This window comes from Plesiocystis pacifica SIR-1, from assembly GCF_000170895.1.
Taxonomy (GTDB): domain Bacteria; phylum Myxococcota_A; class Polyangia; order Nannocystales; family Nannocystaceae; genus Plesiocystis; species Plesiocystis pacifica.
Genome location: NZ_ABCS01000018.1, coordinates 1 through 57,671, shown reverse-complemented (window position 1 = coordinate 57,671; position 57,671 = coordinate 1). Strand labels below are relative to the sequence as shown.

At 64.6% G+C, this 57,671-nt stretch carries 45 protein-coding genes and 1 pseudogene (1 of these 46 running past the window's edge); 20 read left to right on the top strand and 26 right to left on the bottom strand.

Annotation, left to right across the window (positions count from 1 at the left end; all coding sequences use genetic code 11):
• The 11 genes in view from PPSIR1_RS45940 to PPSIR1_RS11640 are tightly spaced (at most 56 nt apart) and all read right to left on the bottom strand, a layout consistent with a single transcriptional unit that may run on beyond the window.
• On the bottom strand, positions 1–1,704 hold the start of the coding sequence (locus PPSIR1_RS45940; RefSeq protein ID WP_157595454.1) for a hypothetical protein. It extends 2,262 nt beyond the left edge of the window; 1,704 of the gene's 3,966 nt are visible here — the first part of the coding sequence; it begins with the start codon at positions 1,702–1,704; its stop codon lies beyond the left edge, outside the window.
• 3 nt (positions 1,705–1,707) lie between these two features.
• Positions 1,708–2,592 carry a hypothetical protein gene (locus tag PPSIR1_RS11685; RefSeq protein ID WP_006971262.1) on the bottom strand — a complete coding sequence of 295 codons (885 nt, stop codon included), beginning with the start codon at positions 2,590–2,592 and terminating at the stop codon, positions 1,708–1,710.
• Positions 2,593–2,622: 30 nt separating this feature from the next.
• Positions 2,623–3,054: a hypothetical protein gene (locus PPSIR1_RS11680; protein ID WP_006971261.1), complete on the bottom strand. Its 432-nt coding sequence runs from the start codon at positions 3,052–3,054 to the stop codon at positions 2,623–2,625.
• Positions 3,051–3,812, bottom strand: a complete 762-nt coding sequence (locus PPSIR1_RS11675) for a hypothetical protein (protein WP_006971260.1) — start codon at positions 3,810–3,812, stop codon at positions 3,051–3,053. Before PPSIR1_RS11675 ends, PPSIR1_RS11680 begins: the two co-directional genes overlap by 4 nt.
• A gap of 4 nt (positions 3,813–3,816) precedes the next feature.
• The gene (locus tag PPSIR1_RS11670) at positions 3,817–4,686 is read right to left on the bottom strand and encodes a hypothetical protein (RefSeq protein ID WP_006971259.1); all 870 of its coding nucleotides are present in this window, start codon (positions 4,684–4,686) and stop codon (positions 3,817–3,819) included.
• The gene (locus PPSIR1_RS11665) at positions 4,679–4,939 is read right to left on the bottom strand and encodes a peptidoglycan-binding domain-containing protein (RefSeq protein WP_006971258.1); all 261 of its coding nucleotides are present in this window, start codon (positions 4,937–4,939) and stop codon (positions 4,679–4,681) included. Before PPSIR1_RS11665 ends, PPSIR1_RS11670 begins: the two co-directional genes overlap by 8 nt.
• Positions 4,936–5,667 (bottom strand): hypothetical protein, encoded by a 732-nt coding sequence (locus PPSIR1_RS11660; RefSeq protein WP_086001250.1) that lies wholly within the window; start codon positions 5,665–5,667, stop codon positions 4,936–4,938. Before PPSIR1_RS11660 ends, PPSIR1_RS11665 begins: the two co-directional genes overlap by 4 nt.
• On the bottom strand, positions 5,642–6,049 hold the full coding sequence (locus PPSIR1_RS11655; RefSeq protein ID WP_006971256.1) for a hypothetical protein: 408 nt from the start codon (positions 6,047–6,049) through the stop codon (positions 5,642–5,644). The genes PPSIR1_RS11660 and PPSIR1_RS11655 overlap by 26 nt, the downstream gene beginning before the upstream one ends.
• A gap of 6 nt (positions 6,050–6,055) precedes the next feature.
• Positions 6,056–6,661: a hypothetical protein gene (locus PPSIR1_RS11650; RefSeq protein WP_006971255.1), complete on the bottom strand. Its 606-nt coding sequence runs from the start codon at positions 6,659–6,661 to the stop codon at positions 6,056–6,058.
• 56 nt (positions 6,662–6,717) lie between these two features.
• Positions 6,718–6,957 carry a hypothetical protein gene (locus PPSIR1_RS11645; protein WP_006971254.1) on the bottom strand — a complete coding sequence of 80 codons (240 nt, stop codon included), beginning with the start codon at positions 6,955–6,957 and terminating at the stop codon, positions 6,718–6,720.
• Positions 6,954–7,388: a hypothetical protein gene (locus PPSIR1_RS11640; protein WP_232296464.1), complete on the bottom strand. Its 435-nt coding sequence runs from the start codon at positions 7,386–7,388 to the stop codon at positions 6,954–6,956. The genes PPSIR1_RS11645 and PPSIR1_RS11640 overlap by 4 nt, the downstream gene beginning before the upstream one ends.
• A gap of 284 nt (positions 7,389–7,672) precedes the next feature.
• Here PPSIR1_RS11640 and PPSIR1_RS11635 point away from each other — a divergent pair, with 284 nt between their 5' ends.
• From PPSIR1_RS11635 to PPSIR1_RS11615, 5 genes are all read left to right on the top strand, one after another.
• A complete protein-coding gene (locus PPSIR1_RS11635) occupies positions 7,673–8,896 on the top strand; it encodes a hypothetical protein (RefSeq protein WP_157595453.1) in 1,224 nt (407 codons plus the stop codon).
• The gene (locus PPSIR1_RS11630) at positions 8,883–9,107 is read left to right on the top strand and encodes a hypothetical protein (RefSeq protein ID WP_006971251.1); all 225 of its coding nucleotides are present in this window, start codon (positions 8,883–8,885) and stop codon (positions 9,105–9,107) included. Before PPSIR1_RS11635 ends, PPSIR1_RS11630 begins: the two co-directional genes overlap by 14 nt.
• Before the next feature lie 7 nt (positions 9,108–9,114).
• Positions 9,115–11,088 carry a hypothetical protein gene (locus tag PPSIR1_RS11625; RefSeq protein ID WP_006971250.1) on the top strand — a complete coding sequence of 658 codons (1,974 nt, stop codon included), beginning with the start codon at positions 9,115–9,117 and terminating at the stop codon, positions 11,086–11,088.
• A gap of 11 nt (positions 11,089–11,099) precedes the next feature.
• The gene (locus PPSIR1_RS11620) at positions 11,100–11,537 is read left to right on the top strand and encodes a hypothetical protein (RefSeq protein WP_006971249.1); all 438 of its coding nucleotides are present in this window, start codon (positions 11,100–11,102) and stop codon (positions 11,535–11,537) included.
• Between the two features lie 71 nt (positions 11,538–11,608).
• A complete protein-coding gene (locus PPSIR1_RS11615; protein ID WP_006971248.1) occupies positions 11,609–11,836 on the top strand; it encodes a helix-turn-helix transcriptional regulator in 228 nt (75 codons plus the stop codon).
• Positions 11,837–11,839: 3 nt separating this feature from the next.
• Here PPSIR1_RS11615 and PPSIR1_RS11610 read toward each other — a convergent pair whose 3' ends face one another.
• On the bottom strand, positions 11,840–12,160 hold the full coding sequence (locus PPSIR1_RS11610) for a helix-turn-helix domain-containing protein (protein WP_269744694.1): 321 nt from the start codon (positions 12,158–12,160) through the stop codon (positions 11,840–11,842).
• 220 nt (positions 12,161–12,380) lie between these two features.
• On the opposite strand from PPSIR1_RS11610, the gene PPSIR1_RS11605 reads away from it, so the two are divergent.
• The 12 genes from PPSIR1_RS11605 (at position 12,381) to PPSIR1_RS11555 (ending at position 32,617) form a co-directional block, all read left to right on the top strand.
• A complete protein-coding gene (locus PPSIR1_RS11605) occupies positions 12,381–12,659 on the top strand; it encodes a hypothetical protein (protein WP_006971246.1) in 279 nt (92 codons plus the stop codon).
• 75 nt (positions 12,660–12,734) lie between these two features.
• Entirely contained in the window at positions 12,735–13,280 is a 546-nt protein-coding gene (locus PPSIR1_RS11600; protein WP_232296463.1) for a hypothetical protein, read from the top strand.
• Complete coding sequence (locus tag PPSIR1_RS45935) at positions 13,181–13,654, top strand: helix-turn-helix domain-containing protein (protein ID WP_275935394.1); 474 nt, start codon at positions 13,181–13,183, stop codon at positions 13,652–13,654. Before PPSIR1_RS11600 ends, PPSIR1_RS45935 begins: the two co-directional genes overlap by 100 nt.
• Positions 13,655–13,751: 97 nt before the next feature.
• Positions 13,752–15,860 (top strand): ATP-binding protein, encoded by a 2,109-nt coding sequence (locus tag PPSIR1_RS45930; protein WP_086001238.1) that lies wholly within the window; start codon positions 13,752–13,754, stop codon positions 15,858–15,860.
• Between the two features lie 569 nt (positions 15,861–16,429).
• Positions 16,430–18,109 (top strand): hypothetical protein, encoded by a 1,680-nt coding sequence (locus tag PPSIR1_RS47705; protein WP_157595452.1) that lies wholly within the window; start codon positions 16,430–16,432, stop codon positions 18,107–18,109.
• An 802-nt stretch (positions 18,110–18,911) separates the two neighbouring features.
• Positions 18,912–20,051 (top strand): tyrosine-type recombinase/integrase, encoded by a 1,140-nt coding sequence (locus tag PPSIR1_RS11585; RefSeq protein WP_232296462.1) that lies wholly within the window; start codon positions 18,912–18,914, stop codon positions 20,049–20,051.
• Between the two features lie 496 nt (positions 20,052–20,547).
• Entirely contained in the window at positions 20,548–22,269 is a 1,722-nt protein-coding gene (locus PPSIR1_RS11580; RefSeq protein ID WP_157595451.1) for a CHAT domain-containing protein, read from the top strand.
• Between the two features lie 11 nt (positions 22,270–22,280).
• Positions 22,281–25,718, top strand: coding sequence for a hypothetical protein (locus PPSIR1_RS11575; RefSeq protein ID WP_045115839.1), 3,438 nt, complete (start codon positions 22,281–22,283; stop codon positions 25,716–25,718).
• Complete coding sequence (locus PPSIR1_RS11570) at positions 25,715–25,900, top strand: hypothetical protein (protein ID WP_006971237.1); 186 nt, start codon at positions 25,715–25,717, stop codon at positions 25,898–25,900. Before PPSIR1_RS11575 ends, PPSIR1_RS11570 begins: the two co-directional genes overlap by 4 nt.
• A gap of 16 nt (positions 25,901–25,916) precedes the next feature.
• Entirely contained in the window at positions 25,917–27,662 is a 1,746-nt protein-coding gene (locus PPSIR1_RS11565; RefSeq protein WP_006971236.1) for a hypothetical protein, read from the top strand.
• Entirely contained in the window at positions 27,659–29,626 is a 1,968-nt protein-coding gene (locus PPSIR1_RS11560) for a caspase family protein (RefSeq protein WP_086001237.1), read from the top strand. The genes PPSIR1_RS11565 and PPSIR1_RS11560 overlap by 4 nt, the downstream gene beginning before the upstream one ends.
• 9 nt (positions 29,627–29,635) lie before the next feature.
• The gene (locus tag PPSIR1_RS11555) at positions 29,636–32,617 is read left to right on the top strand and encodes a caspase family protein (RefSeq protein ID WP_006971234.1); all 2,982 of its coding nucleotides are present in this window, start codon (positions 29,636–29,638) and stop codon (positions 32,615–32,617) included.
• A gap of 82 nt (positions 32,618–32,699) precedes the next feature.
• On the opposite strand, the gene PPSIR1_RS11550 is transcribed toward PPSIR1_RS11555, so the two are convergent.
• From PPSIR1_RS11550 to PPSIR1_RS11495, 12 genes and pseudogenes are all read right to left on the bottom strand, one after another.
• Positions 32,700–34,124, bottom strand: coding sequence for a CHAT domain-containing protein (locus PPSIR1_RS11550; protein ID WP_198154494.1), 1,425 nt, complete (start codon positions 34,122–34,124; stop codon positions 32,700–32,702).
• A gap of 93 nt (positions 34,125–34,217) precedes the next feature.
• Positions 34,218–38,102, bottom strand: coding sequence for a serine/threonine-protein kinase (locus PPSIR1_RS11545; protein ID WP_157595450.1), 3,885 nt, complete (start codon positions 38,100–38,102; stop codon positions 34,218–34,220).
• Positions 38,095–38,904 (bottom strand): SIR2 family protein, encoded by an 810-nt coding sequence (locus tag PPSIR1_RS11540; RefSeq protein WP_157595449.1) that lies wholly within the window; start codon positions 38,902–38,904, stop codon positions 38,095–38,097. Before PPSIR1_RS11540 ends, PPSIR1_RS11545 begins: the two co-directional genes overlap by 8 nt.
• A gap of 85 nt (positions 38,905–38,989) precedes the next feature.
• Positions 38,990–39,250 (bottom strand): hypothetical protein, encoded by a 261-nt coding sequence (locus PPSIR1_RS11535; RefSeq protein WP_157595448.1) that lies wholly within the window; start codon positions 39,248–39,250, stop codon positions 38,990–38,992.
• 119 nt (positions 39,251–39,369) lie between these two features.
• Positions 39,370–39,709, bottom strand: a pseudogene (locus PPSIR1_RS51190) (transposase); the annotation flags it as partial.
• A 179-nt stretch (positions 39,710–39,888) separates the two neighbouring features.
• Complete coding sequence (locus PPSIR1_RS11525; protein WP_198154493.1) at positions 39,889–40,818, bottom strand: hypothetical protein; 930 nt, start codon at positions 40,816–40,818, stop codon at positions 39,889–39,891.
• Positions 40,819–41,043: 225 nt separating this feature from the next.
• Positions 41,044–42,234 carry a PP2C family serine/threonine-protein phosphatase gene (locus tag PPSIR1_RS50740; protein ID WP_269744702.1) on the bottom strand — a complete coding sequence of 397 codons (1,191 nt, stop codon included), beginning with the start codon at positions 42,232–42,234 and terminating at the stop codon, positions 41,044–41,046.
• Between the two features lie 329 nt (positions 42,235–42,563).
• Positions 42,564–43,181 carry a vWA domain-containing protein gene (locus tag PPSIR1_RS11515; protein WP_157595445.1) on the bottom strand — a complete coding sequence of 206 codons (618 nt, stop codon included), beginning with the start codon at positions 43,179–43,181 and terminating at the stop codon, positions 42,564–42,566.
• A gap of 149 nt (positions 43,182–43,330) precedes the next feature.
• Positions 43,331–44,236 carry a CHAT domain-containing protein gene (locus PPSIR1_RS11510; protein WP_157595444.1) on the bottom strand — a complete coding sequence of 302 codons (906 nt, stop codon included), beginning with the start codon at positions 44,234–44,236 and terminating at the stop codon, positions 43,331–43,333.
• A gap of 135 nt (positions 44,237–44,371) precedes the next feature.
• On the bottom strand, positions 44,372–45,736 hold the full coding sequence (locus tag PPSIR1_RS42455; RefSeq protein WP_086001231.1) for a caspase family protein: 1,365 nt from the start codon (positions 45,734–45,736) through the stop codon (positions 44,372–44,374).
• A 212-nt stretch (positions 45,737–45,948) separates the two neighbouring features.
• Positions 45,949–46,611: an RNA polymerase sigma factor gene (locus PPSIR1_RS11500; protein ID WP_006971222.1), complete on the bottom strand. Its 663-nt coding sequence runs from the start codon at positions 46,609–46,611 to the stop codon at positions 45,949–45,951.
• A gap of 175 nt (positions 46,612–46,786) precedes the next feature.
• Positions 46,787–49,405: a serine/threonine-protein kinase gene (locus PPSIR1_RS11495; RefSeq protein ID WP_006971221.1), complete on the bottom strand. Its 2,619-nt coding sequence runs from the start codon at positions 49,403–49,405 to the stop codon at positions 46,787–46,789.
• Positions 49,406–49,618: 213 nt separating this feature from the next.
• Here PPSIR1_RS11495 and PPSIR1_RS11490 point away from each other — a divergent pair, with 213 nt between their 5' ends.
• From PPSIR1_RS11490 to PPSIR1_RS11480, 3 genes are read left to right on the top strand one after another with little or no spacing between them, the layout of a single operon-like run.
• Positions 49,619–50,026 (top strand): hypothetical protein, encoded by a 408-nt coding sequence (locus tag PPSIR1_RS11490; protein WP_006971220.1) that lies wholly within the window; start codon positions 49,619–49,621, stop codon positions 50,024–50,026.
• A 3-nt stretch (positions 50,027–50,029) separates the two neighbouring features.
• Entirely contained in the window at positions 50,030–51,925 is a 1,896-nt protein-coding gene (locus PPSIR1_RS11485) for a caspase family protein (RefSeq protein ID WP_006971219.1), read from the top strand.
• Positions 51,922–54,072: a caspase family protein gene (locus PPSIR1_RS11480; RefSeq protein ID WP_006971218.1), complete on the top strand. Its 2,151-nt coding sequence runs from the start codon at positions 51,922–51,924 to the stop codon at positions 54,070–54,072. Before PPSIR1_RS11485 ends, PPSIR1_RS11480 begins: the two co-directional genes overlap by 4 nt.
• Positions 54,073–54,075: 3 nt before the next feature.
• On the opposite strand, the gene PPSIR1_RS51185 is transcribed toward PPSIR1_RS11480, so the two are convergent.
• Together PPSIR1_RS51185 and PPSIR1_RS11470 are read right to left on the bottom strand one after the other, a co-directional pair.
• Positions 54,076–56,040: a caspase family protein gene (locus PPSIR1_RS51185; RefSeq protein ID WP_006971217.1), complete on the bottom strand. Its 1,965-nt coding sequence runs from the start codon at positions 56,038–56,040 to the stop codon at positions 54,076–54,078.
• 30 nt (positions 56,041–56,070) lie between these two features.
• The coding region (locus tag PPSIR1_RS11470; RefSeq protein WP_006971216.1) for a hypothetical protein at positions 56,071–57,671 on the bottom strand (1,601 nt) is incomplete at its 5' end.

Sequence of the window (57,671 nt, the reverse complement as noted above, 5' to 3'; positions counted from 1 at the left end):
CTTGGCCATGGTCTTCGCTCGGGGATGCTTGGGTGGCTTGGGTTTCGCGGCGGTCTTGGTCTTGGGCGCGGATGGTTGGCCAGCGTCCTCCCGAACGGTGGCCAAGAGCGCCGCGATCGCGTCGCCCTCGCTGGCGTACTGCCCCTCGGCGAAGAAGCCGTGGTCCTTGGGTCCACGCAGCTTGACCTTGGTCTTGCGCCCCGCGGGCGCGACCCCACGCTGCGCCGAGGAGAACCCCTTGACCCAGTAGACCTTCAACCGCCGATTCTCACGGTCATGGCTCGACAGCTCGGGGTGCAGGCGCCAGTACGCCAGGTTGAAGCGACGCTCCGTCAGCTCGCCCTTGCTCTTCGCTTCGCGCACGACCTCGAGCAAGGCCCGAGCGTCGGCTTGCCGCGCCAGCTGCTGCCTCGCATGCCGAGCCTCGCGCTCGCGGTCGTCGGCGTCGGCCTTGTCCGCGAGCTTGTCGAGGCTCAGGACCCCCGTGCACAGCCGCGAGGCGTCATCGCGCTCGGGGAAGCGGACGTCGTAGATGTCCCGCAGGACCCGCTGGGCCACGGAGGTCTCGATCCGACACAGCTGCGTGTAGACCTCCTCGGCCCGGCGCGAGCCGTCATAGAGCGTCGGGTCGAGGGCCAAGCGCATCCGCCCGTCCCAGTCCTCGAGGCGCGCAAGGATCTCGGCGTGGGCTTTCTTCGCCAGCGCTGGAGTCGCGGGCTCGTTCTTGCCGAGGAGCCCCTCAAAGGCCCGCCCTTCGTAGTTGCGCCGGATCTGCCAGGGCGAGTCCCGGACGCGAGCGTCGAGGGTCGAGCGCGAGTACCAGTCCCGCACATGGCCCTTCGTGACCTGCTCGAGCTGGGTCCTCCACGTGCGTGCGAACTTGGTGACTGCCGCAACCCGAGGGTCCTCGTCGATGCTGCGCAAGATCCCCCCGAACTCCGCGCGGCCGTAGGTCTCGCCGCGCTCGGGAGCCGGGGGCCAAGCCCCGGACTCGAACGCGAGCTTGCCCCGGACGCGGGCCAACACCTCGGTGCCCTCTCCCGCGCGGAGCAAGCGATGCTTGTTGAGCCACGCCCGGAGCTTGGCCCCCACGCCCTGACGCTCGGCGTCCTCGAAGGCTGCCCGGAGCTTCGGAAAGTCTGGGTGACGATCCCCGGGCCGGATCCCGTGCGAGGCCGCGAGCGCGGCGATGTCGAGCGCGGGCTTCTTGTTCGAGCTCGCGCCCGCCCCCGCATACTCGACCGCCACCGAGACCCCCCGCCCTCGCAGCTGCGCGGCCACGGCCTCGATCTTCGCTCGCGGCTGCTGCGTCCCCCGAGTTCGCTGGACGTACCACCCACACCCCGTGGGCAGGTTGGGCGAGTAGCGAAAGCGGTACGGCGAACGCAAGGCCTTGATGACGCCCTTGTGCGTCTTCGTGTCGCCACACAAGAGCACGCCCGCGTCGACGCTGTAGCGCAGCACGAGCCCGGCCTTGGCCTCTTGCGGACCCTCTTCGCCAAACAAGCTCCCCGGTCGCTGGATCTCCAGCGCCTTGCCAACCTCCCAGCTCCGATCCGGTTTGGCCGCGACGCCCCCATCGGCTTGTCGGAACCAGACCCGAACCCGGTCCCCCTCCGCCTGGACCTTGCGGATCTCTCGCTCCCCGTCACCGGGGATCCGCACCACGTCAGCGACGCGGAGCTGTCGCGCCTCGATCTTCATCGCTCAGGCCTCGATCTCGAAGTCCCAGCGCGCCACGAAGATCGTCCCGTGCTCGGGGTCCTCATCCAGCGCCCGGATAGCGACGTCCCCACGCAGCGAGTCCTCGGTGAACATCACCTGCTCGAGCGGCCCCTTGGACCCGATGTGGATCATCTTGACGAGCTCCCGGTCCTGGTACCAGGCCAGCTCCTTGGTCCGGTAGGGCAAGACCAGGTCATAGGGCGTGCCCGGCTGCACGTGGTAGGTCTCCTTGGTCTTCGAGCTCGGGGCAAAGGTCGCGGCCGGCTTGCCTCGACTCCCGTAGCCCGTCTTCTTCGGAGATCCATCCCGAGCCGCGACCAGCACCTTCGAGCGCGGGACCTCGATCAGCTTCCCAACCCGGAACCCGTGCCCCGCGTGGCTGCCGTGGTGCTCGGCGTGGGCGATCGGCCCCTGGATCCGCGCGCGGATCATCGTCTTCTCGACGCTCAGCACCTTGGCCGTCACAAACTCCTGCCGCGTGTTCTCGTAGGGCCCCGAGGGCTCACTCTCCACGGCGACGATCACCACGTCCTCTTGGGTGAGGTTGTCGAGCACCTCATCGTTGGGCGTGAAGTCCCCCGGGAACATCTCGATCAACTCCTTGGTGAGCTCGTCGTCGAGCTCGTCCTGGCTGATGTAGTGCCCCTTCGTCGCCCAGTGCTTGGGCGTGGGCTCCTCGTCCTCGCCGTCGTCATCATTGGCGTAGGGATCGCGGGGCGGCTTGCTCGGGGTCGGCCCGATCTTGGGCTCCCGCTCAGGCTTGGTCTGCTTGGCCTTGTGTCGGCGCCACAGCCAGATGCCCCCGCCGACCAACGCGGCAAGGCCCACCCCGGCGGCGACAAAGCCGACGACTTTCATGGTGTTCATGAGTTCCTCCTCAAAGGTGGTGGCTGGGGCTCAGCGATCGAGCTCCCAGCCAAAGGTCATCTGTCCGTGGCTGCCGGCCTCGACGGCCTCGACGCGGGCAACGAGGGTCATGGGCCGACCCTTGATGCCCACCACGGGGAAGGCCGCGCCGTCGTCGCTCACGAAGGCCGCTGCGACGGCGCGGCGACTCGGGACGATCAGCGGGACGTGATCAGGGTTGGCCAGCGCGGCCTCGATCGTCGCCGCGTCGCTGCTCTCGTCCGGGATGCGCTCCGCGGGGACCCAAGCGACGGTGACGATCGGTGCGCGCCGACGGGGAAGGTAGCGCCCGGTGGTCCGCGACAGCGCGGTCCAGGCGACGAAGCGCAGCCCTCGAGCATCGCGGGGCAGCACGGCGAAGTGCCACGTCGGGGAGCCGTCCCCGTCGAAGCGCCGAACCGTGCTGCGGCAGACCGTGGTCACGGCACCAGCTCCGCAGCGCCAAGGTAGTCGGGCCAGGCCAGGGGGACCTTGGTGTAGAGCAGGTCCTCGGACAGGCCCAGGGCCAGGGCCGCCTCGGTCGCGTTGCGCCGGCTGGTGCGCGAGCGCGGGTTGTCCTCGTTGGCGTCGGCGACGAGCTTGGGCGAGGCCAGGCCGCGCTTGAGCGCGAGGATCGTCCGGTGCTGGGGCGGGAGCTCGCGGAACTCCCGACGGTTGACCAGGCGAAACACGTAGTCGACGAAGAAGACCGTCGAGCGCCACGGGTGAAACACGTCGTAAGGCGTGACCTTCCCCCGGCGCAGGGCGTCCGTCCCCCTCCACGGCGCCAGCGCGTTGGCGGGGATCATCCCGTAGGGCCCGCCGCTGCCGAAGATCCACATGCGCCGCGGAAAGGGTGACTCGAGGTAGGCGCTCTCGTTGCGGTCGTAGGCGATCGCCGCGGCGTCGGACTCGTGGACCTGGACCTCGCGCCGGGCGTTGCGGGGCTCGGCCCAGCTGGGGAAGAGCTCGGGCCGACCCAGACCGGCCTTGGCGTTGCCGCGACTCTCCGTGTAGCGCTGGATCGCCGCGAGGGCCTCGAGCTCCGGCGGCGCGCCGGTCCGGGCCAGGTAGCGGCGGTAGGGCGGGGCCTGGGACACGAGCAGGGCCGTGCCCGCGAGGCCGCCCACCGCGACCGCGCCGAGGGTCCACCATACCCAGCGCGGCACGGTGGGCTCGAGCTGTGTCCGCAGCGAGCTCATGCCCTCACCGCCTCACCTTGCGCGAGGCCACGACCGCCCCGAGGACGGTGCCCCCGAGCGCAAGACCGCCCGCGGTGACCCCCGCGGCGATCAGCCACGGCTTGCCGATGGTCCTCCACCACGGCCCCTTGACCGAGTTGATCACCCCCTCGACGACCTCGCCCGTTTCTTCGGCGGCGTCCTGGATCGCCTCCGCGGTCACCGTGTGGGCCAGGGCCAGGGCATCGACCACCCGACCGGTGAAGCCGTCGCTCATCTCCTTGCTGTGGTCCGCGAGGATCCCGAGTTGCTGCGCGAAGTACATGTGCATGATCGCGTCCGGGACCGGCCCCGCCCCCTGACGCCGCTTGACCAGGCCGACAAATACCGACTGGGTCGCCGTGCTGTCGGGGCTCAGCTCTTCGAGGGTGTTGGAGTAGGCGTGCAGGCGCTTGAGGTAGGCGAGGAACTCGGCGTGGTAGCGCTCGCGCTCGCTGTCGGCGACCTTGTAGTCCGGGAGCTTGTCCCAGATGTCCTGGGCGAGCAGGTGGACCTTCCTCGCCTCCTCGGCGACCTCCTCGAGCAACGCGTTGAGCCGCGCCGCCGTCTGCTCCTCGGGGTCGTCGAACTCCGCCCACAGGGTGTCGAGGACCTGCGTGTAGTGCTTGTCCGCGGCGATCACCGGGGGCCGGGCCGTGCCCAGAGTGGGCGGACCGGGTGGCTTGGGCGGATCGACGATCGCCTCTCCCTCCTCGAACTCATCGTCGAGCTGGTGCGGACCGCTAGGGCCCAAGTCGAGCCCAGGCACGTTCGCGCCCCCAGGGGGCTCGGTCACCTTCAGAGACCCGAGCGCGAACTCGGGGCGGATGAACGCGATGATCGGCTGATCAACCATCGGAGTGCCTCCCGCCCCGCTGCTGGCGGTTGCGCTGAAGGTCCCGGCTGTCCCGCAGATCCTCGAACACCTCCCGAGAGCAGTAGGCCAGCTCGAGCGCCTCGATCGTCTCCGCGTCGAGGACCCCCGTGCGCAACAGGGGCTGCGCGGCGAAGCGGTTGAAGTCGGCCTGGAACTCGCGGATCCCCGCGGCCGAGGTGGTGTAGCCGAGCTTGCGCAGGCGCTGCTGCGGCGTCATTGTGCGGGCGTTCATTGGGCCTCCTTGACCATCTGGGACCAGATCAACTTGTTGGCGAACCAGTTCCTGAACACGATCTCGAGGGCGTTGAGCGTGTTCTTCCCGGGGATGCCGTCGACGAGGAGCAGCCCGCGATAGAAGGCCAGCGAGGCCTTGTCCCGCGGCTCGCTGGGGAGTTTGAGCTTGCCCGAGTCGATCGCCTTGATGACGCGATTCCAGTCGCCTTGAAAGCGCGAGACCTGCGGGTGGGGCTTGTTATTGGGGACGAGGGTCTCGTCGTTGAACGCGACCTTGTAGCCCAGCGCGTTCATGGTCAGCCGGACCGGCCCCGGGCTCTTGAAGCGCGTCGTGTTGTAGCCCTCGGGGTCCTTACTGATGTTCGGGGGCTTGCCCGTGGCGCGCTTGCCCGAGCTCGACTTGCCGCCGCTCGACTTGTTGCCGCCCGACTTACCGCCGCCGCTCTTGCTGCCGCCGTCGTCGTCATCGATGACGATCGTGTCGTTGAAGAACCAGCCCCGGCTACGCCCGAGCCGGACCAGGCCAAAGGCGGCGAGGCCCACGGCAGCCGTCGCGCCCACGCCCACGCCGATCCCGACCTTTTGCCCGGTGGTCAGCCCCCGTTCCTTGACCTCAACCCGGGCGAGGGCCTGCGCCGGGGGCTTGCTCTCGAGCGTGGCCTCGGGGTCGTCGTCCTGGGTCACCACGTTCGCGGCCCAGTCATCCGTGCTCTTCAGCGTCGTCATGTCGTCCACAACAGCAACTTTCTTCAGGGGCTTCGAACTTCGAGACGGGATCGACGATCGAGCCGTCCTCCCGCTGGTAGGCCAGGCGGTCGCCCTCGACGAGCACCGGCCGGCACGCCATGCCCTGGGACAGCTCGCGGCCCATGGAGTAGGCGACGATGCTCACCGGGTGGCCGACGCGGGTCTCGAGCAGGCGCTTGGCGTCTTGCAGCGCGCTGTCGGTGTCGAGCTCACAGCCGGCACAGCGCGCGCAGCAAGGCGAGTCCTCCGGGGCCTCGCGGATGAACTGTCGGGCGTTGAGCTTGGCCAGGGCCTCGGTGAAGAACACCGCGGCCTCGCTCACCAGGTGCTCTCCGACGAGCTCGGTGGGGAAGCGGAACATCAGCGCTCAGCCCTTGCTGCCCGAGTCCTCGGGCCGGATCCCCGACGAGCTGAGCCAGCTGCGCAGCTGGCCGTAGAGCGAGTCGGACAGGCCCAGGTGCTCCTTGAGGTAGCGCAGGCCCGCGTAGCCGCCGATCGCCCCGAAGAAGGTCGCCTGGAACATCTGGCTGTCGGAGCCGGTGAGGTTCGAGACCTCGATCGTGAAGCCCTTGGAGCTGTCGACGGGGCCGATGTCCGGCGGGAAGGGGTTGAAGGGGGTCTTGAGCGGCTCCCAGTCGAAGGTGTCGGGGTCGCGGGTGGTCGTGATGCCCGTACCGGTCAGGCCCGCGTCTCGATCGTCGCGGCGGGTGATCGCCTCGATACGGATGTCCGGCCCCGACAGATAGGCCACCATGGCGACGGGCAACAGCCGCTCGTTGGGCTTGACCTCGTGGCGCTTGCGGCCGCCGGCCGGCACGGGGATCTCGACCTCGAAGGGCACGATGTAGCCGATCGAGAACTCGCCCGCGCAGGGCAGGTTGCGTTGGATCGAGTCCTGGGCGGCTTCGAGTCCGTAGGGGCCCCCGGGCGCGCGCGGGAGCAGGGTGTTGAGGTTGCTGGGTCCGATGAGCATGGTCTGAATCTCTGGTCGTCAGTTGGGGGTGAGTTGGGTGGATGGGTTGGGCCCGCTCAGGTGGCCGGCTCTTCGAGGGCGGCCAGGCGGGTGGCGTGGCTGTTGATGCGCCGCTCGAGCTCGGCCACGCGGCCCTCGAGGCGGCCCTGCTGGTCTTCGAGGGCGTCCTGGCGGGCGCGCTCCTTGGCCTGCTTGTCGAGCAAGAGCCCCGCCCGGCGAGCTCGGCCGCCTTGCTTGGCCTTGCGCCGCTCGAGCTCGCGCTGCTCGCCGCGGGTCGTCGTCTCCTCGCCGCTCACAGCTCACCTCGCACGATGCGGCGGGTGGTGATGCCCAGCTGCGTCTGAAGCATCGACTTGCCCACGCGACAGGCCGACCGAAGGGCGCGCTGATTGGGGTTGAGCAGGCTCCCAATCTTCGCGCCCGTACCGAGCAGGCCGTTGACCAGGCCGCCCACGGGGACCTGCTTGGGGCCCACCGTCCAGCACGACAGCGCCCCGGCCCCGATCGAGCTGAACACCTCGAGGGTCTCCGTAGCGATATGTTCGATGCGGTCGAGGCGGGCCTCCTCGACCTGCCGGCGGGCGTCTTCCTCCGTCTCGCGGAGGCACTTGTGGGCGAAGCTCTGGGCCTGGAGCCGGTTCTCGAGGTCCACGACCTCGGGCAGCGCCTGGTCGAGCGCGGCCATGGCCCCCGGACTCGAGTCCGCGGCGAGTTGATGAATCGACATGCGTCCACCGTGGACCAAGTCGCGGCATTTGCCAACTCGCCGCGAGGTAAGGTCATGCGATTAGCTAGCCTCGGCCACGGTCGAGAGTATGTATTTGCATGCAACGCGGCGTGCATCGTTGCAGCCAAGATGGACCCAAATTGGGCGCCCAGCGGCCAACTTGCATGCAACGGGGCCAAGTTTGCGTCCAAGCTCGTGCAACGTTGGAGTCCAAAACGACGAGCCATGTATGGTGAATTGAGATTGCTGACTCTTTCCGCTTGCCATCTCGGAAAAGCGCCACCATGGTTTCGCTCGATATGAGCGCTGCCATCTACGAGTACCCGCCCCCTCCCGCGAAGTGGTCCGACCAGATCGCCGAGTATGACCCCGTCCTCGCGGTCCTCCTGTTGCAGTGGCGCTGCGGTCGGGCCAGCTACCGGGCGCTCATCCCCAATCAGGCGCCACTGCCCGAAGAAGCGACCCTAGAGGGGGATGAGGAGCTCGACGGGACCCGCCTCGAATGGGAGCACGACCCCGATCTGCCCTCTTCGGGCCTGCGTCTGAAGGCCGAACAGACCACCGCCCAGTTCTGGTCTCTCGCCAAGCTGTGGGCGAGCACGCTGGACATTCCCTGCGACTTCAAACTCATCGGCTATGACGAAGGTGGGGACGTCCTGTTTGGGGACGGCAAGCGCTGCCGTCCCCTCGCCCAGTCCAGCACTTCGGCCGTCGAGGATGAACTCGAGACCTCCCACATCGGAGCCTCGCGCGACGCCTTCCGGCACTACCAGTCCGAGCGTCTACTCGAGGCCCGGCTCAACGCGATGTTCGAGCGCCACATCGAAGAGCGCGACAAGTCCTACGCCGAGCGCGACAAGTCCTTCCAGGTCGCGGCAGATGCTCTGGTCTCCGCCCAGCAAACCTTCGCGGCCGTCCAGGAGACCATCGAAGCTGGCCCCCGCCTCATCAACAAGGCCAGCGAACTGTTCAAGGACGCGACCGAGTACCAGCGTGAGCAGGTCGAGCGGCTGCGTGCCGACTCCTCGGGCCAGACCGAGCTCCGGGCCAAGGCCTTCGCCGAGGGCGAGAAGACCCAGCGCGTGGCCATGGCCCTCGAGACTGGGAAGATGGCCTTCGACGCCTTCATGGGCGAGCTGGTGCCCTTCGCCAACCGCGTGGTCGAGCTGATGGCCCAGCGAGACCTGACCGTGTTCCCGACCTTCGGGTCCGCCCAGCAGGCGATGATCTTCTTGTTCCACACCCTCAACCCGCGGCAGCTCCTCCAGCTGTGGAACGGGAACGAGAAGGCCGCGGGGGCCATGCGGGCGCTGCTCGACAAGGGCGCGGCCTTCGAGGCCGAGCGCGACGCCCTCGAGCACATCGCCCGGCTGATCCCCCTGTTCAACAGCGACCAGTTCCGCGACATCGCCGACGCTGAGCAGCAGCTCGCCGCACGCTACATCGTCGGTCGCCTCGCCACGCACCGGATGGCCAGCTACCCCGAGGCGGGCGATGACCCCTTCTGAGCGCCAGGCCCTGCGCCGGCAGCTCTACCGCGAGCTGGGCTTCGACGAGCTCACCCGGGAGAACTGTGCCCAGGAGCTGTTCGGCGACTTCGACCTCGTCGGGCGCCCGCGGCCTGGAGAGCGCGTGCGCGTCGTCCAGACCGGACCCGGGCGGCGGGACCCCAGGCCCGCGAACGAGCCCCAAGCCACCCCTGACCCCGAGCCCACCTGAGTCGATCATGCTCTTGCGCCCCGACGCCACCTACCTCAACCACGCCAACCGGCACCTTCCGATCTTCCCGCCGGGCACGGACTGGCTGCACTTCGAGAGCAAACTCCCGGGCAAGGAGGTCTTCGCCGACTCGATCCTCGACCCCGCGGTCGGCCTCTCGGGTGAGCTGGGGCTCCGCACCTTCGCCAGCGCGGACTGGAAGAACTGGATCTCGACCTCGCAGATCAGCCTGTTCGAGATCGGCACGCGGATCGGGGTCCCGGCGATCCAGGGCGCCCCCCTCGGCCGCACCGTCGCGCAGGTCTACTCGAGCGTGGGGTCGGTCATCGACATCTTCCAGCACGTCGACGACGGCACCGAGCTCGTCACGGAGCTGCTCAAGAATGCGGGGATGCAGGCGCTCCAGCAGATCGCCGGGCAGACCAACATGATCGGCCAGACCGTGGCCCAGGTGATCGCGGCTGCGGTGTGGGCCGCGGATGTCGTCGCCGCGCACCGGGCAAGCGAGCTGGCCAAGGACGTGGCCCTGCCGCCCTTGCAGTCGGAGGAGCCGGCCACGGACACGTGGCAGGTCAACCGAGTGATGGAGGTCATCCGCCAGCGCGGCCACGGGGGGGTGGTCTTCCCCGACGGGAAGGTCGAGGCCGCGTCCAACGCGGACTACACGAGCCTCTACCTGCCGGCCTACGAGCCGCGGGTTGCGTGGAAGTTCCAGCATCGAGCCAACGGCATCGCAGCGCAACAGGGCGACCCCGGGCGCGCGCGCGGGCCGAGGGGGGAGACGCAGTACCGCTTCGACGTCGGCGACGGGGCGAACTTTGGGTTCATGCCGGGCACGCGGACGATGCTGCGCGTGCTCCAGGCTTCGTATCGCTTCTATCAGACGCCTCGGGGCACACCGGTCGATCGCTACAGCCTCCGGTGTAAGGGCGTGGACAAGCCCTGCTACATGCGGGCGCAGAGCTTCGACGGGCGCCGGGACTGCCGGATGTGCGTGAAGGCGGAGTCGGTCTGGCCGACGCAGGGTCTGGGCTGGGCCTACGCCGGGGCGCCGCTGAACGTGACCACGCCCGGGGAGAACGTGGGGGCCTTCTACCCGTCGACTAACAAGCTGCTCGCGGGGTTGCTGGAGTCGATCGCCCAGCCGGGGCCGCTGCTCTACACCATCGACGTCGAGGCCATCGACTTCGCGTGGCAGCGCTGTTTCGAACGGTTCTGGGAGTTCGTGCAGTCGGAGTGGACCCGAGTGCGCGCACCAGGCTGGCGAGGTCTACTCTCGAGGCTTGCCACGCTCATGACTGCCTTCGAGGACGGTGGAGAGCTGCGCGTCGGCGGGCGAGATCCGAGGATGCCGACAGCACTCATCGCCAACCCTCGAGAGGGTCGCTTCAGCGTACCGTTCTCGGAGAGCATCTACGCCCGGCTCATCAAGCCTTTTTGTAAGACCGTCGCCGCCATGCAGCTGCGAGGCCTCGATACCCTCGACGTCGCCTACATCCCACCAGGAGCAGGCGCGCTTTATCGTGAGGGAGGCCAGGTACGCCGCAACCGGTTGGGCGACGCGTTCACGCAGGCAAGGAGCGCCCTCCTCCAGTCGAACAAGCGCATGCTCGTGGACCTGCGCGAGGTCGCCGACCCCGAGCTCCGCAAGGAGCTCGAGGCGAGCGGGGTCAAGGTCTCGACCGTGAACCCGCTCTTGCAGGGCAGCCCTGGACTCGGCCACGAGATTCTGCGCCCGAGCATCAAGCCCCCGCGGGCGATCAAGCCCCCGCGGATCGCCAGCGGGGCGCCCCTCGATGCGGCCGTGTCGCTCGGTCGTCTCAAGCCACCGCAGCAACACGCCGGCACGGTCGCAAACACTTCCTCCGAAGCCCAGTCCAGCCAGCTCGCGGCCGGCTTGACGGCAGGCGGTGCGTTGACCTTGACCGTGGCGGGCTTGTGGGGGCTTCACCGGCTCGAGGGGAAACGGCGCGACTCGTGATACCGTGCGGCATGCTCGACCGCCTGGCAGCGCGTCTTTGCTTGCTCTCACCCGCTCTCCTCGGGCTCTCTTGCCAGGCTCCGCCGGACATCTCCGGCGAGCTCGAGTACTTCGCCGACGTGTACAACGTCTCCGTAGGCCTGCGGTGCGAGTGCCATCAGGAGTATGGGTACGCCTCGGGCCCCGAGTGCGAGGAAGGGGTCGGCTCCATCGACTTGGAGCGGCGAGGCTGCATCGCGGATGCGCTCGAGGGGCACGAAGAAGGGGCGAAGGGGTATCTCGAGTGCGTGAACGATGCGCTGGATGTGTTGGTGGCGTGCCTCGAAGCCGACAACGAGTGCATCGAGGGAGCAGGGATGACCTGCCTGAGCGATTATGACACCACGCGGGCCGGCTGCTCCGGGCTGGCCTCAGTCCAGCGAGACAGCTTCCAGGCCTGCCTACCTTGAACCTACTACCGCGCGCATGAGGCGCGCTCTGCCGCTGGCTCGATGGTTCGCGGTCGGTGTACCTTCTGCCAGTGACTCGGCGCCCCGCCTACGAGGTTCTCGCCTCGAACCTTCACCGCCTCAGCTTCGAGCAGAACCTCACGCTCGATGATGTGGCAGCCAAGGTCGGCATCACGCGCGAGCACCTCGAGGGCATCTGTAAGGGCGAGATCGATCCTGACCTCGATCTCGTCAGCCTGATCGCGGAAGCCGTCGGCACCACCGCGCCCGAGCTGCTCACCGAGCCGAACTACCACTGAGGGCTACGGCGCCGGCTCGGCCGACCGCACGTGCTCCGAGAGCGCCTTGATCATGACCCGGGCGATTTCTTGCTCGCGGTCAGGCAGCTCGGCGACCAACACGGCGACCTCATCACAGGCGCGCTTGGCGAGCAGAATCGGGACCGTCGTGTCGAGCACGAGGGCGACCTTGTCGAGGGTCTCGAGAGAGGGGCTCCCGACAGCTTGCTCGAGACGGCCGATGGTTTCCTTGGATACGCCTGCGAGCTCAGCGAAGCGCTCTTGGGACAAGCCGAGCCTATGCCGGTGATCACGAATTCGTCGGCCCAGGGCCTCATAGGTCACCACAGGCGCACTCCCATGGAGGACGCCGCGAGAGGTGGTGAAGGGGTCGAGGGGGTCATCGGGTCTGAGCTTGCCTACGCGGAACTCGTTCTCATCATTCCAGGCGATTTCGAAGCTAGCAACGGCCTATGGACATGGCAAGGGACTCGTCACGAATTACACCGGCTGGACTAATCCGTGACCTGGTGCTCCGCCTCCGACCCGCGCGATGGTCTCTCCATTGCGACACTCCGAGCGTGACGTTCCCGGGGCAGCTTACCTCGATCTGATCGAGGCCGTGGAGCGTGGAGCTGTCGACGGCGACAACGTCCTCGACTTCCCCGTGGGTGTTAGCGACACATACATCGTCGAGTTGTCGACCTGGGCAAGGATGACGGCCATCTTGCTCGAGCGCATCATCTCCGACGCGGGCTCGGTGAGGCGTGCGGCCAAGTTTCTGGACGTTCCCCGCTCGACGCTCGGGTCGTGGCGAGTTCGGGCAAAGCGCGAGCTCGCATGACGCTCGTTACCGATTAGGTCAATTCTCCGAATTGCTGACCTGTTCTTAACGTGCATGACTCGCCACGATGGGGGCATGAAGCATGAGACAGACTCACCAAGCACCGGGTCGCGTCCCTTCAACGGGGCGGGATTGGGCGACAAACCGTCGGTGTCGGCGCTCGGTCTCGACCCCCTTGTTGCCGAGACCGAGCGGCATGTCCTGATTTGCGCTCTGCGGCAGCACCCGAGTTGGACTCTGGGCGAGCTGCTTGACTACCTCGCCCAGGGAGGCGAACGCGCAGAAACGCTCCGAGCGGTCCGATTGGAAGAGCTCATTAGCCAGGAGGGGGTAGTTGTCGCCGGCATCCGGGCCCACAACAAGGGCCTGGTTCAAGAGCGCCTCGAGGCAGCACGGCAAGCGACGGGCGAACTCTTCGACGATTTCGTCCGTGAGGTCCTCGATGAGGCCATGTCTGACCCAGAGGTGGAGCATGGCTGGATCGATGGGCGCTTCTTGCGAGACCAAGTCGGTGGACCCCGGTGGAAGCTCCAGGCCTCGCTCACCCGTCTCGTCGACGCTGGCCAGGTCGAGCGGAAGGGCAAGACCAGTTCGACCCGCTACCGCCGGAGGCTGTCTTGAGCCCCACGCGACGCTTCGGGGCTCACGTACGGAGCCTCCGCACTGCCCGTGGGTTGACGCAAGATGTCTTGGCTGAGCGTTCAGGGCTATCTACCGATACGATCCGTCGGCTTGAGCGCGGCTCCTTCTCCCCGAGCCTCGACACGCTCACCAAGCTGTGTTGTGGGCTAGACTTAATGATGAGCACCCTCTTCATGGGCCTGGAACTCGGGGAGAGGGACCTCGCCCGTGAACTGGTCGACCTCATCCTGAGCCGACCCACGGAGGAGCAAGAGCTCAGCTTTCAAGTCCTGTGCGCGCTCTTTCGGCAACTCGATCGTAGGAAGCAGCCGAGTGAGAGGGCACGTAAGACGCATGATTCCCCGACACGTTAGCCGAGATCTTGAGTCGCTCGGCGCCTTCGTTTTTGTGCGCTGACTCACGCACACTGGTACTTGCACTGGCTCGGCAGAGGAAAGCACTATTCGGTGGATGCGAATCAAGAAGGCGAGCATTCGAAACTACCGCTCGATCAGAGACCTAGAGTTTAGCTTGGGCGGCCGAATGTCGGTCATCGCCGGAAATAATGGTTGTGGAAAAACGACTGTACTGGAGGCACTCCGCCTTTTGTTCGTTTTTGCCACGCCTCGCAACAACGTTGATCTCCGCCAAGCAGCCTCACAGATTCCTGGGCTCCAGTATCGGAACAACAACTCTATTGATGGAAGTGCGCTGCTCGGGGAGCCGGGTAACTCCTGTGATGTAGTTGCAACTTGTGAGTTGTCAGACACCGAGGTGAACAAGATTCTAGGCGCGTCCGACACGATTGCATTGCACCAGTACTCATTGATGTATGGAGGTCCGCAAGGAGTTGCTGCGCGCCTTCAGACTACCGAAGGCATGAAAGAGTGGAATAGCGTTCGAGGGCAGGTCCGGGACAAAATTGAAAGTGAGTTTTGCAACGACAGCAAAGACCTGCGACTTCATATCACGATTGAAGGTACAACAGGCCAGTTGTCGCGCCGCTCAGAACTGGCTGGCTCCCTACTCGCTAATTTATGGGAACAACCCGATTACAATCTGACACCTGTCAGCTACTTCCCCGCAGACCGCGCCATTCCACAGGCCGCAGTTAACATCCAGTTCGGTCAGGCCGAGTACCAGTCTCACATCAATACACACCTCGTTCAGGCACATCAGAAGTATGCTCGACTGAAACAGTATATAACCAACCGTCATTTGGTGAGGGGGAGCGACATTGCGGATGACATCAATCAGGTCCTAAGGATCTTCTTGGGAGGACGAAGAGTCTTCGACGGAGTGTCCGTTGAACCCGTGAGCGGCCGGCTGATGGTCACTGTCAAGGATATTGATACGAATCGCTCATATGACATCGGGGACATGAGCAGTGGTGAACGAGGGGTTCTTTTAACATACTTGCTTCTCCGAAGGTCAATGATGAAAGGAGGGATAGTCCTGCTTGACGAGCCAGAGCTCCACTTTCACCCAACATTGCAGAAGAAGATCGTTCCATTTCTTGCTGAACATGTATGCGCAAGTCAGGACGTTCAGGTCATCATGTGCACACACTCCCCACAAGTTCTCTCCTCGGCGTACTTTGAAGAGTCAGCTGTTCTTCACCATATGCATGCGCGGCCGCAGCGAGTGACTGAAATCCGGCGTAGCGACCGGGCCGAGGCCGAGTCTGCAATCGCAGGTCTGGGAGCCGATCCAATCGCGACTATTTGCCATGAGGGAGTTCTCTACCTAGAGGGAAAAACAGACAAAGCGGTTGTTGAGGAGGCGTTTCTTGAACTCGTGGGGGGGTACAAGGTCCAGGTCATGCACGGGCGTTCGGAGGCTGAGAAGTATATCCGAGAGCTAAAAGCAGGCGACGTCAAAGGTCAGGTCTCTATCGATCATGTTTTTGTTTTGGACAATGACAGGAGTGTGTTCAGCTTTGAGGACAGCGAGCACGTCAGGGTTGCTCAGCTGCGTCGATACTGCATAGAGAACTACCTCTTGGATCACAACGTGATATACAGCGTGTACGATGCCGAACGACGAAAGGCTGAAACTACGAAGAGGTTCAGGCAGTTGAAGTCCCCCCCTGACCGGCTAACGAGGGGGGATGTGCTTCAAATCGTGAAGGATGCCGCTCTTAGGCAACTACCGTTCGTGGTGGCCAAGAAGGTCTACAGTTCCTCATTCTCACCTCCTAACTGTGGTTTCTTGAATGAGTACGAGGAGTTCGGGGGTGACTTTGACGGAGTTTCAGATCGGATCTGGGAGCGGCTCGAGGGTGTTCGCTCATTTGTTGAGGGAGTGTCCTCTGATGGTTCGAAAAAAGCGTTTGCTGCTAGGTGCGTTGCGGAACTGAACTCTGCGAAATCCGACGTAGACTACATGGTTGAACTCGATGGTAAAAAAACGCTGGCAACCCTCTGGGAACTTCTGATTAGTCGGCCAGACTTTGGCTTGAGCAAGAACGCATTTATGGAACGACTGGTCACGGAGTCGGTGCGGGAGGACGGTGATATTTGGAAGGAGCTTAAAAACGATCTCAAGAGGTTGATGAAGCGCGACGAGACCTCCGAGTAGATTGCCTGGGGCCCTCCTGGCCTCCTCCTCTTTACGACAGTGCAGTTTGCGCCCCCCGCCTTGACCCACAAGTACGGGGCATCTCACCACCCGAGCGCCTCACATGGGCCCGCCGCCCTACTGAGCGCCGCCTTCGCTGGGAACGAATGCTACATTGACGCGGGCGAGCGAACTCACCCCCGAACACCGCGCCCAGATCGAAACGGCCCGCGAAACTGCTGCGTCCGGTCCAGACCGGGGCCGGGGGATCTCCGCGGACTCGGGCCTGCCGATCTACCGCGGGGCGCCAACCCCGCCCTTCACATAGGCCACAGCGGCCGTTTGCCTGCGAGGCCCGTCCTCGAGCCCCCCCCCCCGCCCGGCCCGAAATGGGACGGCCAAGGGGGCACGCACGGTTTGGTGTGTGCTCAGGTGACGATACAGGCAGCCGGGCAGTAGCGAATCAGGACCTAAAAGGTTCTCAAACGAACTGAATGAACTGTACCATGTGGGGGACGTGTCGTACTTTTTTTGGGCACTGTGGAGTCGGTCAGGGCTAACAAGTTTACCCATGACGAGTGAGGCGATCCATGACTAGCGAATCAGATGACCTGGAGTCAATCAGCAAAACGATTCTCTTTATCAGCTCACAGCCCAAAACTTTTCCGTACCTTCGCACTGATACGGAGGCACGGATGATACAAGATGCAATCAACAAGAAAAATCCGAACCAACATATTGATGTCAGGCTACTCCTCGCGGCGCGCCCCAGCGACATCGTGTATGCGCTCGCGCGAACACAACCCACCATAGTGCATTTGTCCACCCACTCAGCCAAAGATGGAATAGTTGTGGAGGGAGATGCTGAAAGTGCGGTGATAATCCGAGAGTCGCCGCTGGCAGATATGCTCGCGGCAATCCCCTCGCTTCGCCTAATCATTCTAAACACCGACCACTCTGAGCATCTCGCCCGGGAACTCGCCAGCAAACTCGACATCTATGCCATAGGCTATTCAGATAGGCTCCTCGACACACACGCAACTGTATTTGCATCTGCATTCTACAGAAATCTTTGCTCTGGTGCGAGCATTGAGAAATCCCTGCGATCTGCCAACCTAGAATTTGACGCCGAGACCCCACCGTACACCATGTTTCATGGTCCTGGCGCGGAAGAACCCACGTTCTCCTCCCCCCGATCACTTAGCGACATCTCTCCTGTTACAGGGAAGTCGCTACCCAAGTACATTCTTCCAGTGACAATACTCTTTGCCGCTGCATTCTCATATTTCGGGTATGCAGTGATGTCTCTCGGTGGCAACGTGGGTGGACTGTCGTTTGCCTCATTCGCACTGGCTGTCGCCACCCTTGCTTTGGGTTTCTTGTCATACCTCCGCGATGAGGTTGTTGGCATAACAATTGCCAGGCGCGAGCCTGCCACCAAAAACCCAATTCTAAACATTGGGGACCGGATCATCGTTGAGCCCATTGTTTCAGAAAAAGAGCGAGTCCTTGGTAACAGCGATCCAGAACAGAGTCCGGATTCTAAGGCTGGAGATTCTCAATTGCGGGCCTTAACCATGATCGATCTGCACAATTTTAAGCAGGAAATTGAGAAAGGCGCAAAAGAGCAACACGAAAAATGGGCAGCAGAAATCACCTCATCAGCTTCAAAAAACATCATTGAAGACATTGAGAAGAGGGTGCGAATCGAAGATGCACATCGCCGACAAACAGAGCCTTTGGACCAAACATTTAAGATCAGCCACCGGCGCCTCGAACGCGCTGTCGCTTCATTGGAACGAAAAAACACTCTAAATCTTGTCATGGGCATGATTATCGCTTTTATTGGACTTGGAATTTTGGCATTTTTGATTGAGCCTCCACAGGCAACTGTCGGCGAGGTATCATTGCAGCCTGCCACCTACTTGCTCAGCTACGCGCCTCGTTTTAGCGGTGTAGTGATTGTGGAGATTCTTGCACTCTTCTTTTTGAAACTGTACCGCAGTGGACTCCTGGACATAAAATACTACCATAACGAACTGACAAATTTGGAGTTCAAGTTTTCCGGGGCAAAGGCCGCACTGGCTAGCAGTGCTACTACCAATGCAGACTCGCCTATCCAGCACCTGATGGCGACGGAGAGGAACTTTATACTTGAGAAGGGCCAGAGCACGATCGAACTTGAGCGAGCTCGAATGACTGATGAAATCGCCAAGAGGACAATTGATCTGGCGGAAAAAATTGTATCGCCTCAGAGCCCCAAGGTCTAGTTTGGGGGCCCTGTCAGGGGGATGCCGTCATCCTCACAGTCAGTTTGAACAGGTCCGCGCGTTGGACGAAAGTGACCGCACCGACCTGAGCGTCCTCGACAGAGCGCAGGCCGAGGGCTCGCTTGGCCCACTTACCTGATGAGGGAGTGGCGGAGCGAGCAGCGAAGCGCCCCGATGAAGGTGCCGAGTACGTCGGAGCAGAATCGGCGATCGTAGCCCATCGCGTAGCGCAGGCGCCAGGGCAGCGAGCAGATCCACTGGCGGACGGGGACATGCGGAAGGACCTCATCGACGAGATGGGCAGCGAGGTCGGCCATGCGTCGGCCCATGGATGAAGGACAAAACCCTCGACGAGGATGCCGCAGCGCCGGTAGGCCTCGAACTCGCGGACCACGAAGCGGGGCAGTCCCCCCCCTTGCTCTGCCCGCTCGCGGAAGCTCTCCCAGTGCTATTCGATGACTTGGTAGAGCAGCGTCGACTCGGGGCCGTCGCGCAAGGCGTGGGTGAGGTCTGTTTGCGTGGCGTCCTTCGGGGTGGCCAAGAATCGGGCCGAGTTGGCTCCGGCGCCGTCAGTTCGCCCATCCCGCTGAACACTCCTCGCGGCAGGCTGGTGGACGTCGCCGAGCAGCCTCAGATTATTCCGGATGCGTGGTGACCTGAGCCCTCGTGCGGCCCCCTACCGCGGGCGGGCTTCGATGCTAGCCTTCCTACGCCAAGACCTCGGCATCGCTGAAAGGAACCAGCGATGAGCGTGAGGAAGCGAAAGTGGCGCGACAAGCAAGGGCGCCAGCACGAGCGGTGGATGGTCCACATCGAGCACACCTGGCCCGACGGGCGCAAGCTGACAATCCGCAAGGTCAGCCCCGTGCAGACCAAGCGGGGAGCTGAGCGCTACGAGCGAGAGCTGCGCAAGCAGCTGTTCACCGGGCAGTGGGAGGAGGGAGACAAGCAGCAGACACCAACACTCCAGGGCTTCGTCGAGGAGTTCCTGGCCTACCAACGCACCATCAACAAGCCTGCCGTCATCCGGCGTAAGGAGGGGATCCTGAGGCTCCATCTCTTGCCTGCCTTTGGTCGGCATCGACTCGACAAGATCGATGAGCGGATGATCGACCAGTACAAGGTCGACAGGCTGGCGACATTGACTCGGACGGGGAGTCCCTTCCAGCCGCAGACGGTCAACCAGCACCTGAAGGTCCTCGGACGGATCTTCACGGTGGCGAAGAAGTGGAAGCTTGTCCGTGAGGTCCCGGAGATCGTCTTGCTCAAGCAGCGCAAGAGCGACTTTGACTTCCTCGACTTCGACGAGACCGAGGCGTTCTTGACGGGAACCGCGGAGCACCTACCGGACTGGCACACCTACATGGTCGTGGCCGTCCGTACGGGGCTACGCGTGGGCGAGATGATCGCGCTGCGCTGGCGAGAGGACATCGACCTTCAACGAGGCCGAATTTCGGTCAATCAATCCTGGTCGGTGGAGAACGGCTTCACGTCGACGAAGAGCGACAAGCGCCGGGAGCTGCCGTTGACCTGGGACGCTCGGGATGCGCTCGAGGCTCAGCGCGTCCGGGTTCAGGGCAAGCTCGTCTTCCCGCGAGAGGGCGCCCCGACGCACAGCGCGGGCACGGTGCAGTACGCGATCGACAAGATCACCGAGGCGCTCGAGATGCGCCATCTCCACAACCACGTCCTGCGCCACACCTTCGCCTCCCACGCCGTCATGCGCGGCGTGCCGATGCGCCAGGTTCAAGAGTGGCTCGGGCATCAGTCGATCACCACGACGATGCGCTACGCCCACCTCAGCCGGGGCTACGGCGACGAGCTAATCAAGCGGCTCGCGCCCGAGAACCCCCACGGGGAGGACGGGGCGCCAGCTGGGGGTGCTCGCAAGCAGCACAAGCACAGCACACGGAAGACAAAACGGCCGAAAGCACCGGTCTAGAGGCAGATTTTCGGGGACTTCTAGGATACTGCGAGTATTCTGCACCCAAATAGCCGAGAGGCGCTCCGGCGGGCATCGTGGCGGAGGCACCAATGACCGACATCCCAGTGCGCGGGCCTCCCTGTCCTCGTATCACGACCTCGTGGCCATCGACGCGTCAGCTGACCAGCCCCCGACGACGGCCCAGAGGGGTGGGCTGGGTCCGTGGTCGAGGGCTGAACCCTACGACTCTAGCTAGCGAGAGGGTCGACAGGTGGTGTCTGCTGGTGCAGTCGCGCAGGAAGTCGAAGAACCGACAGGCGGTGGAGTAGCACATCGAGATCGCCACTAGGCGTCGTCCAGACCGGCGGGCTTGAACTTGGCCCGGGAGAGCGGGGCGTCAACGACCGAGATCCTGTTTGGGTCGGACCTCACCTGGCTGGATGAGTTCACGGTTCCGGGCCGTGAACGTTCACCCTCAAGGTGACACCATGTTCAGGACCCCGCTCTGTCGGCCATGACCTCGACTATCCTCGACCGAGATCTCCTCGTACCGCAGTTACCGGTGCGATCGCTGGCCAGGACCAGCCGCCACACGATCCTGGTCGTGGGCTCGAGTCCTGGCGGCGAGCCCCCTGTCGCTGCGTCCCGGGAGTACCAGGCGATCGACGACACCTTCGATCGTCGCGCTGGTCTCGTCGCCCAGTACCGGCCCCAGTCAAGCATCGAGGATCTTCGCAAGCAGATCCTCCGGCGTTGCCCAACCATCGTTCACTTCATCGGCCATGGTACGCCCGACGGCGAGCTCGTGTTCGTGCGCGACGACGAGAGCCCCCAGCTGCCGCCGCACGAAGCGGCCGCGCGTGCGTTTTCGACCCGGAGTACGGTCAAGTGCGTCGTCCTCAACGCCTGCAACTCGCTCGAACAAGCCCAAGTCATCGCACGGCACGTATCCGTGGTCATCGGGGTCCGCGGCGACCGTGACGAGTGGCACGACGAGGCCGCGCTGGCGTTCACCCGTGGATTCTACCTCGGTATCAACGAAGAACTCAGCGCCCAACAAGCGTTCGCGCTCGGGCGTGACGCGTTGGTCGACCTCGACGTCGAGCCCGAGTTGGTCGTGCTCGTTGCAGCGGAGGGGGCATCAGCCGCCGACATCTTTCTCCACTCTCCCCCCGTCCCCGGGATCGTTGACGCCGCGGTCGCAGACCTCGATGAAGGTGCGACCGCACAGCTACTCTTGATAGCGACCGAGGGTCTCCGCGCACTGTTCCAGCAGGCCAACGCAGCTCGGCAGGCTGGCGAGTTCGAGCGCGCCCACGGCTTATTCCGCGACGCCCACGCCCAGGCCCTCGAGCTAGCCAAGACCGACGACGACCAGGCTGGCGAACTCGAAGCACTGCTCGGACTAACGCAGCTCAACTACGCGGTGTCGCTACTCCATATTGGCGAGGAGGCCAAGGCCATCGACCAGCTCATCGTCCTCGCCAAGCACGTCCTCGGGTCAACGCCGAGCCCAGACGTCGCCTGGCGCCACAGTCTGGTCGAGACCCTCCTCGTAGTTCGTCAACCGGCGCTTGCGGCTGCGATCGTGGACCGGTGGTCGTCGGTCCCGCCGATTATCGGCGCGATGATGGCGGTCGAGCGCGGCGAGCTTCCGTTGGCGCCCGGGGCTCACATGGCGCCAAGGATCCGCGCTCACATGGCGCTGCATCACGACCGCACTGGCGACGTAGACGCGTCGACCGAGCTCGCGCTGGCGCTCCTTGACGACGACGAGTTCGAAGTCGAGGTCCTGGCCAACGCGGTGCTCGTTCTCGGTCGCGCGATCGTCCAGACGGCCGTCGACTCTCCCGAGCTCCACCGCCCGCTCGCGCCCGAGCGCCGGCTACAGGCGGTCCTGCGATTCAGCGCTAGTCTGACCGCGGCCCACGCCAGGATGCCCGCGATGGCGCCCGCGACCCGGACGACCCTCCATGAGATCGCGGCCGAGGTCCAACGTCACACCTTCGATACCCACGGGCTCGTACATAGCCTTCGAGCCTTGGGCCAAGACGTCGACCCCCGTGCGGTGACGATCGCCTTGGCCCACGAAAAACCCGCGCCGAGCTCCGCGCCATCCATCAACGCCTCGCCACAGACTACCCGGGCCACGCTCTCATCGAGCGGCTTCTGGTCGAGACCTACTTCATGCTCGGGGCACCAACTGATCTCCCAGCCCCCGACTTCAATCGGTTGATCGTAGAGGGCGTGGTCTGGGGCGGGTCCTTCGACCATGGCGTCGAGGCCCTCCGCGCTTGGGCGAAATTGCGGACCCAGGCCCACGCGGCCTGGCGCACCGGGATGTTTTCATTCGCGGCGCTGCGCCGCACCGCCGCCGTCGAGACCGCCGACGTGCTCGAGCGCCTGCTCGTTCGGTCCTCGGCCGAGCCCGTCTTGGTCCCGCCCTTTCTCCGTCCACGTGTGGCAGGCGAGACCCTGGACGTCACTGGTCAAGTCATCCTGCTCGGTGACCTTGAAGTCCACCTCCTGGTCGAGCTCGAGCTGTGGCGTGAGCTGCTCGACCGACTCGGCCCCGACGGACACGTGGCCATCTTCGCCGACATCTGGCGCGAACACGTCCAGGCCGCGGTTATGCGCCTGACTGCCAGGAACGATCGTCTGGCCCACTATCGCGTGGCTCGACTCCGGGATCTTCTCGATCGCACGACCAACAAGATCGAGTGGGTGTCCGAGCCTGGACCACACGCGGTGGTCGTCAGCAACAACGGCCCGGACCAGGATGCTCGGTGGTCACTGGAAGTTTTGTTGGCAACGCTCGCAGGCCGTGGCTGGCTGCTGCGGGACGAACTCGAGCCCCTCGGGATCGACATCGAGCGGCAACACAGCGAGCTCCCCGACCACGTCTACCTCGACGAGGGGGTGGTCGAAGACTTATGGCAGGCCGAGCAGCTCGAGAATGTGCTGCGCTGTGACGCCATCCGCCGCGTCGAGGTAGCGCGCTCAACCCGTCAGGGCATCGTCGCGCGAGTCGAGATCCACGAGTTGGGCGCGAAGGCCGTCGAACGGGCAAAGCGGGTGCGCCGAGTCATGAGCGAGGCTCTCGACCACGACCGCGTGGAGATCGTTGAGCGCCCCAGTGTCGACCTCCCGCCACCAGCTGCGCGTCATTGGACCATGTTTCACCAGATAGCGACCGAGCTCCGCAGTTGGCGCCAATTCCTCGTTGAGAGGCCTCGGGCATTGATGCTCTCAGCCGACCATGCGACCAGCGCCGGGAGCACTCGTGGACCCGTCGGGCTGGCCCAGACCCTAGCGTGGACCTCCCGCGACCAACTCGAGCGCGCGCTCAAGGCCCACCAAGGCCTTGGCGAACGCGTCCTGGACTTCGCCGAACTCGTCGCCGAGCTTGCTCCCCCAACCCGGAGCTTCGAGACAGCGATCGATCTCGTGAGGCTCGGCTTCAGCGCGGCCCTCGAGCCCCACCACATCCTCGACCTCGGTCTCCAACATCCCGAACTCGGACTCGCTGCGCCTCGTGCCAAGCGCGTCCTCGAACAATACGAGTGGCCCGCCCGCACCAACCTCGACTCGCTCGCCTCGACCCAGTTCCACGTCTGCCACAACTACGCAGGAGCGATCTGGCTCGCGTGGTGTGGAGACACTGGCGAGCGCGAGCCGGTGCCCGACGCTTTCGCGTCTTCGTTTTCGAGCGCGCTAGCCCAGCGCGTCGCCGACCTTGCTGCCGAAGAGCTGTGCCAGCTCAACTGGCGTCTGTTCATGTGGCTGCAGATCACCGCCATCCAGTCACCTTTGTGCGGTGCCGTCGACGAACACGGCGTGCCCTACGTCGGCCGCGAGCCAAGTCCCGGTGATCGCGTGTTGTTCAGCGGCGATACGCCGGCGGGGCGGCTTTGGGCTTGGCTTGGGAGTTGGATCGAAGGTAACCTGGCCCGCGCCCGCGCGTGGAACCTGGCGCTTCAGCACACCGTCGCTTTTTGTGCGGGGTGGCGCCATGACCACATATTCGTCCGCGACGCGCTCGCGTCCTTGCGTCTCGCGGTGGCCATCGTCGGACGTAGCGACGAGCCCCAACTCGCCCGACGGCCGCTGTGCCACCTCGTGCTGCTCGCGTTCACCTGCGACCAACCCCGCGAGGTGCTGACCATGCACCGGTTTGCGAGTCCAGTCAGTGGCCAGCACTACTCATGGTGGGACGTCCTCCAAGGCGTGAGCACCAACGACATCGACTCACTTCGCCATGGAGTCGCCAGTGTATTATTCGAAGATGGCCTGCTGTCGTTGTCAGCTGAGGTTCCCACGGCGCTGTTAGCCAGTGAGCCGTCGCTGCGGCGCAGCGAGGCGCTCACGGCCTGGGGCCACGCCGTCGCGCCACTCGACGCGAGGTTGGCGACCGCCGCTGTACGCCTTGCCGAGGTCGGCGAGCATGCCGACATCAAGGCCTTCATACGGATCCTTGCCGAGTCCCCCGCCAGGTCCATCGATGACGACCCCCTCGGACCGAGTGGTTGGGGGATCGCCGGTGACGTTACCTTCCCCAAGAACCTCGAAGATGTTGTCCAACTTCTGGGCGAAGACCAGCCTCGAACATCCATCCAAGCCGCCGTCCCGACCGCCTGGCGCCCGGGACGTTCGTGTCTGTCGCCGTTCGAAGGCGGCCGGCGTCCACCACCCGAGCTAAGCGAGCGGGCGAGGGCTTGGCTCACCGCCTCGACGGGCGAGCTCTCATCAACACTCATGTTCGGGGCGGCAGTGTCAGTCGTGGCCCAGCTCGACGGACCGCCAGCAACTCCGGCAGATGGTGCAGCAGAGCTCCTCGCTCGTGCAGTAAAGGCTGAGCGCGCAGCTGCCCAACAGCGGGAGACCGCGACCACCGCCCAGCTCGAGTGGCGTCTCCTGGGCCTCGCCAAGACCGTCATTGTTCGCCTCAGTCGGGATCGGCGCAGCGAGCTACCTACACTGCGTGTACTCGAGCTGAGCTGGCGCTTGTTTTGGTGGTGGTGGCGACGGCTTCACCTCATGCCCCAGCCCGCGCGCGCGGCCGCGTTCGACTGCCTAATTCGACGCACAGAGCCGACCGAGCTGGGGCGTGCGAGTGAGGGGTTCGTACTGGACCCCGACCGCTTCGGCCCCGGCAAGTGGAACCACCGCCTCGCTGGCCTTCTCGCAGGTGCCCGCTTCGGCCACGAGCTCGCCACGCAATTCGCTGAGTACCAGCCCGACATGTTTGCATCTGCATCGCTCGAGGCCGAGCTCGTCGCCCTGCTCGCTGAGGACCCAACCACTGCCGAGCGGGCCTTGCGTCGCTCCGGTCAGGCTACCCCGAGCCCGCTCGGGTGGTTGCATGACGTTACGATACGCGATCTAGCCCTCGGGCTCCTGCTCGAAACCCAGCCGGGTGCCTTCAGCCATCTGTCGCGACTTCAGCGTAACAGCCTGCTTCGCCGCTCATTCGGCCGGGGTCAGAGTCGCCTGACTCCTCATTTGCGTCGCGCGGTGATTCGCGCCGCGATCCGCGACGACCATTTGTCCGAGCTTCAGTGGGCGTTCCAGCGGTCGAGCACCGGTCGTCGACCTTACCTCGCGCGGCGCTACCCCACACGACACTACCGGCATCGCCGCTACTCGGTCCTTGAGCGGGCCGGACGTTCTTCCTCTGAGGGATGACCTTCCACTTCGTCGTGACGCTGAACACTCCTCAAGTCGAGTCCGTCTGCATGGGCGACGCGGATGACTTTGATGCGACGCTCGAAGACATGATCACGTCCACCCGGGCATGGGTGATGCTCATGAAGATGACGGTCGGTCCTCACGCCGCCTGCTGCACGAGGAGCCTCGATGCGAGCTAGGCCCAAGATCCTCTACTTGGCCCCGGTCGAGGCGCCGGATCAGCGGCAGGAACTCGAAGCCATCAACAAGGTCCTCGAGCGACTGGATGGGGACCGGCGCCCCGAGGTCGAGTCTCGGTTCGGCGTGCAGGCCGAGGAGCTCCTCGCGCTGCTCGCGGACAAGCGGCTGCTGATTGTGCACATAGCGACCCACGGCAGCGAGTCCGGAGTCGAGTTCGCTGTTCCAAACGGATCCCGGGCTCCCAGACCCGAGGCGCTCGCCAAGGTGTTCGCAGAGCGCCGCGTTCCGTGTGTCCTGCTGAGCGCGTGCAATTCCCGTTCACAAGCCGAAGCCATCTCACCGTACGCAACGGTCACGATTGGCTTCGACGGCGAGCTCGATGGTGACTGCGCCACCAAATTCTTCGAGGCCTGGTACCGCGCGGCCTTCATGCCCCCCCAGCTCCTGGCCCTGGCCTTCGCCGAGGGTGAGGCCGCACTCGGGCTTGGCGACGAGACTGCCGACGTGCGCCCCTGCTCGTTCCCGGAGTCGAGCAGCCTTCGACGCCTATCCATCGATGATCTGCTGGCGAGCCTCGGCCGCCGCGCGGCGCTAGAGGTTCTGGGGATCTTCGCCGGTGTACGCGGTGTGGACAACCTGGCCGTCGCTCAGCTCGGGCGCGAGCTGTTCTCGATCAAACAAGGGCTGCAACAGCACGAGGCCGCAAACCTGGTCGAGGCTATCGAGCCGAGCATCGAGGAGCTATATGCGACGATCTTCGAGCACCGGCCTCAGATCATACACCTTCACGCCATGGCCACGGAGACCGGCCACGAGCTCGTGCTCGGCGACCCTGCGACCTCCCCGCCACCGATTGTGCTCGACGATTTGTTTCGCCTCGTCGCTCATGCAAGCGGAGGCTCCGCGGAGTGCATGCTGCTGTGGTCGAGGGTGGATACCGCCAGGGTCGACAAGCGTCGACTCCCGGCCAAGCACGTCATCGTGCTCGGACGCGAGAGCGTCGACTTTGAGCGCGAGGCCTTCGTCACGAAGTTCTACGATGTTCGCGGGCGGACCGCCGACAGCCGCGCCGCCTTCGAGGAAGCGAGCACGTACATCAGCGGCGCGGACGCGCATGAGTGCTTGACCGGCCGGCCTCTGCGCGGTCGGTCACAACAACCCAAGCCGATCGTCTCCGTGCAGTACTTCCTGCTCCAGCCCCCTCAGCGGGCCGCGCAGCTTGACTACGCCGAAGAGGTCCTTCGTGCACGCCGCGTGGCCCGCCTGGTCGGACCCACGCTAGAGCTCGCTTTCGAGTGGAACGTGTCCCCTAAGCAGCTCGATCACCATCTTCGCACGGCTCGCGCCTCGTCCGCGGCGGGGCCGAAGATTATCGTCATCAGTGGTGTCTGTGACGGCGTTGGGTTCGATACGCGCTCGAACGAGGTGTCGGGCGTCCCGCTGATTGACCACAGGTACCTCAACGCGTGCATCAAAGCCGCGAACTTGGAGTCGTGCTGCTTCATCCTGGTATCGTCGAACACCAGTGAGTTGGCCGAGCAGCTCAGCCGGACGCCCCATGCCGAAACCTCTTGTGTGGGCTTCAAGAGCCCCGATGTGCAGCCCGCGGAGCTCACCGCCTATGTCGAGGGCTTCCTGCTGGGTTATGGGACCGGGGGAGACCTGTATTGCGCGCACCAGCTCGGGCGGCTGTTCACTCGCATCAAGAACCCCGGCTCGGAGTCAAACCCCCGACTCTACCCAGACCCGGAGAGCGCATGACCGCCAAACCGAGCACCAAGCGCGCACTTTTACTGGGTGCCCCCGCGGAAGATCTCAGCGGGGTTGAGCACGACATCGAGCTGATGACGGCCGCGCTGCGCGAGCACGAGTTTTCGAACATCACTTCGATCTGTCCGGCGACGCGCAATGACATCGTCTCGGCCCTCGACCAGCTGGTCGCCGATACCCGGCCCGGAGACATCGTCGTCTTCTACTACTCGGGCCACGGCTCCAAGGTCGAGCCGCTCGGGGCCAAGCTCACCGGCACCGGGGAGGACTCGTACTACCGGTTCTTGGTCCCCAGCGACTTTCCCGAGTCCACCGAGGGAGACTTTCGCGGCTTCACCAACACGGAGTTGTCCCTCAAGCTCGCCCGGCTAACCAAGAAGAGCCCCAACGTCACGGTGATCATGGACTGCTGCTTCGCCGGCCGGGTGTTTCGCAAGAGCGAGGATGACCCGGCCGAGGAGAAGATCGAGTGGCAGGACACGTCCCGGTACCGGCCGACCCGCTACCACGAGAGCAAGGGCCGCTGGGCGCGCGCGGCCTCGAAGTACTTCGAGACCCTACGCAAGCGAGGTTTCGGTGAGGACACCCGCGCGGCCGAAGCCAATCCGCACGCGGTCCAGCTGCTGGCGTCCTCAGCCAACGGCAAGGCTTACGAGACGGCCTGCAACCACTCGGATTGCGGCCACGAAGCCGCGGGGGCCATGACCCTCGCACTGCACGACGTGCTGTCGCGGATCGACCCGACCCACACCACCTGGCAAGACGTCGGTCGAATGATTCGTATGACACCGCGCCGCTCGGGCCACGATCAGCTCGTGTCGGTGGAGGGCCCCTATCGGCGGTTCCTGTTTAGCCTCCATGAGCGTGAAGAACTCGGCGCGGTCGATGTCGACATCAGCAGCGGTCGCGTGTACCTCGTGGGGGGCGCGCTCGCAGATCTTCGCCCCGGGGATCGCTACGAGCTTGTCTCGTTCGGACACAGGGGCAACGAGGAGATCATCTCCGCGTGTGAGGTCGACACAGTCCGCAGTTCCTTTGCCACGATCAAACCCAAGCTTGATGTCGAGCGGATCGCCCCTGGAACGCGAGCGCGACCCATTACTTTTGGCGAGTCTCGCGGCTTCGTAGAGCTGCGCGGCTTCACTAGCGAGGCCGAGCGCGATCTGCTTGAGGCTCGCGTAAGGGCCGTGGGTTTGACTCCGAGCCGTGAGCCTGACCCAGCCAGCTCGGCGATTGCCTGCCTCCAACTCGCGGACCACAAGCTGCAGCTGTTTCTCGGCGAGTTCGGCTTCGACGTCCCCCGGACCTTCATGCCCGGGAAGCTGCCACAGGGGGCCCGCCACCTCGCCCAACACTTCGCCGAAGCCGCCTACCGCATCGGTCGCGCCAACACGCTCGCCAACCTCTGCGGTGGCAGGCTGGATCCAGACTGCGAGCCACAGCTCGCCCGCGTCCGCGCAGACGGACTGCAGGAGCTGAGCGAGGCGCGTCCGACCCTCGTCGACGGTGAAGCGATCTCGATGATCATCGAGCCGCGGCTCGACATCCACGCCAGCGTGTTTTGCATCCACCCCAATGCGCGGATCGAGCTGTTGTCCCGGGCGCAGGGGGGCGGCGTGGAGATTCGCGCGCGCGAGATCTACAGGCTCGGTCAGCGAAGCGGCGAGCAGCGGGTACGCGGCATCGAGCTGCGTCGACCGTCTCGCTCGATCCTGTCAACCGACGCGCCCTTGCCGTTCACGATCATGGTCATTTTGACCGACAAGCAGGTCGACCTGCGCAGCTGGGAGCAGCGCGGCGTCAACCGGTTTTCCTGGACGGACCCGCTCAAGCCCCCCTCGTTCGCTCGCAACGCCCTCGGTGGGGCTCGACCGACTGCGGACGTCCTGTTTCGGATCTACAAGTTCGAGTTCGACCTCGCAGGGGCGGGTGCACCGCTTTCGTCCGATTGCTAAGAGCAAACCATGACCAAGAAGCCCGCAACCGCCGGCGACGGCGACTTTCACATCTACTGCATTCCCGACTCCAGCGCGGACCAGGGGATCTTACAGGAGAACCACCACTACCTAGCCGTCGACGCGGTGACCGGGTTTCTCAACGAGAGCGACAGCTGGCTGCGGTCCTGGATCGCATCGGGTATGATCGACATCAGCGTCGGCGGAGAGCGCTATCAGGCCGGCCTCGGGACCTTCGAGCTGCGTGGCGACGGGAGAACTGCCCCGATCTTCGATCGACCCGTTCTCCCAGACCGCAACTACTGTGGCGGTACGCTCACCCTCAACGTCTCGCTGTTTGCGATCAAGCACGACACAGCGATCGCTACTATGCTCAAGGGAGCATCTCGCGCGAGCCTGGGGATCGCCGCGGGCATGGTTCAGACCGCGACGCCAACCGGGCCGCAGCGGGTGCTGGGGGCTGCAGCGGGCGATCTCGTCGCCTCGCTATCCGAGCTGACCCAATCCTCAGCCAAGACCAAGAACCTGTTCAGCCTAGACGGGCTCGAGCTCAACCTCCGCCCGGATCAGCTCCGCGCGGATAGCACTCACGTGTTGTTTCATCGTGGTAGCTCGCTTGACGAGGGCAAACTGAAGATCGCGGCGAAGGGCGGGTTCACGCTGCCGCTCTTTGATGGCGAGGTGCTTGAGGACGGCGTCTGGGTGCTGCTCCGGATTCGGCGGCAGACGTTCTACCCAGGCCGTCGACCGTGGTTTGGCCTCGAGCGCGGGCTGGAGGCCGACATCGACAACCTCATCGCCGACGTTCAGCATCAGCAAAAGACCCGCGCCCAGGCCCTTGACAGTCTGCGCGCGGGATCTGGCAACACCCTCTTCGATCGATTTAGGGCACTCCGGCTGGTCATCCAGCAAGACGGATGTTTCACAAAGAAGGAAGCCAGGGCTCGGGTCGGGCGCCTGGGCAACAAGCTTGCGGATGCGCGAGCCAGCGTCCACGTCCCCTCGGGAGTGCGCGGCGTCACTGGGCCTCCGGGGGACGGCGGCCCGCCGAGTGACGACGCGGATCTGAGGGCCGAGGTCGAGGCCATCGACAATCGCACGAGCGATCGAGCTGGGCGCAACCACGTGTTGCTCATCGGCGTCGACGCCTACGCCACCCGCCCGTTGCGCGGATGCGTCAACGACACCCTCGAGGTTGCCGAGGTCTTGCGCAAGCACTACGCCGTCGACGAGGAGGAGATCACCCTCCTCGCGTCAGCCCACCCCGGGCACCATGACCTCCCGGATGCCACCCCGGCCACAGCCAGGAACATCCGCGACGCGCTCGCGCACCTCGCCAGCGCGAGCGTGACCTCGGAAGATCGCGTAGTCATCCACTTCTCGGGTCACGGCGGCATGCAGGTCGTCGAGGGCGAGCGCAACCGCTACGCGAAGGAGTACATCTTGCCCGTCGATTACCGCGAGCGGGATGGGCAAATCTACGATGTCGAACTCAACCGTCGACTGGCCGCGATCGCTCGCCGCACTCGGAACCTCACCATCATCCTCGACTGCTGCCACTCAGGTGGCGCCGCGCGAGGGGCTACGGTGCGTAGCTGTCCACTGCCGCCGATCACGGCCAAGGACTTGCCCGAGCACGTGCGCCACCCCCAGCGTGGAATTGGTCTGGACGTCGGTTCTGCCCCGCTAATCGTCGCCGCATGCCGCGCGGACCAGGAAGCCGAGGAGACCAGGCTCTCGGACGGTCGATCCATGGGCAAGTTGACCCGAGCACTGACCAACGCTCTGCGCAAGCTCGCCCCCGAGGACCACCGCGAGTGCAGCTGGCGAGAGCTGTGGCCGGAGATCGACGGCAACCTCGAGGGCAAGCAGCAGCCGTGGCTGATCGGCGACAGTGAGCGACGCATCTTTGGCCTAGGTTTGGCCCGCGAGCCCGGAGGGTTGCGTGTGCAGCCGCAGGCTGGTCGGTACGAGGTCTTCGCCGGCACGCTCTTGAACATCACTCGTGGAACCCAGATCGGCGTGTATGGATCCGAACCGCACAGTCTGCCCCGGGTCGACTCGAGGGCCGACGACGCGGCCCGGGTCGGAACCCTCTGCGTCGAAGAGGCGAACCCGACGCAGGCCATCGCCACGGCCGTCGCTGACTTCTCCTGGCCGCAACGACCTCGCTGTCGCGTCGTGCGGTATGGCGAGCCTGTGCTGCGTCTGTCGCTGCATGGATCCCCAGAGCGGGTCGCGGAGCTTCGCTCGGAGCTGGCGAAGCACCTTACGGATATGGTGTCCGAAGACGTCAATGCGCCCGTGCGCGTCGTAGAGGACGCCGAGACTGGCCAGTGGGTCTTGTGTGACGAGCTCTTCGGCCTGGCTTCGGACGGCGACTACGAGCTCTCGCGCTTCGAAACCGACGTCGCGGTTCACGTCCTGGCTCACTACCAGCGCTACCGCGCGCCTTTGCAGCTCGCTGACGGGGTGGCGAGTCTTCCCAACTCGATCTCCGAAGGACTCGAACTCCAGCTGCTTCGAGCCGAAATCCAGGTTGATGACGTCCAGGATCCCGATCTCCCCCAGATCGACATTGACGGGGAGGGACGCTACCGAACCGACATGGGGACCCATTTTTGCGTCAAAGTCTTCAATCGTTCGTGCTACCCGCTCCACGTCAGCGTGCTCAATGTCGCCCGCGACGGCCAGGTCGAGTGGCTCGGAAGCGAGGCGGTACCACGTTTTGGCACGCACGTGTTTTGGCACCCCGATGAGCTCGGTAGGCCCTTCGTCCTCAACGGCACGCCTGGCTTCGATCGCTTCGTGGCAGTCGGCGCGACGCGCATGGAGTTGACAGTGGTCGAGCAGTTGGAGCTGCGTCAGGGGTTCGCGGATATGATTGAAAGGGCGCGCGCGGGCGAGCTAGCGAAGAACGTGTACTCCGGCGGAGGCGGACGGCAGCCTACACGCTGGGCCTCCGCGAAAGTCGTCCTGCAAGGGGGGTGACGGTTTTTTCGGACTGGGTGCCCAGATCTCGGCCGGAACGACTGCCCAAGTCCTGCGGGATACGCACCTTCGCGGGGGCGACTCATTTGGAGTAGGGCAGCACGCTCGACCCGATGTAGGTCTTCTCGGCTACACCGGGGCGAGCCGTCAGCTGCAGGTCGAGGTTGTTTCGCTGGGCCAGGTCACTGCGATCGACAGTCTCTCGAAAGGCCTGGGCTAGGCTGACGCCAGGTTCACCCGCGGCCTCATAAAATAACCTCGCCAGTTCCCGCGCCGCCAGACTGTGGAGTTTCCAACGAGTCCCAATCACGACGTCGGCGAAGGCGAGCATGTCTTTAGCCAAGGCGCCAGCGTAGCACATGTTGAGGAACACGAGTTTTACACGCTTGTACTTGGCGCGCGCGAGTTTGGCGAGGTGCGTAGCGAGAGCCTCGAGATCGAGGAGTTCGTCCTCTCCGTCTGCCGAAGACAGTACGATCCCGATATGTCCGTCGGAGCCGTTCTCGCCGTGACCGCTGAAGTGCAAAACCGTTGGGTCGTATTGGCGAATCGTGGAGAGCACGTTGATGGGTTGCATCGCTCGAGGCGCCTCGACCTCGACACCATCAATGGTCCCGAGCACATCTTCGAGCATGCTGATTTCGAGATCGATCTTCAGCCCAGGCTGGAACTTGTAGATGACGAGGATCCGGTCTTCGTTTTCTGGCCATGGCAGCGGTTCCAGCTCAACCTGTGTCTCGGGAGTACCTTCGGGCTGTGGGACCTCGTGCGCACAGATCGCTAGTGCCCGGTACACGCCACCGAACTTCGCTGCGAACAGGGGCCTCAATCCGAGCTTCCGAGCCCGCGTGAGATGCGGGTCGTCTTCGTGCGTCAAGATGAAATGCGCTCCGAGGCTGCCGTAGCGCTCGTGGATCCACTCCAGCAGGGAAAAGGGCGGCGGATTTCGCTCGTCATACCCGACGAGCAGCAGCGTCCGCTCTCGCATGAGTAGGTGCAGTGAGCGGAGAGCATCGTAGTGGGCGTCGCTGGGAGAGAGTCCCTCCAGCACGCCACTCAGCTCAGGAGCAAGCACCACCTCGCTGGGCTTTTGACCCATCCCGTTAAGGTGCCAGACGACAGGACGTCGGAGATTCAGCACAGAGATGTCAGGCCGAGTCGACCACGAGTCACAGTCGCTAGGGCTGCTCTCGGCGAGGCTGCGATCGTGGTTGGTCGTGATGATGAGCGAGGGGCTCATCCGCCAGATCCAGCGCAGCTCCGGGCTTGCCACGGGGACTTCCGCGTCGAGAATCTCGACGACGAGATCCTCCCACGCCGACGTCGACTGCAGGCCCTCGCGCACGCTACGAGCAACCCGAGCGTGAAGTTCGGGCCCGATCTCGAGCATTGCTGCGGCCTTATGCGCGCGCTTCTCGAGTTCGAATTTTTCCTTGCGTAGCTTAGCGATCGCCAATCCGATAAACTCAAGCGGATCGGGGAATGGCGTCATGGTTGGACCGACCACGGCGACGATCGTACGCGCCGTGAGTGCTTTGCATAGCGATTGTGGGAGCGGGCTTGACGAGAGTGGGGGCATGTCCTTCGATCCTGTTCGCGATCAGCCATCGCTGACTGCCAGTTCGTATCCGAGCTCCCAGACCTTGCTCGGAACCTCCGCCACTATATCGCGCGCGGCCGGGCTCCACGCCGTGAGTCGCTCGTTGATCACGCGCGCCCGGGCGTCCGTTCGCATGCGCCCGGTCGTCGTGTTGTCCTCGTCCTCTCGCATCGCTTTCAGCCAACTCTCGTCCAGCGCGTACAACTCTCGCAACGACATCGAGACGACGAGGTAAGGAGTCGTCTTGTAGATCTCCAGGCCTTTCTGGTACAGAAAGTTTGGAGTTCCGCGGGCGAGATTGAGCAACGGCAGAGGGACCTTGACCGCCCGTGAGTCGTCAAGTCCCGGCTCGATGTAGCTTCCGTATTCGTCGTCAGTCGAGGCGACGTCCACGAACCGCCGCCACCTGTGGTCATCCGTGGTCGAACCGGGGTTGGTGAGCGAGAAGACATCTCCGCCCCAGCCGCCCTCGCGGTCGACGACGTTGGTCGGCAACAAGAACACCTGTAAGAAGCGGCCGAACCCCACGTCGGGAATGCACAGCACGCCTCCCGAGCGAACGATGCGAGTTGCGAATGCGAGGATCGCAGTGATTCGCTCCTGCTGAGTAAACCGATCGGCGACCTGGTGGAGACTAAAAGCGCACGAGTAGCAGTCGAATGAGTTCGGCGCGGGAGTCCATCGGTTCCCGGGTTTGCGAGGCTCGCCGGGGAACGCGAGGTTGAGATCGCGCCAGAGGACCGTGCGGTTTTCCCTGTAGAGCTGTGTGCGAGGCTCAAGCGTCTCGACGGACTTAAGGCTGGGCCAGGACCCATCCGTCACGGTGACGTCGAATATCAGCGGGCTTTCGTCGCTACGCCGTTGCCGGTATAGCCAGATGTTCTCCATTAGCCGTCCTTCGGCGACGCGTTTGGGTCCGACGGCGTCTCCCCAAATTCGCACTACATTCGTCGTCGGTCCCGGCCGCCCGAGTTCCGCGCAGATGAGCACCGCGGCGCATCCGGCAGCGTAGTCGCCCGCCTTGACCGCAGCGGAAGCGAAGAAGTTTTTGCGGTGAGAGAAGTTCACGCTCGAGTCCGACTGCTCCTTCTGGTGCCAGTCGAAAGTGTGCTCAACGTTTTCGGTCAAAAAACGACAAATCGGGCTGCGGCTGTATGTTGCTACATAGCTGCGGAAAAACTCCCCCGTCCCCCCCCACCCCTCCCAGTGCATGACTTGGCCCAGAATGATCGTCTGTGGACGTCCGACATCGAAGGGGCGGAAACTCACCGTATGCAGGATCGCTTCGCGTAGCGGAGCACCCGATTTCTTGTGCCAAAATTCATCGATTTCTCCCCATACCTCACTTCGCCGCTTCGCCCTAAACCACACCCGCAGGTAGCTCACGATTTTTCCATGCACGGTGAACGCGTCGTGTAGACCTTTGACATAGGAGTCGAGAGCGTTCATACCCATCCTCGTGATGTAGCTCGTAGCCGTGTTGCCCAACTGATCGACAAAGCGTGCGCTCACGTACATCATCGCTTCGCAAAAACCCAGCCCGAGGATGAACTGGCTGAATACGAGCAGGTCGGAGCTCGCATCAGCGACGACAAGTCGCTGCGACAAGCCACGGAGGGCACCGACGAACTCGACAATAGCGCTTTCAGGCGTGACCGAACTCGCGCCCTCTCGATAGGCCGCGCGTCGAAACGTGTGAACGATGCCGAGAAACTGGGCAGAAAAGTCTGCCCCGGGAGCCTCTTTCACCCGCTCTGCGATAGCCTCAAATGGCGCATCCCAAATATCACCGACGGCGTCAGCGGCAGTAAACGCATACGCGCATGCATCGAGTTGGGTCGAGCGGCCGGTGTCGGAACTTGAGACAAAGAGCTTCCCCTGGTTTGCTTCGTTGTCAGCGAGCACCGCGTCGAGCATTTTTTCGGGCGTGCTGTTATCGAGCGCGTCGAGAAACTCGCGAATCGACGGGAACCGTTTATCTGGATCGGACGCGCACCCCTTGGTCAGCGCCGCCCGGAGGTGAACGGGCGACTTGGCGATCGCCGCAGCCAGGCCCGCTTCACTGTGCAGACCAGGCGGGTTACCATTGACGCAGCAGACGATCGTCGCCGCCAGGGAGAATACATCTCGACGAGGATCGCGGCGCTCGGTGCCGGGCCGGTGCAACTCTGGTGCGATAAACGGGAACTTGCCGATCAGGCCCTGGCGCTTTGTCCGCTCATTCAATTCCTGCGCGATATCGATGTCCGCGAGGTAACCAACCCAGCGACCACTGGTGTCTCGGTCGAGTAGGATGTTGGGTGGATTAACATCGAGGTGATAGATGCGCCGCTCATGTAGGTAGATGAGAGCCTGGCCGACGTCCTTGCATACATCGATGATCTCTCGGAGGCGCAAACGATTGTTCTGGATAGCAGCCTTGAGATCGCCCTCTGGGTAGTGGCGCATCGCGTACAGCCAGTACCCCGACAGTGGTTCATCATACCTCTCCACCAGCGCGACCAGGTTGGCCGCGCCACCGTTATTACCGACGTGTTTGAGCAACTCTGCGCTCTTGCGGAAATCACGAATAATGGACGCGTCGCGATAGTGTTCCGTGTTGAGGACCTTCAACGCGACCGGTTGATCACCTCGTAGAGCTTTCCAGACCGTCGAGAAGTCACCACCCCCGTCGATGATCTCGACGAGTTTGTAGATCGATCCGAGTTCGACATTCGGCGCGAGAGGTTCTTGGCGCCACTGGCTTACAAGGGTCGCTATGTCTCGCTTCAGTTCGCGGATACGGGCTGAGAACTCTTGCTCTTGCTCTTGAGAGATACCATCGGCTTTGGCGTTCTCTTCGGCCTCACAGAGCCGCGCCCAGAGCTTTTGATACGTAATCTTGGCATCCGGTCGAATCCCCCTCGGAAATCGTTTGATTTTTCGGTTCGCATCGGCCGAGTCCGAGTTGGCGGTGGTCTTGACGCAGTTCTCCATCTTACGGAGAAGTTCGAGCTCTTGCTCGGGTGTTTCGAAGTCGATGAATTTCAGGTTGAGGTTGGACGCGAGTCGCTCGAAGACATCCCGTGTTTCGTAGTTCACGAGAGCGTAATAGGTCTCCTCGTTTCCCTTGAGGACGCCGTGGAGCCACTTGACATGTGCCGCGAGAAAGTCACGGTCGCACTCATCCGAGAACCCGAGCAAGACAACCGTGCGCGTCTCCATGACGTCTTTCAAGTCCCCGTAACGCTCTGGATCTGCTCCGTCGGATTCCGACGGAAACAGCTCTATGCGCTCCGGGGTAGACGCCGAACCCAGCACGTGCCACAGGTCGCGTTTGTCCCGAGACTTGCGTTCGTCCGGGGTCGCGCGTGAGCCCTTGACGTTGAGGCTCTTCAGGACGGCGCTCGGGAGCTTGACGTGACTGAAGACTTTGTCGCCCGAGGCTGCCGCGAGAACGGGGTCATGTCCGAGCGTGACGATGATGGGCGAGCCCAGAGCCCAACACAGGTGGGCACGCTCGAGGCCGGAGCACGCTGTGCGATTGACGCACGGGCTCAGGTGCTCCTTCAGGAATTCATTCCATGCAGCACTGTTTTGGTCAGCGTAAAACCCCGAGCGTGCGGTGCTGATGATCGATGCTCTCGTGCTCTCGGCGAGCGTTTCATCGTCACGGACATCTCGCAGTTTGTCTAGGTCGCGGCGAAGGTATAGAGCTTTCTTGTCTTCTACGTTCTCACGGTGAATGTGATCAGTAGCGAGTCGAAATAACTCTGACCATGTCGGAATGACGCGATGGCCCTTGCGATCGCGAACGCACGTCGAGAAACTCGGGCCGACGATGGGGATCACGCGTCCAGCAACGAGACGGTCACGCAAGGTCTCTGGGAGGTCAAAGTCATCCATGGCCGCTGCTCGTCGTGTTGTGGAGATGTGCGAACGCATCGAGCACTGCGGCGAGGCCCCCGCCGAGCGCGTCGATCGGAATGAAACGAACGGAGGTTTTCGCTAGCTGTGGGAGTTTAAAGTCGGCCAGAACGTAGTGGGGACCTCGGACTGCCCCAAACCTATCGAGCAACCAGGTCAGCTGGCGAGAGGGGAAGTCATCGGTGGAGAAGCCAAAAAACACCAGCGTTCGAGAGTCCATCAACGACCAGAACGCCCTGAGCACTCGCTCGTAGGAAGGGGTTGGGTGCACGAGGGACTCATCGGCGAGACAATCGAACACCATGCTTTCGGGATCCGTCGCCACACCGTTGATGTGCCACACGCTCTGTCGGCGAGTGAGCCACGGCGCGGAACTCCGGGGAACGACGTAGCTTTCGGGCGACGAGTCCGGGCAGATGTGCTCGATCCACATGTCGTACGCGGTCGTTACCACGAGGGGACTGCCGAGTCGCCAAACGGGCCTGAGGGCCCTTGACGCGCTGGCCTCTTGCCAGTGCTCGAAGCCCATGTAACGTTCGTCGAGAAAGTCGGTCCAGCGGTCGATGGTGCGACGAGCGATGCGCAAGGCTTCACCGAATTCACGGTGTTGACAGAGAGTATTGATGTTGCGGCTCTCATTGACCTCGAGGTTGGCATGGAGCCATGTGGCCGCTTGCTCAAGCAGCTCCGGGATGTCGGGCGTCGGTGTCAGGCCTGGGCCAACGACTGGTACGACGCTGCCGCAGCGTATCGAGTTTTCGAGGTGATTCGGCAGACGCACGGGTAGACCATGGCGAACCATGATGCGGCAACGATATCAACTCGCGTTGGCAAGGACAACTTGGGGCTCGACTGGGCTGCGGACCTCAGCCCACGACTTCTTCGAGGATGACGTTTGCGGAGATCCAGCGAGCCGGCAGCTGTGTCTCCTCGTCGTCGATGGCGCTCTTGGACAACTTGCCCGCCCGGCTCAGGCCCGCGACCTGAGCGAAGCTCCGCTTCAGTCCAAGGTGGTCGATCACGGTCGCTTCGTCGCGGGTGGACCCGATCACTATGAAGCGGTCGAAGCCGGGGCGACCGTTGAGCGCAAGCGGCTTGCCCAGGCCTTTCGTGGGATGCCAGACCACGTACGTGCTCAGGCGCGCCAGGGGGTACGGTCCCGTTCATGAGCCACTCGACCTGGCCATCGCGGGTGGCGAGGAGATATTGTCAATTCCTGTGGATCGGAGATCGCCGAGCAGCATGATCAGGCGGCCTCCGCCTCGCGTTGTTGTGTTCGATCCCATCGACGAATTTCACGCCTTCTCGGACGAGCGGCAGCAGCATGCGACGGTCGAGTTTCCGCCAGCGCCGCTCGGCCATGTCGAGCAGCTTGAAGGCCATGGTGATGCCCCTTGGTCCTCGAAGCCCGCGCTGGCGTTCTTCTTGGTGTCCGCATACATGATCTCCCGGAGCATCTTCTTGGTCTTGGGCTGAAGCCGCTTGGGGAGCTTGTCGAGCACGTTGCCCCACTTGTGGAACCAGCAGCGCTGCTCTTTCGTCTCGGGCCACACGTCTCTGACCGTCGCCCAAAAGCCGAGCGCGCCGGTGGTTGGCATGGGTCTGGGTCACTCCATCGAACCAAGAGAACCCTGACTCACGGCGGACTGACACCTACCTGTCAGTCCTCCTGCTACCCCGAGTGTTCACCAGAGTCACCAGTCCGAGACCCGTTCGCTCTTCTCCTTCTTGTCCCAGTATCGAGCACCCGCGGGTTAACAGGCGATCAGAGCATGGTTGAGCAGGCGTAGATGATGGCCGCGATGGCGGCCATCGCTGCGAAGATGACCGCTAGGACCCGATCGGAGTGTTCGGTTGTACCTGATGAGGGCTGCGTTGGTTCGGGGGGGAATGACTGGATAGCCGACGAGGGGCCTGAGGGGCTCTCAGCACACAGTGGACACGCGCTGAGGTGCGCGGGGTAGCGGTGCACGGGGTTTTGCGAGCAAAGCCTAAGCTGCCCCACTACCTCGGCCAGGCAGTCACGCCACTGCGCTGCCGTCGGACGTAGCTCAGGATGGGAGTGTCCGGTGACGAAGGCACAAGCGAACAGTTGCTGGACCGGCGGCGGGATCAGGGCGATGTCTGGAGCGTAGGTTGGTGGTGCAAAGCGCCCACCGGTGTCGACATAGGGATATGTGCAAGAGGTCACCTTGGGGGGGTAGGTTGCTAGCTCGGGGGTGATGCCTGGTCCTGTCGCCGAGTAGGGACGCACGCCGTCCATGAGAAGCTGGAAGATCAGCACCGCCAAGGCGTAGAGATCAGACCAGTAGCGCTCGACTGTCTCGAGGCTGTGGCCCCCGTCGAGCCAGTGTAGAAGTTCTGGCGGGAGGTAGTCTCCGATACCCATACCGCTGTAGAAAACCTCCCCAGAGTGGGTCCAGATCTCGAAAGAGTCACAATCGACGAGCACCACCTCACAGCTTCGGTTAACGAGGATGTTGCGCTCGCGCAGATCTCCAATGCGATGACTCGCGGAGTGGACCTCAGCCACTACGGCGGCGAGGTTGAGCGCGATCACCAGGCGTTGGGCGAGGGGGGGGGCACTGGTGCCTCCCCAGACCTCGTGGAGTTCGTCATAGAGCCGCATGTCGAGGCGGGCCATGACGAAGCCGGCGAAGAGGGTGCAGTCCGAGTCCTCGTAGATGGCCGCCATGGGCCAGGTGCTCGCTTGCATGATCGCAGAGCCGGGTCGAGCGTCGACCATCGCACGGATCTTTCGGTGGTGGACCGTGGTACGCCTGGAGGGCGCAAGGACCTTGACGCAGCCCTTGGTCGCACCGACGACCCGGTACACTGCCCCCTCGGCTCCCGCACCCAGCTTGCGCCCGAGCTCGAGCGCTTGCCCTCGCTGGTCGTAGTAGATCTGAGCTTGCATGAATCAGTGACTCCGCAACGGTGGCGTCCAGATGAGCGCTAAGCTCTTGTCGTCGTCGTTGGCGGCCCTGAGTGCGAGACTGTCGAGAGTCTCGGCGAGCAACCGCGCGCCCGCTTCGGGTTCGGGGGCGTCGGCCAGGGCCGCGTGCAGCGGGCGAAAGAAATCCTCGTTGACCTCGTAGCCCTTGGCTTTGCGACGCACCGCGCTCCGCTCGAGGCCGTCGGAGAGTAGGGCCAGCGCTTCGACTCTGGAGTGGGTGTAAACCTGCCAGGTGGACGGGGCCCGATCGCAGCCCACGGGGGTAACGTAGTTGACGTAGAGGGTGTCCTCTGGGGGCGAGGCGATGGTCCACTGGCCGTCGATGCGCTTGACGATGGCGCCGTCGCCGGCGTGGCCCGTGAACGCTCGCGGGCCTTGGACGAGGGCGATCAAGAGCGTGCTGCCCAGGGTCGAGGAGGAGACCCCTGAGCTACGCGCGAACTCGTGAATTCGCGCTCGCGTAGCCTCGAGGGCACGCTGCATCAGGGCGGGACCGTCAAGAGATCCGTGCTCAAGCTGTCGTAGCACGAAGTCCGTCGCCGCGTCGACAGCCAGGCGCGCACCCACGTCCGAGTGGCGGGCTGAGCCTAGACCGTCCGCGACAGCGGCGACTACCGTGCCGTCGTTGAGCATCAGAATGCGTAGCGCGTCCTGACAGGGGAGGTTGGATTTGAAGTGGCCTGGTCCACGGACGGACACGGCGACAGCCTGATGGGTGGTACCCCGGACATGGCCCCGATAGGGAAAGGGGGCGTCGATGCTGACACGGTTATCCGTCGGCAGCTCGGACCACGCTAGCGAACTTTGTTCGGTCGCGTGGTGATTTCGCTCGCGGTGGCTATCATAGATCACTCGTGCACCAGGCTGAGGTTTCACGGGGAGGGGGGGCTGCCTCGCGGGAGTCTCGTCATCTGGAGTGAGGCTCGGGGCGACCGGTGGGGATTTGGCCTCGTCTGGCCTTCTCAGCGAGAGAGACAAAGGGTCGAGAACGGTCGCTCCGACCTGCTCTCGGAGCGCGGTGAGCCGATCTTGGAGCGCGTCCGGAGGGACTTGCCAGGCCCTCGAGGCGCCATCTCGACGCCGGTTCTCGTCAAACGCAAGACTTTTGCGACGTCGACTCCAGGACTGAAGCAACAGTACGGTGCCCACGCCCATGCCGAAGCCGAGCAGCCACGGGAAACGGGCCGGAGATGGTGAACTGTGTGGCGTCTCAGTCCGGGCGCGAAGGTAAAATGCATGGCCTGGCGGTTGCGAGTCCTCTTTGTGCGCGTCGTTCTCTACGCTCGGTGGTGTGTTCCCCTTTTCCTCGGGGGGCGGGCTCTCGCTCTCGGGCGGGTCGTCATCGTATTCGTCGGGGTGTACCCCGTCTTTGTTTCCGTTGGTCAAAGTCTGCGTCAATTCGTCGTCGACGAACTTCCCCGGCCCGAGCGCGCATGCACCGAGCAGAGCAGCCATCACAGTCACTTTGTTGATAGGCATGATGTTCAGAGTGAGGGGATGTCAGCCCAGCCCGTCTCCGTCGCGGTGGGCTCGGTGATGCCGGACACCGGCGCGCCGAGTTGGGAGCGAGAAATGGACGAGAATGAGGCGGAGAGCCACTTGAACATGGTTGGGATCTTGCCCTCGCGGACCTGTAGGGGCGGTCGTTGGGCGCCGAGCTGGCGCAGGGCAGGGATGGCCTCGGGCAGGACGGCGACGCTGAAGAACATGAAGCGCCTTTTTTGTTCGCCGTCCTGAATCAGCTGGCGAACCTCCATCCAGCGGGCATCGTTGGGCTGCATGTCGGTGGGGAGCCCATCGGTCACGAGCATCACCCAGGGGCGGTAGCAGTCGACGCCATCGAGGCGGTAGCGCTGCAGCCGACCGCGAAGGGTCTCGAGGCCGACCTTGATGGCTTGGCCCATGCCGGTCGCGCCGCCCGGTACGAGCGTCGGTGGACGCCAGTTCTGGGCTGAGCAGAAGTGATTCTCGGTCACGCACTCGTGGTTGAAGCTGATGACGCACAGATCGAGGCGCTTGCGAGCCAAGGGGTCCTCCATGATGTCGGCTCGAAACGCTTGTAGGCTGCGATTGACCGCGCCGATATGGTCGTTGAAGATCATGGAGTGGGAGCGATCCACGAGCAGGACTAGGGGCACGTGGGGCTCTTGTCCGAACTCGACCTTGACCTGTACGCCGGGGCCATTGACGACCCGCGTATCCCAAAAATCATCGATAGACATGACTTTGCATCTTTTTTGTGGTGCTGTGTTCAGCCCAGTAGCGGCTTGTTTGGATCCACGCCGGTCCGGCGGTGGAGAACGGGGAAGAGAGTGCTGTCGAACTCGGCGAGTCGGGTGTGGGCGCAGGCCAAGCCGACGCTCTCGGGGACGCTGTAGCCGTGGGCAAGAGCCCTGTAGAAGCTCGCGCTGAACTCCAGCGCAAGCTCGCTCGGGACGGCGCCTCGCATGCCCACGACCCAGTCGACGTGAGGGGAGATGGCCTTGGCCTGGATGTCGGTGTGGCAGGCGCTCAGAACAACGCACTGGATCCCTCGCAGCTGCGCGAACAGATCTGCGACCGCGCCCGCCGTTGCCGGTTGAGGTTCGCGATTGCGACCTTCGAAGATCAGCTCTCCCCGTTCGCTACCATGACCGCAAAAGTGAACGACTCGGGGGTTGTGCTCGAGCAGGCGCTCGCTGACCTCATGTGGGCGCACGCACCAGTAAGGACGCAGATCGAGTCGCGGCCATCGGGGGGAGCGCTCGAGGGCCGAGCGGATGTGCTGGTACTCTCGACCCAGGCTGAGGGGAGAGCTACCCCAGGGGTTGGCCGCGAGGAACACCAGGCGGATGTCTGGTCGCAGGGGGCGACGCTCGGGTCCCGACATGGCAGACTCGATCAGCGCGCGCATGGAACGTTCAACGTCGTGGAGTTCGAAGTTGGCTCCAGAGCACTCGACCTCGAGACGGCGCTCGGAGCCCGGGACGTCGACGATGAAACGGATGTGGCGCTGGTCTGTGCTCTTGGTATCGAACCAGGCCGCGACGTGGCGCGCGATCAAGCGGACCCAGTCCTCGATCATCGAATGGTTTAGTGCGAGCGCGATGGCGAAACCACCCTTTTGACCAAATCCCTCTTTCTTGGCGCTCGCGTCAGGGAGGTAGTCGATGGCCACGCGGTCGGCATAGAGGCCCTTCACGAGGGTGTCGACCTGCTTGTCCCACCAGCCATCGCCTCGTTGCCAGCCAACGGCCGTAGGCTCGAGGATCACACGAAGTGGTTGTTCAGAGCTCATTCTTCCACACTACTTTCAGCCAAGGACGGGCCACACTAGCCCAACGGCGGACACGGGGATCGACGCGTCGCCGCCGTTGCTGGCGATCTGGATCCGGCCCTTGCATAGGCCGGCGCGGCTGGGGCGGGCATAGACCCGGAGCTTGGAGTTGCCCGAGCTTCGGATCCGAAGCCAGCTGGGAAAGTGGACGATGCGGACCTCGAGCTGACCGCCTCCGGCGTTGGCGAAGTGCAGGGTAATCTCGGGACTGCGGCTGCCGCAGTAGGCCTCGCCGAACTCGAGGCGCTCACGCGAGATGACCAGCCGGGGGGGCTCGGGCTCGACGACCGGGGTCTGGTCCAATTGAGAGCCGGGTTCGGGGTCCGGAGGGGGCGGCGTGCTGCTACGGGGAGGGTGGGTGAGCACCTCGATGACGTGCTTGGTCCGCTGACCGTCCTGGAACATATGGACTTTGCCTCGGGCGGGCTCGGCCAAGGGCCGGATCTGTAGGCGTAGTTGTGTCTCCTCTTCGACGACCTCGATCCAGTTGACCTGGCTCAGCGCGCTCCAGTCGAGTTGTCCACCGCCACGGTTCTCGACGGACACGACCTCCTCGATGGTGTTGCGCGCCTCTACGTCGAAGAGCTCGATGGACGTGCGGGACAGGGCGAGGACGGGCGCTCGCATCGCGGACGAGCGAACCAGGGGCAGGCTCGCCACATCACCGACCTCGCTCTTGGTCGACTTTTGATCGAAGCGGACAAAGAGCTCGCGCTGGGCGTAGTCATAGATCTCGTCGACGCTGACGTAGCCGTCGAGATCCCGGTCACCGCCGGCATGGGTGAGGGCCTCGACAAAGACCTGAGTGAAGGGGCTGAGCTCGGCGTCGAGGGCCACGGAGTTCTTGCCCGTGGCGTACATGAAGTAGCTGCCTCGATTGGGGAGCTCGAAGGGGACCTGGGTCTCGCCGCCCTTGAAGCCGAAGCCGGCTGCGTGGCAGCAGTCGAGGACCATGACGATGCGATCGCTCCGACAATGCTCGATTGCGCTGAGCACGGTGTCTCGACTGAGGGCCGTTGACTCGAGGAAGCGGTTGATCGTGTCGCGGACGCAAAAGTAAAAGCGCTGCGCAGGGGTCAGCTTGCCGTGCCCTGAGTAGTAGAAGAGCAAGGTGTCGTCACGCCGAGCGTTCACGAAGAAGCGCTCGACCTCGAGGGCGACCTCGCGCCGCTCTCGGTCGCGGAGTACCTGCACGGCCGAGGGAGCGAAGAGCCCGGTGTCCGGGGAGGTCAGCGCGAGTTCGAGGGCCTCGAGATCGTTGAGGGGCCCGCGAAGATCATCGAGCTCGGCGTCGTCGAAGTGACCGTTGCCGATTAGCAATGCCTTATAGTTCGTGTCCATGCTTGATTGGGCCGCGACCGAGTCCAGCTTGGTCTGCGCCGGGGTAGTTGGTAGGCGAGGTCAATCGTTCATCATCGAGGCCCATACCTGGGGGAGCTGGCTCGAAGTTGGCGCAGCTGGGCATTATCCTCGGCTTAGCCTCCGAAGTCGGGGGGCCGAGAAGTGCGTCGTGGGGTCGTAGCCGAAAGCGCGCGGCGGGCCAGAGGGGCCGCTCAGTCGTTGGGCGCCCCGAGGGGCGGGCGCTGGTCCATGGCGTTCGGGCCAAAGCCGAGCAACCGGCGGATCGACTCCAGCTGTTGCTCGATGTTGACGTTGGCGAGCGTGGGTTCGTGCTCAGCGATCTTGGACTTGAGACGGCGCTTGAGGTTGTGGACCCGCGTGCGGATGGTCGGCGCGGGGACATCAAAGACCACCGCGAGTTCGTCTGCCGTCAAGTTGTGCCAGTAGTAGAGCTCGAGTAGCTGTTTGTGCTCTACTGGGAGCGCACGCAGACAATGGACGAGGGCCTCGTGCCGAATGAGTGACGAGAAGGCACGTGAGGGGGTGCGCTGACCCGCATCCTCGACGGTGTGGACCATGGGGTCGAAGTGCTCACGCCGCCTGTAGCGCTCGCGTAGAAAGGCGTTGAGCACGTTGCGAGAGATGCCGAATAGGTACGAGCGAAAGCTCGCGTCGCCCTTGAAGCGCTGATAGCTCTTGCACAGCTCGGCGAAGGTCCTCTGGGTCAGATCGCGGCGATTGTCGTCATCGACCGCGTTCATGAAGTAGCGGGTGACCTCGGCGTAGTAACGCTTGACGAGACGGTTGCCTGCCTCGCGGTTGCCCTTGGACCACAGCTCGACGAGTTCGATGTCGCCGAGTTTGGACAGCTGCATCGGCGACATCGTAGCACCGACCAGCCGCAGGCTTAGTACTTCGGTGGAGATATCGCAGGGAGTGGGAGATTCGGAGGGGGCGCGTCGAGGCATCGGATCTTCCTGCGCTGGCGAGTCGGCCCGAGATGGGATGACTGTCCGGCAGTAACAGGAGTTGGGGTTGGGCCCCGATCGTTCACTCTGCGCCGTCGATTAAATCTCGGAGCTCGGAAACAGTGTTGGCGAGGCCCTCTGGGAGTTCCGACATTGAAACGAGGTCGAGCGCCTCCCTCGCTTCGTCGTAGCGCATGGCCTCGTAGAGGCTCGAGGCGACGATCAGTTGGACAGTTTGGGCGTTGACGGGGCTCGAGCCGGACCACAGTCGAGCGGCCTCTCGCAGCCACCCCAGGCCCTGTTCGAAGTCTTCTTCGGACTCAACGCCCCCGTCCTCGCTGAGGCTAGCTTGGGTCAGAGCTTGACCCGACGTGTAGAGGGACTCGGCCCGGACTGCGTCGGGCAGATCGATCTGCTCCGCCAACCACGCTTGGTGGTGGCGAAGCAGGGGGACGGCGGCCTTGGGCTCCCCGGCCTTGGTGATCGTCTGGACCGCGCTCGAGTAGGCTTTGGCGACGACGACGAGGTCCCCTCGGGCGGCGGCGTTCGTGAAGGCCCGCTCCGCCTCCTCGAACGCTCCTTCGCGGAGCGCCATTAGCCCTCGGTTGAGGTCGACGAGGGCGCGCAAAGCCTGGCTCTCGGGGTGTGAGGGGCCGAGCTCGGCGTCAAGCAAGCTGAGCGCTTGGCCGTAGGCGACCTCGGCCTGGGCGTGGCGCCGAGCAAGTTGCTCGACCCAGCCCAGATTTTGACGGACTCGGACACGGTAGTACAAGGGGGCCTCGAGGCGGTCGAGCATGACCCGGGCGCGCGCGAGAGCTCGCCGCGATGCCTCGAAGTCGGGCTCGGCCGCGGCGGCGAGCACGATGCCGCGCATGCGCTCGAGATCGGCGAGGTCGAGGTTGTCTGCGCCTTCGGAGGCCCGCGGGCCCAAGAGCGCCCGGGCGTCGTCGAGGCGTGCGAGGGCTAAGGCCAGTTGGGTCGGATTGGCGTGGATCTCTGCGTAGCTCTGGTACAGGCGTATGTCGAAGGCTCGAGACCAGTCTTGGCAACCCAGGGCGTGTTCAGAAGCGAGAGCCAGGACATCGGTCGCTTCGGTCCATCGCTCGAGTTTGGTCGAGGCGTAGCCAAGCTCGAAGTTTGCCGCGGCGGCCTCGCTCGAGTGGGCGCCGCCCTCGAGGCAAGGCGGGGCGCCGTGGGCGAGGCGCACAGCCTCGTCGGCCTCGTCTCGAGCGCGAGCGAAGTCGCGCAGGACCACACGGGACTCGATCCGGGCGAGGCGCGCGGTCATGCCGGCGTCGATGGGCGGCGGGGGCAGCTGACACAGGTCCGCACCAGCGGCGACCGGCGCGAGCAGCTCGACGAGATGTTCGGCCGAAGCGTGATCCTCGCTCAGGGCCTCGAGGCTGCTGCGAAAGTGTCCCTTCCACTGCTCGAGGCAGCCGCGGCGGCGATCGAGCTCGGCGCTGCGTCCCTCGTCGAGCTCGGCTTCGCACAGCTGCACGGCCTCCCACGACCAGCGTCGCGACGCGTTGTCGAGGATGGCAAGGACATGGTCGGCCGCGCGCGGGGCCCAAGGGGCGCCGAGGCCTCGCAGATCGGAGTCGAGACGCGCGCGAGTCTCGGGGGTCCACAGCTCGCGCATGACCGCGTCTGCGTCTGCACAAGGAGGCGGCTGGAGAGCCCGAGCGATCCCGGCAGAGCACAGCAGCAACGAAGCGACGACCAGTGCCCACCGAGAGAAGCGGCGAAGGGCGATCCCGCGCTCGAGCTGGCGGACGAGGGTCGCCATGTTCGGGAAGCGATCGCTAGGCTCCCAGCTCAGGCCGCGGCGTAAGATCCAGTACAGCCACGCAGGCATCGCGGGCGGCGCGGGCGGGACCTCATCGACGCTCGAGCGCCTGCCGGAGAAGGGACGGCGGCCGTCGACGGCCTCCCACAGCGACACACAAAAGGAGTACTGATCACACAGGGCGTCCGCGGGTCGATGGTGCTGCTCGGGGGCCATGTACTCGGGGGTGCCGAGCCCGGAGGACTCGATCGGCGAGAGCATCCCCCGGGCCGTCCGGGCGTCATCCACCACACCCCCGGCGAGCCCGAAGTCGACGACGACGACGCGCTGGTCGGCTGTTCGGACCAGCGCGTTGTCGGGCTTGAAGTCCCGGTGAATCACGCCACCGCCGTGGGCCTCGCTGAGCCCGCGCCCGATTCCGAGGTAGGCCGTCAAGACTTCGTCGAGGGGACGGCCCCGCTGCCAGTTGCGGACCGTCGGCCCGTTGATGTACTCTAGAGCGAGGATTCGCTCGCCGGTGGAGGCTTGTTTGATGTCGTGGACGTGGACGACGTTGGGGTGACTCAGGCGGGCGATGGCTCGAGCCTCTTGCAAGAGACGATCTTGGAGATGCTCGCGGCCAGGGGCGACGAGTTGGACGACCTTGAGCGCGACGGTCCGATCGAGTTCGTTGTCGTGGGCCCGATAGACGGCGCCCATGGCACCTCGACCGAGCAAGCCCCGGATCTCGAAGCGGCCGCTCTCGTCGACGGGGAACGGCTCGGCGCAGTCGGAGAGATCGAGATCGACCAGCATCGCCTCGACCTCGAAGCGGAGGTCGATGGGCAACTCGTCGACCGCCGAACTCGTTGGGGGTTCAGGGGTCGGGTAGGTCGGCAGGTTTGTGGCTTGGTCGTTCTCGTCCTCGTTCACGGGGATCCAATCCTCCCCCCTCTTGGAGCGGAGGGGGGCGCCCCGGGCTCCGCTTCGACGTCCGAGAATGCGTCGTGTCGGCATCGATGTCTTCGTTGGTCGAGATGCCGCAGCGTTCACGTTAGCATCTGACGAGGTACAGAGACATCGCTCACGCGCTCTCTAGACTCTGGGCGTGAACGATTGGTCTGACTTCCCGACGAGATCGCTGCAATGACGACGCAACCTCCCACGGCAGAATACACTGTTCTCAAGTCGGTCCGGCTGACCGGGCGATTCAATTCCAGCGCCCTCGAGATCGTCACCAAGCGCGACGAGACCGAGCTCGGCGAGAATCTCGAGATCCGAGCGGACGACCCCCCCAACGTACGCGTGGAGGTGTTCGACTTCGTGCACGACGACGGGACCACGCGGACGACCTGGGAGCTCATGGGGGACAGCAATTGGACCCGGGCCTCGAACCACGTCTGGAAGGTGTTCTCCGACTACACCGACGGCGAGATCGGAGACACCCTCGACATCGTGGCTCGACCGCAGGGGTCGACGGACCCGGCGCAGGAGAAGCCCAAGCAGATCTACATCGAGATCAAGCCCGTGGTCGACGGCCCGGACAAGAGCTGAGTCGTGACCAAGCGCGCCTTGCTGATCGCGTCCTCGGTCCACGCCCGCATGGGCATCGACTCGGACATGGAGCTGATGACCCAGTGCCTGCTTGAGTACGGCTTCGAGAAGGGGGCAATCGCCGTGGCGCCTCGCCCAACTACCCGCGCCTCCATCCTCTCCTCGCTGGCTGCGCTCATCGAGCGAACTCAGCCGGGGGACACGGTCGTGGTTTACTACACGGGGCACGGCGGGGTAGCGCGCTTCAACGGGCCCTTGGCGGGGCTCGCGGGCTCGGAGCGAGTGTGGCGCTACCTCGTGCCGGAGGCTGGACACTCGGCGAAGGACAATCGCTTCGGAGGTGTCCTGGACGTCGAGCTGAGCCACCTGTTGGGCACGCAACTCAGCCGCAAATGCAGCAACGTGACCATCATCCTCGAGTGCTGCTTCGCGGGCGGGATGATGCCGAGGCTCGCCGACGAAGGGCGGCGAGGTTTCCTCGACCCCGCGCGCTTCGATATCCCGGACGAGTTTCGCGTGCCAGGAGAGCTCGCGCTCGACTGGTCGAGGCTGGCGGAGGACTCGATGGTTGAGAGCGGGGGCTCCGGCGTCCAGCGAAGCCAGCCCGTGATCTTGGCGGCGACGAGCGCGGCGCGACTGAGCTACGAGACGCCACCAAACGGACAAGCCGCGGACTTTACTCGGGCTCTGGTTGGGGCCCTTCGACGCCACCGCGGGGACCGGGTGAGCTGGGGCGAGCTGATCCCCGAGATCCGCCTTCAGACGCAATTCGAGGGCCAGAGAACGAGCCAGCGCCCACATCTCATCGGCCCCCGAGGGCGCGTGGTCTTTGGCACGGAGACCGTCGAGCTCAGCCGACAGTTCGACGTCCTCGTGGGCCCTGAGGGCCAGCTGCGCCTGCTCGCTGGCGCTATCCATGGGATCCACGTGGGGGATGCATTTGAGCTCGTCGTTCGGGGACGCGGACAACGCTTGGGGGGAGCTCGGGTCGGGGCTGTCGAGCTCGCGCGCGCGGACCTGGTCGCCGAGGACCCTTCGGCGACCGTGGCCTTGGAGCCCGGAGAGAGCCCGGTTGCCTTGCTGCGGCGCAGCACCAGGCCGTCGAGGGTCGCTCTCGAGCCCCTGTCTGGGCCCTCGCGCACGCTCGAGACGCTCGACCGAGCGCTCACCGATTCCCCCTGGCTCAAGCGCAGCGTGGAGCCGGACGGGGCCACCTTTCGGGTGGCCTGCGATCGGGGACGTCTGCGCGTAGAGGGTACGGGCGCAGCGCGGCGCTGGCTGCCTTCGAGCCCCAGGGCGGAACTCGCGGGCGATGTCCTCAGCCCGGTGCCTTGGGTCGTCCACGATCTCGAGGCACTCACGCGAGCCCGCGCGTTCGTTCGCGCGTGCGCCGAGGCGCCGCCGCCGCCGCCAGAGGTTGAGCTCGCCGTGATGACCGATGCCGGCCCCCTCATGGACGGCGGGATGCTTCGCAGCGGCCAGAGCATCCGCTTCGTGGCTCGCTATCGCCGGGCCCGACCGGCGAACCACCTCTTTGTCAGTGTGGTGAACGTGGGACTCGATGGCCGTGCCTGCTGTCTCAACGCTCAGCTCGGTAACCGGGGCGGGATCAACCTGTTCGCGGAGTGGGAGAAGGGCAACCCCGAGGGTGATAGCTTTGAGATGAGCTGGGCCGAGGAGGTGTTGCGTCGGCCCACCGAGGAGTCCATCTACTTCGTCGTGAGCAGCGCGGAGCTCGAACTCGACTGCCTCGACCTGGTCGATCTCGAGGCGTTGGACGACGAGCATGCCGCAACCCCGCTTGGGTCGCGCGCGGCACCCGTGGGCACACTGACCAAGCTCTCGGCTCCCATTCAGATCTGGGTTCGACAGATCCGCTTCACCCTGGAACCCCAATGAACGCGCGCAAAGAGGAGTCGACCTCTACCCGGCGCGCGCTGTTGCTGGGTGCCCCCGCCCCCGATCTCGCCGGCGTCGCGGGTGACCTCGAGCTGATGGCCGAGGCCCTGACGCAGCATGGCTTCGAGGCAGGGCTCTGTGTGGTGCCACGGGCGACGCGGAGGGCCCTTGTCGATGGGATGAGTCAGCTCATCGGGGACGTCCAGCCCGACGACGTGGTCGTCATCTACTACTCCGGGCACGGGTCGAAGATCGAGCCTCCCCCAGCGCGGACCAGGATGGTCCGCAGCGCGAGTGCTCTCGGTCCGTGGGCCGAGCGCTTCCTGGTGCTCGCGGACTTCGAGGAGGGCTCCGTCGATGACTTTCGTGGCTACACGAGCATGGAGCTCTCGCTCGCGCTCGCCCAGTTGACTGCGGTCACAGTCAACGTGACGGCGATCTTCGACTGCTGCCACGCCGCTCAGTTGGTCCGCCACGGCCGGGGCAAGTCGGTCGGTGAGCAGGAGCGACCTCGCGAGCCCATCGCTTGGCAGACTGGTCGCGGGGCCCGGTCGCGGGGCCTCGACTTCTCTCCCGGAGGCTACTGGGCTGAGGCCGCGCGCGCCCACTCGGCGCGGCTGCGAGGTCGTCTCCAGGGCGAGAACGCGGAGGCCAACCCCAATGTCGTGCGCCTGCTGGCCTCGAACGCAGGTGGGTCCGCCTACGAGGTGCCGCGGCGCGGAAGCTCCGGAGCGTGCGGCTTCCTCACCCAAGCCCTGCACGGGGCGCTGATGGCCGCCGAGGCAGGTTGGACGACGTGGCAAGACCTCGCCCGGGCGATCCGGATGACGCCGCGCAGGCACCCCCAGCAGCGGATCAGCATCGACGGCCCTTGCCGCCGCTTGCTCTTCGGCCTCGCTGAGCGCGAAGAGCTGGGCTCGATGGAGGTCGAGCGGGAGCGAGGTCACTTGCGCCTGTGTGGTGGATGGCTCGCGGGGGTCCGAGAAGCAGACCGCTACGTGCTCGAGGCCTGTGTCGGTCGACAGATCCGGCCTGTTGGGGCCGCGACTGCCGTCGAGGTCACGAGCGCTCAAGCTCGCCTGCAGCTGGATCCCGGCGCTGCGCCCTCGCTCGGCGCTGCGCCCTCGCTCGGTAGCGGGGACACGCGGCTTTTGGGCTTGCGGGCCGTCCCCGTGTACGCGCGCGGGGGGAAGGACGTGTGCTGGGGCTCGGTCGCGCTCGTGGGCTTCGAGGGGCACAATGGCGAGGGCGAGCGCATTCGTGAACGTGCGTTGCTCTATCCTCAGCTCAAGCTGAACGAGCGCGAGGGCGCCGTCCGTGACGTCCATCGTATAGCGACCTTGCGCCGGACCGAGGAGGGAGTGCAGCTCGAGTCCACGCCTTGGGCGGTGTGGGGACGCGAAGGCCGTGAAGAAGTGGTGCGTCTTCGCTACGACGATCCGCGGAAGCTGTCGGGGTCGAAGCGACAGGTCTACGGCCTGACGGCGCACCTCGTCGATGGGGCGCTTCGCCTGGCCCGCGCCCATGCGCTGCGTGATCTTCAACGAGTCGTTGCGTTGGCAGCCGCTCCAGCACAGCCGCCCTGGTCCGAGAGCCTCGGCGACGCTCATGAGTGGAGCTTGCACCGCGTACGGGATGGGCGCGTGGGCGAGGTGCTGGAACCTGGCGCGCTCTTGGAAGCGGGCGAGAGTCTGACCTGCGTCATTCGCCGAAGGTGCGCGCACACCCTGCACGCGAGTGTGCTCTTCGTTGGCGCAGATGGCCAGATCGCAATCTTGAGCCGGGCCCACGGGGGGGGCGTGGAGCTCAGCGGCGAGGACTATGTGCTGGGCATGAGCCCTGGCGCCGACCCGAAGGTCTACGGGACGGAGCTCGGTTGCTCACTGAGCCGCTGTGTACGCGTCGAGTCGCCCCGAGGTGTGGAACGGGAGCGGGTGCCGGGCACGGTGCTGTGTGTCGTCAGCGATGGGCCCGTGGATTTGCGGAGTTGGACCCAAAAAGCGATCGCACGATACCGAGACGTGGACCCGGCGGATGCGCGGGAGGTGCTGCGCAACGTCGGGGGGATCGCCCCTGGACTCCGCTCCCCCGCGTATCACATCGCGCGCCATGACTTATGGCTGGAGCGCTCGGGCCAAGGATGGTGAGGGTCACCCCCCGTGGATCGTTGCCACGGCGGCGACCCAGAGTGGAGACTGTTTGCAGGCGCGCTTGCGCGCTCCCCCGACGTTGCGCTTCCCAGCCCGGCCGGCGCTGATGGCTTCGGCGAAGGACTCGGCCGTGGCCAGTTGGGAGAGATCGGCCTCTCGGCGCTCGGTACCGATGGCGACAAAGCGCTCGAGCCCCGAGGGCCCGTCGAGCCACAAAGGAGCGCCGAGCTCTCCGTTGAGCCAAAACAGGTGCTTGCTCCCGGCGGGGAGCACCGCGGCATCGAGGTGAAGGACGGTGCCGCTCGACTCGGACACGAGGACCGTGACCTCAAGCTCGCGGAGAGTATGGTTGCGGACCTCGACTACGAAGGGATGATGATGAGCAACGCGGTAGTGGCCCCGCTCGGGCTCTATGGGGAGCTCGGGCCCGTCGTGGTCTTGGGGGGTGGTGACCTCCGTGGCGTCGAGCATGCGCATCGTGAGCAGCCCAGCGCGCTCGCTGCACTGTTGAGCCAGGCGAATGGGTGCTTGGTGGCGCAAGGCGTGAGCGAGAAGCGCGGGGATGTCCGCCGTTTGGCAGCGGAACAGCTCGGGCATGTCTCGCGTCGGCGGTCCATGGTCGTCATCCCACAACACCCAAGTGTCACGGTCGGCGACGAGGCGGAGCTCGCCGGCGCCGGCTTCGGCCAACGGCGTGCGAGGATCGACCAACTCGATGTTGCCATCCTCTTCGAGCTTGGCTCGGATTTCGGCGTCGAGCTCCCCGAGTATGCGGACCTCGAGCTGGGGCGCAGCGTAGCGCAGCACGCTACAGCGGCTGAACTCGGGGAAGGGGAATACGGGGCCGGCCGGGTCGCGCACGGCCTGGGCGCGGTGGTCTTCGCTGCGCTCGACGATGAGGACGCCCACGCGGGTTTGGGACTCGGGATCGTAGACTGCGATGCGGGTGCCTGTGGTGATCCCAAAGCGCCGCCCAGAGTGGACATCGAAGCGCTGGACCGTGTCGGCCTGGGTGGCGGCGGCGGGCTGAGCCTCGACGAGCAGGTCGCCTGCACCTGCGCCGGTGTGGACGGAGAAGAGTCGGCGCTCGCTCGGTCCGTAGACCCGAGGATGCTGGCCGGTGACCCTGGTGAGAATCTTGGGCCACAGCTCGCGCCAGATGCGACGTTGGAAATCGGCCTTCGAGAGCGCGCCCAGGACCGTCGTAAGGGCCTCGGTCAGCTTCCCCATCACTTGGCCTCCGGGGCCCCGACCTTCTCTGGCCAACTCTTGAGCCATGCACGCGGCGAGTACGAGGGGGGCGGCCTTGGTCTCGGCGCTCGCTGTGGCAGCGGCGAGCGCCAGCTCTCCGTCCCCAACTGCGCGCTCGGGGGCGAAGTCTGGCTCAATCACCTCGTCAGGTGCGCCCATCTCGACGAGCTCATCGGCTTCTACGTAGCGTGGCCGACTCTCGGGGTCCGCCGCTCCTGGATCGCGGGCGGCCCCCGCGGAGTGACAGCAGTCGAGGATGAGGGTCACGTTGGGGCAGCGCGCGGAGATCCGAGCGAGTGCGGTGTTGAGCTCTCGATCGCTGATTTCGTGGCGGCGATCTGTCCGAAAGTCGACGGGCAGCAAACGCTCACTTGCGTAGTGAGCCTGGTCGTGACCTTTGGACCGATACATGCGCCTGAGGCCGTGGCCCGAGTAGTGAAGGATCACGCGGTCGCCCGCTTCGACGATGCGCTCGAGCTCGGCCAGAGCCGTACGGATGTTGGTCGCCGTCGCAGGAGCATCGATGGTGAGTGGGAAGTCTGTGTCCTGGTGAGGCGAGGCGAGCACCCTCGTCGTGGTCCGACGCGCGTCGAGGTGTGGGAGGAGAGCGTCGTGGATGGCGACGATGTCGTTAGCGCAGCCACGCAGCTGGTCCCGCTGGTCGGGGTAAGCGTCGATGGCAATGAGCAGGAGGTGTGTGCTTGGTGTGGCCATGAGACTACTGGGTGCCGACTTTTGCATCTTCTAGGCCCCCTTGTCCGGGCTCTGCTCGTCATCGCGTGGGCGGGTCAGGGGGAGCTGGCACTCGACTGAACCGTATCGACCTCTTCGGCGGAAGTAGCGACGATACCAACGCAGGAGGTTGTCGGTGTTTCGGATGCCCTCGACGCCTCCGATGGGAAACTTCAGCCCATCGGCCTGGGTTGCGAGCTGGCTGCTGAGCGCGCGAATGTCCAGGGCTTGTCCCGCCGCGTGAGTCGAGGCCCGACGAGCGATGAAGTAGGGGCGCTCGAGATTGTCGAGCGTACCTTGGATGCTTCGACGCTCGTTCTTGGTCAGCGTCTTCCACAATGCTGGGTTGCGAGCCCAGCGGGGGGCGAGGGTGAAGTCTCCGTCGAGCGCCTCGGCCGAAAGCCAGTCGACGTGGACATGATTGTGATGGCCGGTCAGCTCGAGGGAGTAGTGGAGCGCGTGGACCCTCACTCTGTCGTTATGCTCGGGGCCGCCGAGCGCGTCCGAGACCGAGCCGACCGCGGCCAGTGCGGCCAGAGGATCTGCAAAGTACAGCCTGCTGGGTAGGGTCAGGAGCAATCCTTGTAGGAGACTCACGACCTGGGCGAAGACCTCGGGCTCGGAGTAGTACGAGGGGAAGTCCAGGTCCTGCGGGCGCACCCTCTGGGAACGAGCAAGCGAGAGCCGCATCTGGTCGATCATCTCGTAGAGGGGGGCGAGCGGCTCGGCGTTCGCTCGAGGCTCGGAGAGCGCCGTCATTGTTAGTTCGAACGTCCGCCACACCTCGCTCGCGTTGCGCCCCTTCGCCGACGGAAGGTTGGGGATCGGCATGTCGAGGTCTACGCCGTAGGTCGTATTGTGGGTCACGGAGGGCGGCTTGCGTCCCCCTCGCTCGTAGGCAGCCGCGGTCAACCACACGGGAAAGTTGGGCTGCGCGAGTTCTGTCTTGGGGGACGCTTCGATAGCGGGCTTGGGTGTACCATCTGGCTTGGGGCGCGGCGGGACTTGACCTGTCAGCAACTCGCGGAGGATGTTCAACCGCTCGGCGACGAAGGGGTTGACCTTGAAGCCGTGACCCTGAGCCCGTCGACTGGATCCGGGAATGGTGGGCCACGGCGGAGGCGAAGGCAGCGTCTGGGGGCGCTTGAGCTGATGCCACTCGCTGGCGCGAGCGCGGGTCAACCTTCCCCTGGCCTCAAGTTCGTCACCATGGGCGATGATCCACATTCCCATGGCGAGTCGTGGGGGGTATGTGCGCGCGTCGAAGGGCCTGACGCTCAGATGCTCGAGCCAGTCCGAGAGCGCGAGCGCGTAGTTGCCGTGGATGCAGGCGTAGACGAGATCGAGGATGTTGGTGACCGCGTCGGCGAGGCAGGTGATCGCCATCGGCCCGCCCAAGATGAGGTAGTTGTCGCGGTGGACGGCGTCTTCGATGACTCCCTCGAGGTGTGAGGGGCGCCAGAACATCCCTCGAGCGATTGGCTGGAGGAGGCGCCCGCGGCTGGCCTCGCCGGCGCGGAAGCAGAGGTTGAAGACGGCTCGGCGCACCTTGGCGACACCACGCCCGCCCTTGGGCGGAACGACCTCCCCCCCTTCGGTCCACTCGCCACGAG

What these genes read in the sequence shown, in the direction of transcription:
- PPSIR1_RS11685 (WP_006971262.1), bottom strand. Translation starts at nt 2,592, where the DNA reads ATGAACACCATGAAAGTCGTCGGCTTTGTCGCCGCCGGGGTGGGCCTT.
- PPSIR1_RS11675 (WP_006971260.1), bottom strand. Translation starts at nt 3,812, where the DNA reads ATGAGCTCGCTGCGGACACAGCTCGAGCCCACCGTGCCGCGCTGGGTA.
- PPSIR1_RS11670 (WP_006971259.1), bottom strand. Translation starts at nt 4,686, where the DNA reads ATGGTTGATCAGCCGATCATCGCGTTCATCCGCCCCGAGTTCGCGCTC.
- PPSIR1_RS11665 (WP_006971258.1), bottom strand. Translation starts at nt 4,939, where the DNA reads ATGAACGCCCGCACAATGACGCCGCAGCAGCGCCTGCGCAAGCTCGGC.
- PPSIR1_RS11660 (WP_086001250.1), bottom strand. Translation starts at nt 5,667, where the DNA reads ATGACGACGCTGAAGAGCACGGATGACTGGGCCGCGAACGTGGTGACC.
- PPSIR1_RS11655 (WP_006971256.1), bottom strand. Translation starts at nt 6,049, where the DNA reads ATGTTCCGCTTCCCCACCGAGCTCGTCGGAGAGCACCTGGTGAGCGAG.
- PPSIR1_RS11650 (WP_006971255.1), bottom strand. Translation starts at nt 6,661, where the DNA reads ATGCTCATCGGACCCAGCAACCTCAACACCCTGCTCCCGCGCGCGCCC.
- PPSIR1_RS11640 (WP_232296464.1), bottom strand. Translation starts at nt 7,388, where the DNA reads ATGTCGATTCATCAACTCGCCGCGGACTCGAGTCCGGGGGCCATGGCC.
- PPSIR1_RS11635 (WP_157595453.1), top strand. Translation starts at nt 7,673, where the DNA reads ATGGTTTCGCTCGATATGAGCGCTGCCATCTACGAGTACCCGCCCCCT.
- PPSIR1_RS11630 (WP_006971251.1), top strand. Translation starts at nt 8,883, where the DNA reads ATGACCCCTTCTGAGCGCCAGGCCCTGCGCCGGCAGCTCTACCGCGAG.
- PPSIR1_RS11625 (WP_006971250.1), top strand. Translation starts at nt 9,115, where the DNA reads ATGCTCTTGCGCCCCGACGCCACCTACCTCAACCACGCCAACCGGCAC.
- PPSIR1_RS11620 (WP_006971249.1), top strand. Translation starts at nt 11,100, where the DNA reads ATGCTCGACCGCCTGGCAGCGCGTCTTTGCTTGCTCTCACCCGCTCTC.
- PPSIR1_RS11600 (WP_232296463.1), top strand. Translation starts at nt 12,735, where the DNA reads ATGAAGCATGAGACAGACTCACCAAGCACCGGGTCGCGTCCCTTCAAC.
- PPSIR1_RS45930 (WP_086001238.1), top strand. Translation starts at nt 13,752, where the DNA reads ATGCGAATCAAGAAGGCGAGCATTCGAAACTACCGCTCGATCAGAGAC.
- PPSIR1_RS47705 (WP_157595452.1), top strand. Translation starts at nt 16,430, where the DNA reads ATGACTAGCGAATCAGATGACCTGGAGTCAATCAGCAAAACGATTCTC.
- PPSIR1_RS11585 (WP_232296462.1), top strand. Translation starts at nt 18,912, where the DNA reads ATGGTCCACATCGAGCACACCTGGCCCGACGGGCGCAAGCTGACAATC.
- PPSIR1_RS11580 (WP_157595451.1), top strand. Translation starts at nt 20,548, where the DNA reads ATGACCTCGACTATCCTCGACCGAGATCTCCTCGTACCGCAGTTACCG.
- PPSIR1_RS11570 (WP_006971237.1), top strand. Translation starts at nt 25,715, where the DNA reads ATGACCTTCCACTTCGTCGTGACGCTGAACACTCCTCAAGTCGAGTCC.
- PPSIR1_RS11560 (WP_086001237.1), top strand. Translation starts at nt 27,659, where the DNA reads ATGACCGCCAAACCGAGCACCAAGCGCGCACTTTTACTGGGTGCCCCC.
- PPSIR1_RS11555 (WP_006971234.1), top strand. Translation starts at nt 29,636, where the DNA reads ATGACCAAGAAGCCCGCAACCGCCGGCGACGGCGACTTTCACATCTAC.
- PPSIR1_RS11545 (WP_157595450.1), bottom strand. Translation starts at nt 38,102, where the DNA reads ATGGATGACTTTGACCTCCCAGAGACCTTGCGTGACCGTCTCGTTGCT.
- PPSIR1_RS11525 (WP_198154493.1), bottom strand. Translation starts at nt 40,818, where the DNA reads ATGGCGGCCATCTACGAGGACTCGGACTGCACCCTCTTCGCCGGCTTC.
- PPSIR1_RS50740 (WP_269744702.1), bottom strand. Translation starts at nt 42,234, where the DNA reads ATGGGCGTGGGCACCGTACTGTTGCTTCAGTCCTGGAGTCGACGTCGC.
- PPSIR1_RS11515 (WP_157595445.1), bottom strand. Translation starts at nt 43,181, where the DNA reads ATGATCTTCAACGACCATATCGGCGCGGTCAATCGCAGCCTACAAGCG.
- PPSIR1_RS42455 (WP_086001231.1), bottom strand. Translation starts at nt 45,736, where the DNA reads ATGGACACGAACTATAAGGCATTGCTAATCGGCAACGGTCACTTCGAC.
- PPSIR1_RS11500 (WP_006971222.1), bottom strand. Translation starts at nt 46,611, where the DNA reads ATGCAGCTGTCCAAACTCGGCGACATCGAACTCGTCGAGCTGTGGTCC.
- PPSIR1_RS11490 (WP_006971220.1), top strand. Translation starts at nt 49,619, where the DNA reads ATGACGACGCAACCTCCCACGGCAGAATACACTGTTCTCAAGTCGGTC.
- PPSIR1_RS11480 (WP_006971218.1), top strand. Translation starts at nt 51,922, where the DNA reads ATGAACGCGCGCAAAGAGGAGTCGACCTCTACCCGGCGCGCGCTGTTG.
- PPSIR1_RS51185 (WP_006971217.1), bottom strand. Translation starts at nt 56,040, where the DNA reads ATGGCCACACCAAGCACACACCTCCTGCTCATTGCCATCGACGCTTAC.